The sequence below is a fragment of the Streptomyces sp. NBC_00057 genome, assembly GCF_045041165.1.
Taxonomy (GTDB): Bacteria; Actinomycetota; Actinomycetes; order Streptomycetales; family Streptomycetaceae; genus Streptomyces.
In genome coordinates this window covers 7,790,399-7,847,141 of record NZ_CP108256.1, presented here as the reverse complement: position 1 = coordinate 7,847,141, position 56,743 = coordinate 7,790,399, and the positions used below count along the sequence as shown (strand labels likewise).

The 56,743-nt window shown below is 69.5% G+C and carries 49 protein-coding genes and 6 pseudogenes (2 of these 55 cut by a window edge); 39 read left to right on the top strand and 16 right to left on the bottom strand.

The annotated features are described in order from the left end of the window. Together mltG and OG953_RS37075 are read right to left on the bottom strand one after the other, a co-directional pair. Positions 1–92: the start of an endolytic transglycosylase MltG gene (gene mltG, locus OG953_RS37080; protein WP_405689827.1), read on the bottom strand. Its footprint begins 757 nt before the window's first position; the window shows 92 of its 849 coding nt (coding positions 1–92); it begins with the start codon at positions 90–92; its stop codon lies beyond the left edge, outside the window. Between the two features lie 384 nt (positions 93–476). Then, positions 477–2,282, bottom strand: a complete 1,806-nt coding sequence (locus OG953_RS37075) for an ABC transporter ATP-binding protein (RefSeq protein ID WP_405689825.1) — start codon at positions 2,280–2,282, stop codon at positions 477–479. Positions 2,283–2,412: 130 nt separating this feature from the next. Between OG953_RS37075 and OG953_RS37070 the strand changes: the two genes are divergently transcribed. The 6 genes and pseudogenes from OG953_RS37070 to OG953_RS37045 form a co-directional block, all read left to right on the top strand. Continuing rightward, the gene (locus OG953_RS37070; RefSeq protein WP_405689823.1) at positions 2,413–2,856 is read left to right on the top strand and encodes a MarR family winged helix-turn-helix transcriptional regulator; all 444 of its coding nucleotides are present in this window, start codon (positions 2,413–2,415) and stop codon (positions 2,854–2,856) included. A 90-nt stretch (positions 2,857–2,946) separates the two neighbouring features. Beyond that, a complete protein-coding gene (locus OG953_RS37065; protein WP_405689821.1) occupies positions 2,947–5,898 on the top strand; it encodes an FAD-binding and (Fe-S)-binding domain-containing protein in 2,952 nt (983 codons plus the stop codon). 240 nt (positions 5,899–6,138) lie between these two features. Then, entirely contained in the window at positions 6,139–7,593 is a 1,455-nt protein-coding gene (locus tag OG953_RS37060) for a Gfo/Idh/MocA family protein (RefSeq protein ID WP_405689819.1), read from the top strand. 196 nt (positions 7,594–7,789) lie between these two features. After that, positions 7,790–9,700: an ABC transporter transmembrane domain-containing protein gene (locus tag OG953_RS37055; RefSeq protein ID WP_405689816.1), complete on the top strand. Its 1,911-nt coding sequence runs from the start codon at positions 7,790–7,792 to the stop codon at positions 9,698–9,700. Next, positions 9,697–11,478, top strand: a complete 1,782-nt coding sequence (locus OG953_RS37050) for an ABC transporter ATP-binding protein (protein WP_405689813.1) — start codon at positions 9,697–9,699, stop codon at positions 11,476–11,478. Before OG953_RS37055 ends, OG953_RS37050 begins: the two co-directional genes overlap by 4 nt. 148 nt (positions 11,479–11,626) lie before the next feature. Next, positions 11,627–11,989 (top strand): annotated as a pseudogene (locus tag OG953_RS37045) (ABC transporter ATP-binding protein); the annotation flags it as partial. A gap of 44 nt (positions 11,990–12,033) precedes the next feature. On the opposite strand, the gene OG953_RS37040 reads toward OG953_RS37045, so the two are convergent. Next, positions 12,034–12,771: a MerR family transcriptional regulator gene (locus OG953_RS37040; protein WP_405689811.1), complete on the bottom strand. Its 738-nt coding sequence runs from the start codon at positions 12,769–12,771 to the stop codon at positions 12,034–12,036. Positions 12,772–12,904: 133 nt separating this feature from the next. Here OG953_RS37040 and OG953_RS37035 point away from each other — a divergent pair, with 133 nt between their 5' ends. The 3 genes from OG953_RS37035 to OG953_RS37025 are packed head-to-tail and all read left to right on the top strand — an operon-like array spanning position 12,905 to position 14,198. Continuing rightward, a complete protein-coding gene (locus OG953_RS37035; RefSeq protein WP_405689809.1) occupies positions 12,905–13,474 on the top strand; it encodes a putative immunity protein in 570 nt (189 codons plus the stop codon). Further along, on the top strand, positions 13,471–13,986 hold the full coding sequence (locus OG953_RS37030) for a putative immunity protein (protein ID WP_405689807.1): 516 nt from the start codon (positions 13,471–13,473) through the stop codon (positions 13,984–13,986). The genes OG953_RS37035 and OG953_RS37030 overlap by 4 nt, the downstream gene beginning before the upstream one ends. A 23-nt stretch (positions 13,987–14,009) precedes the next feature. After that, positions 14,010–14,198, top strand: coding sequence for a hypothetical protein (locus tag OG953_RS37025; protein ID WP_405689804.1), 189 nt, complete (start codon positions 14,010–14,012; stop codon positions 14,196–14,198). A 198-nt stretch (positions 14,199–14,396) separates the two neighbouring features. Here OG953_RS37025 and OG953_RS37020 read toward each other — a convergent pair. After that, positions 14,397–15,086, bottom strand: a pseudogene (locus OG953_RS37020) (helix-turn-helix transcriptional regulator); the annotation flags it as partial. Between the two features lie 191 nt (positions 15,087–15,277). On the opposite strand from OG953_RS37020, the gene OG953_RS37015 reads away from it, so the two are divergent. Then, positions 15,278–16,867 carry a helix-turn-helix domain-containing protein gene (locus tag OG953_RS37015; RefSeq protein WP_405689802.1) on the top strand — a complete coding sequence of 530 codons (1,590 nt, stop codon included), beginning with the start codon at positions 15,278–15,280 and terminating at the stop codon, positions 16,865–16,867. A 20-nt stretch (positions 16,868–16,887) separates the two neighbouring features. On the opposite strand, the pseudogene OG953_RS37010 reads toward OG953_RS37015, so the two are convergent. Next, positions 16,888–17,100 (bottom strand): annotated as a pseudogene (locus OG953_RS37010) (transposase family protein); the annotation flags it as partial. Positions 17,101–17,551: 451 nt separating this feature from the next. Here OG953_RS37010 and OG953_RS37005 point away from each other — a divergent pair. From OG953_RS37005 to OG953_RS36955, 11 genes are all read left to right on the top strand, one after another. Next, positions 17,552–18,862, top strand: coding sequence for an ATP-grasp domain-containing protein (locus OG953_RS37005; protein ID WP_405689800.1), 1,311 nt, complete (start codon positions 17,552–17,554; stop codon positions 18,860–18,862). 45 nt (positions 18,863–18,907) lie between these two features. Continuing rightward, on the top strand, positions 18,908–19,966 hold the full coding sequence (locus OG953_RS37000; RefSeq protein WP_405689798.1) for an LLM class flavin-dependent oxidoreductase: 1,059 nt from the start codon (positions 18,908–18,910) through the stop codon (positions 19,964–19,966). Beyond that, the gene (locus OG953_RS36995; protein WP_405689796.1) at positions 19,963–21,186 is read left to right on the top strand and encodes an ATP-grasp domain-containing protein; all 1,224 of its coding nucleotides are present in this window, start codon (positions 19,963–19,965) and stop codon (positions 21,184–21,186) included. The genes OG953_RS37000 and OG953_RS36995 overlap by 4 nt, the downstream gene beginning before the upstream one ends. A 3-nt stretch (positions 21,187–21,189) precedes the next feature. Next, a complete protein-coding gene (locus OG953_RS36990) occupies positions 21,190–22,434 on the top strand; it encodes an acetyl-CoA carboxylase biotin carboxylase subunit family protein (protein WP_405689794.1) in 1,245 nt (414 codons plus the stop codon). 52 nt (positions 22,435–22,486) lie between these two features. Beyond that, positions 22,487–23,731, top strand: a complete 1,245-nt coding sequence (locus OG953_RS36985) for an MFS transporter (RefSeq protein WP_405689792.1) — start codon at positions 22,487–22,489, stop codon at positions 23,729–23,731. 107 nt (positions 23,732–23,838) lie between these two features. Beyond that, positions 23,839–24,345 carry a flavin reductase family protein gene (locus OG953_RS36980; protein ID WP_405689791.1) on the top strand — a complete coding sequence of 169 codons (507 nt, stop codon included), beginning with the start codon at positions 23,839–23,841 and terminating at the stop codon, positions 24,343–24,345. 98 nt (positions 24,346–24,443) lie between these two features. Then, positions 24,444–25,508, top strand: coding sequence for a 4-hydroxyphenylpyruvate dioxygenase (gene hppD, locus OG953_RS36975; RefSeq protein ID WP_405689790.1), 1,065 nt, complete (start codon positions 24,444–24,446; stop codon positions 25,506–25,508). 46 nt (positions 25,509–25,554) lie between these two features. Then, positions 25,555–26,478 (top strand): phytanoyl-CoA dioxygenase family protein, encoded by a 924-nt coding sequence (locus OG953_RS36970; RefSeq protein ID WP_405689788.1) that lies wholly within the window; start codon positions 25,555–25,557, stop codon positions 26,476–26,478. Continuing rightward, positions 26,478–27,386 carry a prephenate dehydrogenase gene (locus OG953_RS36965; RefSeq protein ID WP_405689786.1) on the top strand — a complete coding sequence of 303 codons (909 nt, stop codon included), beginning with the start codon at positions 26,478–26,480 and terminating at the stop codon, positions 27,384–27,386. Before OG953_RS36970 ends, OG953_RS36965 begins: the two co-directional genes overlap by 1 nt. A 3-nt stretch (positions 27,387–27,389) precedes the next feature. Then, positions 27,390–28,724: a PLP-dependent aminotransferase family protein gene (locus OG953_RS36960; RefSeq protein ID WP_405689784.1), complete on the top strand. Its 1,335-nt coding sequence runs from the start codon at positions 27,390–27,392 to the stop codon at positions 28,722–28,724. A 20-nt stretch (positions 28,725–28,744) separates the two neighbouring features. Continuing rightward, entirely contained in the window at positions 28,745–29,869 is a 1,125-nt protein-coding gene (locus tag OG953_RS36955; RefSeq protein ID WP_405689783.1) for an alpha-hydroxy acid oxidase, read from the top strand. A gap of 104 nt (positions 29,870–29,973) precedes the next feature. On the opposite strand, the gene OG953_RS36950 is transcribed toward OG953_RS36955, so the two are convergent. Then, entirely contained in the window at positions 29,974–30,672 is a 699-nt protein-coding gene (locus OG953_RS36950; RefSeq protein WP_405689780.1) for an SDR family oxidoreductase, read from the bottom strand. Positions 30,673–30,925: 253 nt separating this feature from the next. After that, a complete protein-coding gene (locus OG953_RS36945) occupies positions 30,926–31,063 on the bottom strand; it encodes a hypothetical protein (RefSeq protein WP_405689778.1) in 138 nt (45 codons plus the stop codon). A 792-nt stretch (positions 31,064–31,855) separates the two neighbouring features. Between OG953_RS36945 and OG953_RS36940 the strand changes: the two are divergent. Next, positions 31,856–32,332: pseudogene (locus tag OG953_RS36940) on the top strand (ABC transporter ATP-binding protein); the annotation flags it as partial. 374 nt (positions 32,333–32,706) lie between these two features. On the opposite strand, the gene OG953_RS36935 reads toward OG953_RS36940, so the two are convergent. After that, positions 32,707–33,498, bottom strand: a complete 792-nt coding sequence (locus tag OG953_RS36935) for a metal-dependent hydrolase (RefSeq protein ID WP_405692270.1) — start codon at positions 33,496–33,498, stop codon at positions 32,707–32,709. Between the two features lie 139 nt (positions 33,499–33,637). On the opposite strand from OG953_RS36935, the gene OG953_RS36930 reads away from it, so the two are divergent. Together OG953_RS36930 and OG953_RS36925 are read left to right on the top strand one after the other, a co-directional pair. Beyond that, positions 33,638–36,151 (top strand): DEAD/DEAH box helicase, encoded by a 2,514-nt coding sequence (locus OG953_RS36930; protein WP_405689776.1) that lies wholly within the window; start codon positions 33,638–33,640, stop codon positions 36,149–36,151. 49 nt (positions 36,152–36,200) lie between these two features. Further along, positions 36,201–37,103 carry an acyl-CoA thioesterase gene (locus OG953_RS36925; RefSeq protein ID WP_405689775.1) on the top strand — a complete coding sequence of 301 codons (903 nt, stop codon included), beginning with the start codon at positions 36,201–36,203 and terminating at the stop codon, positions 37,101–37,103. A 191-nt stretch (positions 37,104–37,294) separates the two neighbouring features. On the opposite strand, the gene OG953_RS36920 is transcribed toward OG953_RS36925, so the two are convergent. The 4 genes from OG953_RS36920 to OG953_RS36905 form a co-directional block, all read right to left on the bottom strand. After that, positions 37,295–38,377, bottom strand: coding sequence for a hypothetical protein (locus OG953_RS36920; RefSeq protein ID WP_405689773.1), 1,083 nt, complete (start codon positions 38,375–38,377; stop codon positions 37,295–37,297). 104 nt (positions 38,378–38,481) lie between these two features. Further along, positions 38,482–38,730 (bottom strand): DUF6011 domain-containing protein, encoded by a 249-nt coding sequence (locus OG953_RS36915; protein WP_405689771.1) that lies wholly within the window; start codon positions 38,728–38,730, stop codon positions 38,482–38,484. A gap of 92 nt (positions 38,731–38,822) precedes the next feature. Beyond that, positions 38,823–39,104 carry an SHOCT domain-containing protein gene (locus OG953_RS36910; RefSeq protein WP_405689769.1) on the bottom strand — a complete coding sequence of 94 codons (282 nt, stop codon included), beginning with the start codon at positions 39,102–39,104 and terminating at the stop codon, positions 38,823–38,825. 57 nt (positions 39,105–39,161) lie between these two features. Beyond that, positions 39,162–39,608: a DUF6325 family protein gene (locus tag OG953_RS36905; protein ID WP_405689767.1), complete on the bottom strand. Its 447-nt coding sequence runs from the start codon at positions 39,606–39,608 to the stop codon at positions 39,162–39,164. A 199-nt stretch (positions 39,609–39,807) separates the two neighbouring features. Between OG953_RS36905 and OG953_RS36900 the strand changes: the two genes are divergently transcribed. From OG953_RS36900 to OG953_RS36880, 5 genes and pseudogenes are all read left to right on the top strand, one after another. Then, a complete protein-coding gene (locus tag OG953_RS36900) occupies positions 39,808–39,957 on the top strand; it encodes a hypothetical protein (RefSeq protein WP_405689765.1) in 150 nt (49 codons plus the stop codon). Between the two features lie 36 nt (positions 39,958–39,993). After that, positions 39,994–40,212: pseudogene (locus OG953_RS36895) on the top strand (DUF389 domain-containing protein); the annotation flags it as partial. Continuing rightward, positions 40,207–40,488 (top strand): annotated as a pseudogene (locus OG953_RS36890) (DUF2252 family protein); the annotation flags it as partial. The pseudogenes OG953_RS36895 and OG953_RS36890, both read left to right, overlap by 6 nt. Positions 40,489–40,662: 174 nt before the next feature. Next, a complete protein-coding gene (locus tag OG953_RS36885) occupies positions 40,663–42,018 on the top strand; it encodes a chloride channel protein (RefSeq protein WP_405689763.1) in 1,356 nt (451 codons plus the stop codon). A gap of 208 nt (positions 42,019–42,226) precedes the next feature. Then, a complete protein-coding gene (locus tag OG953_RS36880; RefSeq protein ID WP_389604848.1) occupies positions 42,227–42,715 on the top strand; it encodes a glutathione peroxidase in 489 nt (162 codons plus the stop codon). 148 nt (positions 42,716–42,863) lie between these two features. On the opposite strand, the gene OG953_RS36875 is transcribed toward OG953_RS36880, so the two are convergent. Beyond that, positions 42,864–44,090, bottom strand: coding sequence for an acyl-CoA dehydrogenase family protein (locus OG953_RS36875; RefSeq protein WP_405689762.1), 1,227 nt, complete (start codon positions 44,088–44,090; stop codon positions 42,864–42,866). A 173-nt stretch (positions 44,091–44,263) separates the two neighbouring features. Between OG953_RS36875 and OG953_RS36870 the strand changes: the two genes are divergently transcribed. Then, positions 44,264–44,914, top strand: a complete 651-nt coding sequence (locus OG953_RS36870; protein ID WP_405689760.1) for a TetR family transcriptional regulator — start codon at positions 44,264–44,266, stop codon at positions 44,912–44,914. 12 nt (positions 44,915–44,926) lie between these two features. Here OG953_RS36870 and def read toward each other — a convergent pair whose 3' ends face one another. Continuing rightward, the gene (gene def, locus OG953_RS36865; protein WP_405689758.1) at positions 44,927–45,472 is read right to left on the bottom strand and encodes a peptide deformylase; all 546 of its coding nucleotides are present in this window, start codon (positions 45,470–45,472) and stop codon (positions 44,927–44,929) included. A 114-nt stretch (positions 45,473–45,586) separates the two neighbouring features. On the opposite strand from def, the gene OG953_RS36860 reads away from it, so the two are divergent. From OG953_RS36860 to OG953_RS36840, 5 genes are all read left to right on the top strand, one after another. Then, complete coding sequence (locus OG953_RS36860; RefSeq protein ID WP_093893409.1) at positions 45,587–46,825, top strand: MurT ligase domain-containing protein; 1,239 nt, start codon at positions 45,587–45,589, stop codon at positions 46,823–46,825. A 34-nt stretch (positions 46,826–46,859) separates the two neighbouring features. Further along, a complete protein-coding gene (locus tag OG953_RS36855) occupies positions 46,860–47,588 on the top strand; it encodes a type 1 glutamine amidotransferase (RefSeq protein WP_093893408.1) in 729 nt (242 codons plus the stop codon). 143 nt (positions 47,589–47,731) lie between these two features. Then, positions 47,732–48,760 (top strand): 6-phosphofructokinase, encoded by a 1,029-nt coding sequence (locus tag OG953_RS36850; protein ID WP_405689754.1) that lies wholly within the window; start codon positions 47,732–47,734, stop codon positions 48,758–48,760. Between the two features lie 112 nt (positions 48,761–48,872). Then, on the top strand, positions 48,873–49,823 hold the full coding sequence (locus tag OG953_RS36845; RefSeq protein WP_405689753.1) for a cytochrome c oxidase assembly protein: 951 nt from the start codon (positions 48,873–48,875) through the stop codon (positions 49,821–49,823). Positions 49,824–49,889: 66 nt separating this feature from the next. Beyond that, positions 49,890–50,048: a hypothetical protein gene (locus OG953_RS36840; RefSeq protein ID WP_389799927.1), complete on the top strand. Its 159-nt coding sequence runs from the start codon at positions 49,890–49,892 to the stop codon at positions 50,046–50,048. Positions 50,049–50,082: 34 nt separating this feature from the next. Here the strand turns inward: OG953_RS36840 and OG953_RS36835 are convergent, their stop codons facing one another. Then, positions 50,083–50,478, bottom strand: a complete 396-nt coding sequence (locus tag OG953_RS36835) for an SSI family serine proteinase inhibitor (protein ID WP_405689751.1) — start codon at positions 50,476–50,478, stop codon at positions 50,083–50,085. Between the two features lie 198 nt (positions 50,479–50,676). Here OG953_RS36835 and OG953_RS36830 point away from each other — a divergent pair, with 198 nt between their 5' ends. Next, entirely contained in the window at positions 50,677–51,087 is a 411-nt protein-coding gene (locus OG953_RS36830) for a hypothetical protein (protein ID WP_405689749.1), read from the top strand. Between the two features lie 65 nt (positions 51,088–51,152). Continuing rightward, a complete protein-coding gene (locus tag OG953_RS36825) occupies positions 51,153–51,359 on the top strand; it encodes a cupredoxin domain-containing protein (RefSeq protein WP_405689747.1) in 207 nt (68 codons plus the stop codon). Between the two features lie 175 nt (positions 51,360–51,534). On the opposite strand, the gene OG953_RS36820 is transcribed toward OG953_RS36825, so the two are convergent. Continuing rightward, positions 51,535–53,133 (bottom strand): alkaline phosphatase D family protein, encoded by a 1,599-nt coding sequence (locus OG953_RS36820; protein ID WP_405689744.1) that lies wholly within the window; start codon positions 53,131–53,133, stop codon positions 51,535–51,537. A gap of 315 nt (positions 53,134–53,448) precedes the next feature. Between OG953_RS36820 and OG953_RS36815 the strand changes: the two genes are divergently transcribed. Further along, positions 53,449–56,370 carry a family 78 glycoside hydrolase catalytic domain gene (locus OG953_RS36815; RefSeq protein WP_405689741.1) on the top strand — a complete coding sequence of 974 codons (2,922 nt, stop codon included), beginning with the start codon at positions 53,449–53,451 and terminating at the stop codon, positions 56,368–56,370. Next, positions 56,367–56,743 carry the start of an extracellular solute-binding protein gene (locus tag OG953_RS36810; RefSeq protein ID WP_405689738.1) on the top strand. Its footprint extends 931 nt past the window's final position, so only the first 377 of its 1,308 coding nucleotides appear in the window; the start codon lies at positions 56,367–56,369; its stop codon lies off the right edge, out of view. Before OG953_RS36815 ends, OG953_RS36810 begins: the two co-directional genes overlap by 4 nt.

The window sequence follows — 56,743 nt, the reverse complement described above, 5'->3', positions numbered from 1 at the left end:
ACGATACCGATGCCGATGAGCAGCATCAGACGACCGCGCCGGGTCGGGCGGAGAGTGCGACGGGGCGGGGTGTCCGGGGACTCGTTCACCATGCGGGCACGCTAACCCGCCGTCCGGAGTCCCCACCTGGACGACACGGGCCCACACCCCATGAACAGAACATACGAACAGGGGATCGGGTGTTCGCTGGAACGCGTGATCGTTTCGCTGTTCGTTGCTCAACTCCACTGCGGCAGATGATGATTACAGGGCGCAAGCGACGGGCTGCAGACCGAGACTGCGCAGTCCCACACATGCACCATGTACAAGGAGAAACACCGGATGAACCTGATTACCAACCTGCTCGCCGGCATCGTCCACTTCGTGGGTTGGCTCGTCTGACCATTGCTCCGCCCGGCGCCGTCGCTCCCCGTCCCACGGGAGTGGCGGCGTCGCCGCGTGTACGGACTCGGCAGAGGCACGCCCGACCCCGCCGATCAGCTTGGCACGGGGGCCAGTTCGATGTCCCGCCGGACCAGGGCGGCGTAGCGGCCGTCCTGTTGGAGGAGTTCGTCATGACTGCCGCGCTCGGCGGTTCGGCCGCCGTCCAGGACGACGATCTGGTCGGCGTCGCGGACGGTGGAGAGCCGGTGGGCAATGGTGATGGTGGTGCGTCCCGCGGAGAGTGTGTCGATCGCTTCCTGCACAGCGAATTCCGTACGGGTGTCGAGGGCACTCGTCGCCTCGTCGAGCACCAGGACGGGCGGGTCGCGCAGGATCGTACGGGCGATGGCAAGGCGTTGTTTCTCGCCGCCCGAGAAGCGGTAGCCGCGTTCACCGACCAGGGTGTCGTAGCCGTCGGGCAGTGAGGCGATGTGGTCGTGGATCTGCGCCGCACGGGCGGCTGCCTCGATTTCGGCGTCGGTCGCATCCGGCTTGGCGAAGCGCAGGTTGTCGGCGACCGAGGCATGGAAGAGATACGTCTCCTGAGAGACCACACCCACGGCCCGCGCCAGGGTGTCGAAGTCCAGATCGCGTACGTCGACACCGTCGAGCGTGACCCGGCCGCCGGTGACGTCGTAGAGTCTGGGCACCAGATAGCTCAGCGTGGACTTGCCGGACCCGGTCGGTCCGACGACCGCCAGGCTGCCACCGGCCGGCACGGTCACATCGACGCCGCTGAGGGTCGGGCCGCTCTTCTCGTCGTAACTGAAGTCGACGTCCTCGAAGCGGATCTCGCCTCGGATCTTCTCCAGCCGGACGGGGTTCTCGGGCTCGGTGATGTCCACCTCGAGATCGAGGTACTCGAAGATCCGTTGGAAGAGCGCGAGGGACGTCTGCATCTGCACCCCGGTGGAGAGCAGGCTCACGGCGGGCCGGAAGAGACCCTGCTGAAGCGAGACGAAGGCGACGAGCGTGCCGATGGAGACGGCGGGGCCGCCGGACTGCACGGCCATGCCCGCCGCCCAGTAGATGACGGCGGGCATGGCGGCCATGACGATGCCGATCGTCGACATCCGCCACCGCCCTGCCATGCTGGAGCGCACTTCGAGGTCGACCAGCTTCTCGGACTCCTCGGCGAAGCCCTTGGTGAGGGAGTCCGCCCGGCCCATCGTCCGGCCGAGCAGGATGCCGCTGACGGACAGCGACTCGGTGACCGTGGCCGCCATGGCGGCCATCTGCTTCTGGCGCTGGGTGGTGATCTTCTTGCGCTCACGGCCGACCCTGCGGCTGATCCAGACGAAGACCGGAAGCAGGAGGAGCGAGACGAGGGTGAGCCGCCAGTCGAGCGCGAGCATGGCGACGACCGTGGCGACGACCGCGGTGAGATTGGAGACCAGTGACGTCGCGGTGGAGGTGACGGTCGCCTGCATGCCGCCGATGTCGTTGGCGATGCGGGACTGCACCTCGCCGGTGCGCGTCCTGGTGAAGAAGGCGAGCGGCATCCGCTGCAGCTGCGCATAGACCGCGGTGCGCAGGTCGTGCATGACACGCTGGCCGACCGTGGTGGAGATCAGGGTCTGCAGGACACCGAAGACGCTGTTCATCACGGCGGTGAGGATCATGCCGAGGGCGAGCAGCGACAGCAGTCCCGTACGCCCCTGCGGGATGGCGGTGTCCAGGATTTCGCGCAGCAGGAACGGCGAGGCGACCGACACCAGCGAAGAGGCGCCGACGAGCAGCCCGACCAGGGCGAGCCGGCCTCGGTAGGGACGGAAGAGGCGCAGGATGCGGCGCAGCTCGGCGGGCGGGCGGCTCCCGTCCCGGGGCGGGGGTGACCAGGTGATTTCGTCGGGTTTCATGGGCTCCTTCGTCGGGCGCGCGACAGCGAGGACTCGGACTGCTGACTCGAACTGGAGACTCGAACTTTTGAGAGCATAGCTCATTGTTACCTGTACTCACAATGCACAAGGTCCTGATACTGTTCCCCTCATGGACCCCTCCGACGCCGATGGCGTGCTCGCCGAGCAGTTGCTGCGGGTGACCCGCAGGCTCCAGCGTATTCAAAGCCGCCAGCTGGAGCCGATCGGCATAACTCCCGCACAGTTCCGGCTGCTCCGCACCGTCGCGCATTACGACGGGCCGCCCCGGATGGCGGACCTCGCGCAGCGCCTGGATGTCGTCCCGCGTGCCGTGACCAGTCTGGTCGACGGCCTGGAGGCGAGCGGCCGGGTGCGTCGCGCCCCCGATCCGGACAGCCGCCGGGTGGTCCGTATCGAAATCACCGAGGAGGGCCTTGCCACCCTCCGATCGCTGCGCGACGCGCGCCGGGCCGCCGCAGAGGAGATCCTGGCCCCATTGACCGCCGATCAGCGCGAGGTGTTCGGCGGGCTGTTGACCGCCCTGGTCAACGGAATGCCGGAGCGCCGCTGCTGAACCCGTGCGGACACGCGTACACCGGATGGGTGCTGCGTGTGTGCCGTCGCCGTACCGAGTACCGAACCGAACCACCGAGGAGAGCTCGACATGCCACTGCTGGAGCCGAAGCCGGAAGCACTCCGCCCTGCTGCGGTGCGTACTCCGTCCCTGGACCGGGTCCCCGACCGGCAGGCTCCGGGTACGCCCGAACCACTGCGCGGCGAGCTGATCGACCTGCTGGGGCCGGAGAAGGTGCTGTGGAAGGTCTCCGACCTGGTGAAGTACGCCTCCGATGCCAGTCCCTACCGGTTCATCCCACAGGTCGTCGTGGTCCCGGAGGACATCGACGACATCTCGGCGATCCTGTCGTACGCGCACGGCAAGGGCCGCGAGGTCGTCTTCCGGGCGGCCGGCACCAGTCTGAACGGCCAGGCCCAGGGTGAGGACATCCTTGTCGACGTGCGCCGGCACTGGGCGGGCATCGAGGTCCTGGACGACGGCGCGCAGGCCCGCATCCGGCCGGGTACGACGGTCTTGCGGGCCAACGCCACCCTCGCCCGGCACGGCCGGCTGCTGGGGCCCGATCCGGCCAGCGCCATCGCCTGCACGATCGGCGGAGTGGTCGCCAACAACGCCTCCGGAATGACCGCGGGAACGACCCGCAATTCGTACCGCACCGTCTCCTCCCTCACCTTCGTACTGCCGAGCGGCACGGTCGTCGACACTGCGGATCCAGCAGCGGACGAGGACCTGGCCCACGCCGAGCCGCGGCTGTGCGAGGGGCTGCTGGCCCTCAAGGCGGAGATCGAGGCGGATGCCGAGCTCACCGCCCGGATCCGTGCCAAGTACGAGATCAAGAACACCAACGGCTACCGGCTCGACGCCTTCCTCGACGGCTCGACGCCCGTACAGATCCTGCGCGGTCTGATGGTCGGCTCCGAGGGCACCTTCGGCTTCATCTCCGAGGTCGTGTTCGACACACTGCCGCTGGACCGCCGCATCTCCACCGCCCTGCTGTTCTTCCCCTCCCTGACCGCCGCGGCGGCCGCCGTGCCCCGCTTCAACGAGGCGGGGGCGATCGCCGTCGAGTTGATGGACGGCAATACGCTGCGTGCGTCGGTGAGCGTCCAGGGCGTGCCCGCGGACTGGGCCGAGCTGCCCAAGGAGACCACAGCACTGCTGGTGGAGTTCCGCGCTCCGGACGAGACGGGCCAGGAGGCGTACGAGCGGGCGGCGGCGACCGTCGTCGAGGGGCTCGACCTGGTCGCCCCCGTTGCCTCGGTGACCAATGAGTTCACGCGCGAAGCCAAGGTCATCTCCGGCTATTGGAAGGCCCGCAAGGCGTTCGTCACCGCGGTCGGCGGCTCCCGGCCTTCGGGTACGACGCTGATCACGGAGGACTTCGCGGTGCCGCCCTCCCGGCTGGCCGATGCCTGTGAGGCCCTGCTCGGGCTTCAGGCGGAGCACGGCTTCGACGCCGCCGTCGCCGGCCATGCGGCGCACGGCAATCTGCACTTCCTGCTCGCCTTCGACGCGGCGAAGCCGTCCGATATCGACCGCTACGCCGCGTTCATGGACGACTTCTGCCGGCTGACGGTGGAGCGCTTCGACGGCTCCTTGAAGGCGGAGCACGCCACCGGCCGCAATATCGCCCCCTTCCTGGAGCTGGAGTGGGGCCCGAAGGCGACCGAGCTGATGTGGCGCACGAAGCAGATCATCGACCCCGACGGAGTTCTGGCGCCCCGGATCGTCCTCGACCGCGACCCGAAGGCCCATCTGCGCGGGCTGAAGACCATCCCCAGGGTCGAGCTGATCGCCGACCCGTGCATCGAGTGCGGCTTCTGCGAACCGACCTGTCCCAGCGAGGACTTGACCACCACTCCGCGCCAGCGGATCGTGCTGCGCCGGGAGATGATGCGGCAGCCGGACGGTTCACCGGTGGAGGCGCAGCTGCTCGACGCGTACGGCTATGACGCCGTCGACACCTGCGCGGGCGACTCGACCTGCAAACTCGCCTGCCCGGTCGGCATCGACACCGGCGCAATGATGAAGGACTTCCGCCACCAGCGGCACTCGCCACGCGAGGAGCGGATCGCGGCGCTCACCGCGAAGAACTTCAAGGCGGTGGAGGCGGCGGCACGGCTCGCGGTCGCCGCGGCCGACCGGATCGGCGACCGGATCGGTGACGGGCCGCTGGAGACGCTCACCGGGCTCGCCCGAAAGGCCGTGCGTCCCGATCTGGTGCCCGAGTGGCTGCCCGAGATCCCCGGCGCGGCCGCCCGGAAGCTGCCCCGTACCTCCCGTGTCGGGGCGAGCGCTGTCTATTACCCGGCGTGTGTGAACCGCATCTTCGGCGGTCCCGAAGGCCATCGCGGCCCGTCGCTGCCGCAGGCCGTCGTCGCCGTCTCCGCCCGCGCCGGAAAGCCGGTATGGATCCCGGACGATGTCGCGGGGACCTGCTGCGCGACGATCTGGCACTCCAAGGGGTACGACGCGGGCAATGCCGTAATGGCCAACCGCATCGTGGAAGCGGCCTGGGGCTGGACGGCGGGCGGAAAGCTGCCGCTGGTCGTCGACGCCTCGTCGTGCACGCTGGGCATCGCCGATGAGGTGGTGCCCTATCTCACCGACGACAACCGGGAGTTGCACCGGGAGCTGACCATTGTCGACTCCCTGGTCTGGGCGGCCGACGAACTGCTTCCTGAACTGACAGTCCTCCGCAAAATCGACTCGGCAGTCCTGCATCCGACGTGTTCCATGCAGCATCTGGACGACGTGGAGCAGCTGCGCACGGTCGCGGAGGCCTGCGCGGAGGAGGTCGTGATCCCGGACGATGCCGGGTGCTGCGCCTTCGCGGGCGACCGCGGCATGCTGCACAAGGAGTTGACGGCCTCCGCGACGGCGAAGGAGGCCGCCGAGGTGAATGCGCGGGAGTACGACGCGTATCTCTCGGCCAACCGGATGTGCGAGATCGGTATGGACCGGGCCACAGGGCAGTCGTACTACTCGGTGCTGATGGAGCTGGAGCGGGCCACGCGGCCGGGGGCTGTGGTGCGGTGATCAACGGGGCCGTCCGGCGGCCGATTCGTCCTCGGCCGCCCGACAGGCCTGACGATGCTCTCAAATAGCCGGGCGGGCTCGGTTTCCGAGCCCGCCCGGCTTTTGCGTGGGCACAAAAGTCCATGGTTTCAAAGCAGGAGTCCAATCACTCCCCTTGCGCATCAGCAGCCCCAACTACCAAGGTCCTTACCGAGGTTAATTCACCAGCCGCGCACGTCAGACCCCCCTTCTGGAGGATCGATGAACGACGCAGCACAGCAGGACGACGGTACGCAGGACGGCGACGAAGGCTCGATGAGCCGCCGCTCGGTCCTGTGGACGACCGCCTCAGTGGCCGGTGCCGGGCTCGGACTCGGCGGTCTCAGCAGCGGCACAGCGGCCGCTGCCACTCCCACCCGGAGTCCTGAGGCCACTCCCGCGGGACAGGCGGCCGCTCCCAAGCGCCAAGGGCGCACCATGGTAGGAGTGCCGTTCGACCGGCGCTCCACCGTCCGGGTCGGCATCGTCGGCCTCGGCAACCGTGGTGGCAGCATGATCGATCTCTTCCTCGCCGTCACCGGCGTACACGTCGTCGCCGTGTGCGACCCGGTCAAGACCAAGGCCGAACGGGCGGCAGCGAAGGTGACCGCTGCCGGTCAGCCGGCGCCCGCCGTCTACACCAACGGCGAGGACGACTACGAGAATCTCTGCAAGCGCGGGGACATCGACTTCGTCTATGTGGCGACGCCCTGGGACTTCCACTTCGAGATGGCGAAGACCGCCATGCTGAACGGCAAGCATGTCGGCGTGGAGTGTCCGATCGCTCTCCAGCTCGACCAGCTCTGGGAGTTGGTCGACCTCTCCGAGCGCACCAGACGCCACTGCATGCAGCTGGAGAACTGCTGTTACGGGCGGAACGAGATGCGGGTGCTGCGCATGGCGCATGCCGGTCTCTTCGGTGATCTGCTGCACGGCGCGGGCGCGTACAACCACGATCTGCGCGGCCTGATGTTCGACCCGGGGTACTACGAAGGTCCCTGGCGCAGGCTGTGGCACACCAGGTTGCGGGGCGATCTCTACCCCAACCACGGGTTCGGTCCGGTCGCCAACTACATGGACATCAACCGCGGCGACCGTGCAGTGAGCATCACCAGTGTCGGATCCCCGTCCCTGGGGCTCGCCGAGTACCGCGAGAAGAACATGCCGGCCGGTGATCCGAGCTGGAAGGAGACCTATATCGAGAGCGACCGGACGATCAGTCTCGTCCAGACCGCCAAGGGACGAGTCATCCGGCTGGAGCACGATGTGTCCACTCCGCATCCGTACTCGCGGATCAACAGTCTCGGCGGTACGAAGGGTGTCTTCGAGGACTACCCGGCCCGTATCTACATCGAGCCCGACCACACGGACGACAACTGGGGTGACTTCGCCAAGTACACCCAGTGGGACCACTGGCTGTGGAAGGAACACGCCAACCCGCCCGGCGGTCACGGCGGTATGGACTACATGCTGGTGTTCCGGCTGATGCAGTGCATGCGGCTCGGCCTCGTCCCCGACTTCGATGTGTACGACGCGGCGACCTGGACGTCACCCGTTCCGCTCAGCCATGTGTCCATCAAGGCGAAGGGCGCGCCGCAGCAGATTCCGGACTTCACCCGCGGCGAGTGGAAGAAGGCCCGATCCGGCATGGACTCGGAGAATCCGGAAAAGGCCTGACGGGCCGATACGACGGGCTGCGGGGCCTGCTCCGGTCGAGCCGGCCCCGCAGCAGCTCCCCCGCCCGCATCGTGACCATGGCGCGATTAGTGCCGTTCCTGGAGAAAACCAATTGCTCCGACAGACGTCCCGGGGCGAACCTTGCACGGTTTGAGTCATTCACCGAACAAACCGACACACCGAACCATGGGACGTCATGCAGATTCGCGATCTTCCGTACCCGGATCCAGGCGATCCCGATGTCCGGTCAGGCCCACGCTTCCTGTTCTGGCTCGGCCGCAATCAGCTGCGCGGCCAGCTCAAGTCCTTGTCCTGGGGCCTTTTGCACCAGTGCTCCCTTGCCGGGCTGCCGCCTGCCGTCGGCTTCGCCGTGCAGGCGGTCGTCGACCGTTCCGGCAGCCGGCTCGCGTGGGCGGGCGGCCTGATCGCTGTCCTGGGTGTGCTGATCGCGCTGGGCGACACCATGCTCCACCGGACCGCCGTCACCAACTGGATCACTGCCGCCGCGCGCGTTCAGCAGCTGCTGGCCCGTAAGACCGCGGAGCTCGGCGCGGCGCTGACCCGCCGTGTCGCCGCGGGCGAGGTCGTCGCGGTGTCAACCGGCGACGTCGAGAAGATCGGCTGGTTCGTCGAGGCGCTCTCCCGCTTCGCGGCGGCCGCTGCGGCCCTCGTACTGATCTGCGTGGGGCTCATCCTCTATCTGCCGTCGCTGGGCGTCCTGGTGGCACTCGCCTTGCCGTTGCTGGCACTGGCCGTGCTGCCGCTGCTCCCCCGGGCCACCCGGCGCGCCGACCTCCAGCGTGAAAAGGCGGGCAAGGCCACGGAACTGGCCTCGGACACCGTTGCCGGGCTGCGGGTACTTCGCGGGATCGGCGGCGAGGAGCTGTTCCTGGGCCGTTACCGGCGCGCCTCGCAGGAGGTCCGCAAGGCCGCGGTGCGCAGCGCGCGGATGTGGTCGCTGATCTCGGCGATCCAGGTGCTGCTGCCGGGCGTGCTGCTCATCTCGCTGGTCGTGTACGGGGCGACGCTGGCCCGTGACGGCCGGATCGAGGTCGGTCAGCTGGTCACGGTGTACAGCGCGGCGTCACTGCTGCTGTTCCCGCTGCGCCACTTCGAGGAGATCGCGATGGCGTACTCCTTCTCGCGGCCCTCCGCCCAGCGCGCGGTCCGGGTGCTGTCGCTGCAGCGCACGGACCGGCCGTCGACCGTGGACGCAACACCGACCGGCGATCTGTACGACCCGGTCACCGGGCTGATGGCCCCGGCCGGCCTGTTCACCGCGGTGGTCTGCGGCGATCCGGACGAGGCGGGCCGGCTGGCCGAGCGTCTCGGCGGACACGCGCATGCGAACACGGACTCGGACTCGGACGCGGACTCGGACGAGGTCGGGAACGGGGCGGAGGCTTCAACTGAGAACGGAGCGCACGGCTCCACGGACGACGCCACGACCGGGCAGAAGACCCCGTCCGTCCTGCTCGGTGGCGTACCGCTGGACGAACTCCCGCTGGACTCGGCGCGGACCGCCGTACTGGTCCAGGACAAGGACCCGGTACTGCTCTCCGGCACGCTGCGCGAGCTGCTCGACGTTCCGTCGTCCGGCCGGGTGACCGCGGAGGACGCGCTGTCCGCCGCCCAGTGCGGCGATGTGCTGGGCTCATTGGCGCAGGCGTCCGTCGCCACGGACGGCGACCCGATGACGACACGCATCACCGAACGCGGCCGGTCGCTCTCGGGCGGCCAGCGCCAGCGGCTCGCTCTGGCCCGCTCGTTGGTGACCGACCCGGAGGCGCTGGTTCTCGACGAGCCGACCTCCGCCGTCGACTCGCACACGGAGGCCCGGGTCGCCGCCGGAATCAAGGCACTGCGCCAGGGCCGCACGACCGTGGCGTTCGCCTCGTCACCGCTGCTGCTCGACCTCGCGGACCGGGTGGTGCTGGTGCACCGGGGCACGGTCGTCGCGGTCGGCGCACACCGTGAACTCCTGCACGCGGACCCCCGCTACCGGGCGGTCGTGACGCGCGAGACGGACGACGAAATCGCGGTCCTGACCTCTCAGGACACGATCAAGAGGATCAGGACGATCGAGGAAATCGAGGAACGGGCATGATCGGCGTCGCAGAACCGGTGTACGACCCGGCCGCACCGGAGTCGGCGACGACCCTGCCGGTCGGCACCCCCACCACCGTACGGAGCTATGTACGGGAGCTGCTGCGGCGCCACCGCAGGCCGTTCACCGTGCTCATCTCGTTCAACGCCATCGCGGTGATCGCCTCGATCGTCGGCCCGTATCTGCTGGGCGGGCTGGTCGAGGACCTCTCCGACGGCGTCACCGACCTGCATCTGGAGCGCACCGCCGGGGTGTTCGCGCTCGCGCTGATCGTGCAGACCGTGTTCACCCGGATGATGCGCCTGCGCAGCGCGATGCTCGGCGAGGAGATGCTGGCCGATCTGCGCGAGGACTTCCTCGTACGGTCGGTCGGGCTGCCGCCGGGCGTGCTGGAACGGGCCGGGACCGGTGATCTGCTCTCCAGGATCACCACGGACATCGACCGGTTGGCCAATGCGATGCGCGAGGCCGTGCCGCAGCTGGCGATCGGTGTGGTGTGGGCGGGGCTGCTCCTGACTGCACTCGCCGTGACGGCTCCGCCGCTGGCGCTCTCGGTTCTGGTCGCCCTGCCCGTCCTGATCCTCGGCTGCCGCTGGTACTTCAAGCGGGCGCCGTCCGCGTACCGTTCGGAGGCCGCCGGATATGCGGCGGTCGCGGCGATGCTCGCGGAGACCGTGGATGCCGGACGGACCGTGGAGGCCCACCGTCTGGGTGCGCGCCGGGTGGCGCTGTCGGACCGACGGATCAAGGAGTGGACGGCGTGGGAGCGGTACACGCTCTTCCTGCGTTCCGTGCTCTTCCCCGTCATCAATGTCACCTACGTGACGATTCTCGGCGCGGTGCTGATGCTCGGCGGCTGGTTCGTCATCGAGGGCTGGCTGACCGTGGGGCAGCTGACGACGGGTGCGCTGCTGGCTCAGATGATGGTCGACCCGATCGGCCTGATCCTGCGCTGGTACGACGAGTTGCAGGTCGCACAGGTGTCGCTGGCCCGGCTGGTCGGCGTACGGGACATCGAGCCGGACGCGGGCGATGCGGAGGTCGTCCCGGACGGCCGTGATGTCCGGGCGGACGAGGTGCACTTCGGCTACCGCGCCGGGCTCGACGTCCTGCACAAGGTGTCATTGGACGTCGCACCGGGTACGCGCCTCGCGCTGGTCGGCCCGTCCGGTGCCGGCAAGTCCACGCTGGGCCGTCTGCTGGCCGGGATCTACGCCCCGCGTACGGGTGAAGTCACGCTCGGTGGAGCGGAGTTGTCACGGATGAAGGCGGAGCGCGTACGTACGCATGTGGCGCTGGTCAACCAGGAGCACCATGTGTTCGTCGGTTCGCTGCGGGACAACCTCCTGCTGGCCCGTACCGACGCCGGGGACACCGAGCTGTGGGCGTCGCTCGCGGCGGTCGACGCGGACGGCTGGGCGAGGGCCCTGGAGGAGGGGCTGGACTCCGAGGTCGGCTCCGGCGGCCTGGCGCTGACGCCGGCTCAGGCCCAGCAGATCGCACTGGCCCGGCTGGTCCTGGCCGATCCGCACACGCTGGTGCTGGACGAGGCGACGTCGTTGCTGGACCCGCGGGCCGCGCGACACCTGGAGCGTTCACTGGCCCGGGTGCTGGACGGTCGCACGGTCGTGGCGATCGCCCACCGGCTGCACACCGCACACGACGCGGATGTGATCGCGGTGGTGGAAAGCGGCCGGATCAGCGAGCTGGGAAGCCATGACGAGCTGGTGGCGGCGGACGGCGCCTATGCGGCGCTGTGGCGGTCCTGGCACGGCTGAGGGGGCTGGATCTTCGCCGATGAAGGTTCCGCAAACTGCGGTTGGCGGACTTCGCCTGGTCGGTTCCATGGCGGAGCTTTCGCTCCGTCCACGGCCGGACGCGCCTCAGTGCGGTCCGAATCGGTCAGCGATCACTAAGGTGCGGTACATGACAGATTCGTACATGGATCCGGGGACCCCGGACCGTCGCAGCGCCGTGCGGTACCTATGGCGGCTGATCACCAGTCAGCGCCGCCGGATCGCAGCCGGTGCGCGACGCGGTAGCGCCTGGATGGTCTGTCTGACGCTGCCGCCGTACGTGCTGTCCCGCGCCATCGACGACGGGCTGGAACCGGGGCAGTGATCCGCGCTGGTCGGCTGGGTCGCGGCGTTGTTGGGTGTGGAGGTGTTGAACGCGTGGCTGGCCATCATGCGACACCGCACGATGACCAGGGTGCGGCTGGACGCCGCCTTCCGTTCTGTGCAGGTTGTGGTCATGCAGGCGACCAGGCTGGGTGGGGCGCTGCCGCGCTGTCGTCCGACATGGAAATGTCAGTGGTCCCGACATCGGAAACGTCAGTGGGGTCCGTGCTCTGGGGCTGAGCCGGTTCTCGCCGATCCGTCCAAGGAGTCGAGGTAGGTGGAGAGCTGACCGGCGGCGTACAGCTGGGCCAATCCGCGCGACGTGAGGTCGCGCCGCCACGGTTCCAGGGTCCTGGCCAGCGCATCGAGGCTGCCAGCGTCGCGGAGTTCTCCGAGGACGGTGGCGATGGTGCCCAGGGGCTGGCCTCCCCGGCGCAGCAGGTGCGCCAGTTCGGCGTCGCGCACGTCCTGCGCAAGGTACTGGCGGTGCCCGGTGCGCGAATCACGTTGTGGGGTGAGGACTCCAGCGCGTTCCCAGGTGCGCAGGGTGGCCGGGTTGAGCGCGAGGTGGCGGGCGAGTTCACCGATGCTGTACGGCGTCCGAGTGCTGGCCGCTGCATCCGGGGCGGAGGCTCCGAGGTGTGAGAGCGCCGCTTCGACGGTTCGTAGCGTGTTGCGGTCGCGAGCCAGGAGTGAGTGCCCGTCGTCGACGTACTCCAGTGCTTCGTCGAGCTGGCCGCCGGTGACGGCATGCATGATGCGTCGGCTGGTCGAGTAGCCGAAGGCAGGGACGAGCGCCAGGTAGGCCGCGAGGCCGGCGGCATGAGTGGTGGTGTAGTCCCGGTACCCCGTCCGGCTGCGGTGGGCCGGCGGGATGATGCCGGCGTCCTCGTAGTTGCGGACCGCCTGCGTGGACAGGCCATGGCGACGAGCCAGGTCCACGGGCCGCATGTGACCTCCGATTGAGGGTTCCGACGCAGGTGAGCGGAGGATTCGTCGCAGAGTCTCCACCGAGCGTTCAAGGATACGATTCAGGAACATGGCACAGAGCACGCACACCATGTCCGGAGACTTCGATCTGACGATGGACGAACTGCGCGTCGTGGCGCGTTACGTTGTTCGGCACGCAGAGGACGTCCTGTCGGTCTTTGAGCAGGCTGTTCCCGACGATCCGCGCCCCCGTGCGGCGATCGACGCGGCCTGGACGTTCATCAACGGTGCCAACAGGACGAAATTGCAGCGCGTCACTTCCCTCGACGCTCACCGAGCCGCCCGGTCCGCGCCCTCCGAAGCCGCACGACTGGCCGCGCGATCCGCCGGCGACGCCGCATCGGCCGCGTACTTGCACCCCATCGCCCAGGCCGGCCAGGTCGGCCACATCCTGCGGGCCTGCGCGAGCGCTGCGCGTATCGGGGAGGTGGAGGCGGGCGGTGATACCGCGATCGGGGATGCCCTGCTGGAACGGTCGCGGCAGCGTGCGACACCGGTGCTCATCGATGTGCTGTGCCGCTACCCGCCCGCGGCAGGCGGCAGCAGTCGTGTCGCCCGGCTGATGGGCACTCTGGATCATTCCCTGCGCCAGGCGGCTGACCGGCCGCCAGGGCACACCGCAGCGAGCGGCGCCGATGCGCGCAGGAGGGAGTGCACGTCGTGATCCTCCCGAAGGTCCGCGACCCTCGCTTCGTGACGATCCGCCGTGGTGGGACTCTCACTGATGCGGATCACCGTCTCCTCGCTCTATGGGCTGCCGCCTGCGCAGAGCACGTCCTTGGCCTCTTCGAGTCGGCCCGGCCCGTGGACCCGCGACCGCGCCGGGCGATCGAGCATGCCCGGGCCTGGGTACGTGGCGAGGTCAAGATGATGCAGGCCCGCGCGGCGGGCGGGCATGCGATGGGGGCAGCCAGAGACCTGCGTGGGGCAGCACGGCATGCCGCGTACGCCGCCGGCCAGGCCGGGGCCGTCGCCCACGTCGCCGCGCACGAGCTCGGCTCGGCCGCCTACGCGATCAAGGCGGCACGTGCAGCGGCACCGGAAGGCGAGAGCGAGACCGCAGGACGACTCGAGTGCCAGTGGCAGCGCAATCAGCTCCCGGAGGCGATCCGCGAACTCGTACTTGATGACCAGCGGCTGCGCAACGACATCTGCTGGTCGGTGTTCGACTGCTGAAGCCGAACCGTGCACGGCCTCTCATGGGTACGGCCGCAGCCCTCCAGGACCTGGTGAACATGGTCGCCGCGCTGCGCGAGCGGCATCTGCCCGCCGGTGGAGACCCGGGCGTAGCCGATGCGGATCTCGCTGGAGCGCAGCGGGAAAACGGCGAGGAGGTCGTCGTCGGCGCCGAGCGCGTCAGTCACGGTGGGCAGTCTGCCCTCAAGTAACCAAGGTTCTTTGAAGATCGTCAGGCTTCGGTGGTCGACACACCAACCGGCTAGTTGTTGCGGGGCGGGACGTTCGTGACGCTCCGCAACAACTAGGCAGCGCCGCGCGTTGCGCACGCGTCGTACGGCGCGCTTGGCACCTACCGGTATGGAGCGGTCCGAATCGCGTCGGCGGCGGCCCGCAGAAGGCGACAACTCTCAGAATGACTCGCCGTAGCAGGTGGCGATCGCGGCGGCGCGGTTGCGTAGGGAAGTTCGCAACGACTGCGGGGCCAGGGCTTCCGCGTCCGTGCTGAGCTGCCACAGCGCCCATTCGGCGTGTCGTGAATCTTGGAAGGTCACATCCAGCCGCAGCCAGCCGTCTGCGTCGGGGTCTTCTGCGCGGACGGCCAGCGCGGTGTCCAGCAGGTCCTCCCGCCGCGCCGGGTTCACCCGTACCCGCACGTCGCCGCCGGAGAGAAACTGCGCGGAGCGTTCCCGCCAGATCCGGTCCAGATCGACCTGGATTGGTCGCTGTGCCGTTTCGGGGAGTTCCTCGGCGGCCAACACCCGCGACAGCCGGTAGGTGCGGTCCGCGCCAGATCTCGTGGCCAGCAAGTAGCCCCGGTCGCGTACGGTGACCAGACCGATCGGGTCCACCGTGCGCCACTGTGGTGTCTGGCCTGTGGCCGCGTAATGGATGCGCAGCTTGTGTCCGGCGAGCACCGCGCGCCGGACCTCGATCATTGTGGTGTCGGGTACCTCCACAGTGACCAGCCGACGTGAGAGCAGGTCGGTCTCCGGGTCGACGAGAAATCGCTGGGCCGCGTCGCTCGCGGTGGCCCGGTGGCTTTCGGGCAGCGCGTCGACCACCTTCCGCATGGCCGAAGCGAGCGCCGAGCCGAGGCCGACTCCCTCAAAAACCCCGGCCCGTCAAAAAGTCAGCACCACCCATTGATGAGGGAATCCGAGCCGCCTCGGCCGTATCTGGATCACGCCGGGCCCGCGTGCGCCACCGGTTCGGCCGAGGTCCACTCGTACGTGTGGATGCGGGCGCATGTTCGGGCACGGCGCCGCCGACACCACTGACACTTCGGTTCATGGGGAGGGTGTCGGCGGAGAAACGCCGGGCGGCCGTCGAACGGCCGTCCCGGCTGCGGGAGGACGAGGCGTTGACCGCCGCGCACGTCCGTACGGTCGCGGACGCGCTGGAGGTGTCGGAGCGGACGGTGTGGCGGTGGCTCGCGCCGCCGAAGGCCGCCGAGCCGGCCGTACGGCCCCGCTACGAGCTGAGCGCAACCGACCAGGCGGCGTTCGCGTTTTACCGGGGCAACGTCGCGGCGCCGGCCCGCGCCCGGCGCGCGGTCACTGCCGGGGACGGCACCACGGCCGGGGCGCCGGTGCCCGACTTCCTCGCCGAGGGGTGGGCGCGGGCGAAGACCGTCACCGAGCGGACGCTGCAACGCGCGTTCATCGCCGACATGACCGCCTCCGACCGGGCGGCGTGGAGGACCGGTGAGGCCGGGCGCCGGGCGGCCGCGGTCTACCTGCGCCGCCCGGACGCGCTGCGCGGGCGGACCTGGGAGATGGACCACAAGCAGCTCCCGCTCCTGGTCCTGCCGCCCAAGGGCAAGGCGCTCGCGCCGTGGCTGACCACCGTGGTGGACGACGGCACCCGGGCCCTGCTCGGCTGGGCCATCGCCGTCACCCCGACCTCCGGCACGGTGCTGACCGCGATGCGCATGGCGCTCACCCACGAACCGGACCTCTCGCCGTTCGGCGCGGTGCCCGAGCGCGTACGGATCGACCGCGGGCTGGAGTTCGCCGCCGGCGCCGTGAAGGAGGTCCTCGGCGGCCTGGCCGTCGTCATGCACCGCCTGCCCGCGTTCACCCCGCACCGCAAGGGCAAGGTGGAGCGGCTGAACCTTACGATCGAGCAGACGCTGATCTCCCAGCTCCCCGGCTTCACCGGCGGCCCGCGCGACGCCGGCGGGAAGCTGTACGGGCCGGTGAAGGACTCCGTCGCCGCCCAGCACGCCGCCGAGACGGCCGCCGAGGACACCGGCCCGCTGCGCATCGAGCGGTTCGTGGACCGCTTCGCCGCCTGGGCCCGCTGGTACAACACCGAGCGCCCGCACCGCTCCCTGGCCGGAGGCGCCCCGCTGACGGCCTGGACCGAGGACACCGCGTTACGGGCGCGGATCGTGCTGGCGTGTGCAGGCCCTGACGTTCCGCCGATTGTTGTGGTGGCGCGGGATCTTCGGGTAGCGGCGGATACGGTCCGCAAGTGGCGTCGGCGGTTCCTGGCCGGCCGGCTGGACGGGTTGGTGGACGAGCCCCGGCCGGGCCGGCCGCCCACCATCAGCGTCGACCAGGTGGAGGCGGTCGTGGTCAGCACGCTGGAGGAGATGTCCGCCAGATCCGGCCCACTGTCGACTTCGACAGCCCACTGCGGTCGGCCATCGATTTGCGTGACCAGTGGGTGGCGTTCTTCGGTTCCATCTGGGGCCTCACCTGACGGACACGTTCAAACTGTCGACGGACCCTTTGCGCTTGAGTGTGGCGACGGGGCGCTCGACGGCGGCACGGAGTCTGGCCAGCGCGGAGTTGGCGCGTTTCTCCCAGCCGTTGTGGCCCTTGCCCGGTGGTCGCTTGAGGGGGCGCGGATGGTTCCGCCGGCTCCTTGGTAGCCGGAGTCGGCGGTGACTTCGATGTCTGCGTGCGTCGCGGCGCCCACGATCCCGTCGGCGCGGGCGGCGGTCAGGTCGTGGACGGAGCCGGGCCGGGCCTGGCCGAGGAAGAGCAACTCCCCTTCCGCAGTGGCCAGTCCCTGAATGTTCACACCGTGGTCGTGGTGCTTGCCGCTGTATGGCGGGTCGGAATTGGTCGCCGTGGCGGTCGCCTGGCAGCGCCAGGTGCGCACCGGCGTGCCGCGATTTCGCTTCCCGACCGGCCGAGGACACGTGCCGTTCACGTCCTCCCGATAAAGGTGAAAATGGTGCGGACGACACCGGGGGGTGAATCACGATCATGTTTCACTAAAACGGACACCAGGGCATCAGTCGCCGCAGATGAATCGGGCCCAAGGATTCATTGACCTCGAACCGTGCTAACGCCTAGAGTATCGATCAGCACGCGGGAATTTATTGACCTGCAACGCCACGGGGGGCGATTGATTGTGTTCTTCCTTCTACCTTGGGATTTGCCGCACCTGGCGGGCTCTGCCTGAGGCGAGCGTCCACGGCTGACTGACCCACGGATCCCGTGCGGAAGTTTATCCGTCAACTTCTGCTGATTACTGCAGCGTACATGACGTTTCGCGGTCTTTGGCATCAATCATTCCCTGGCATGGTGGCTGGCTTCGCCATGCCGTGATGCGGTCCAAGTGCTCTCCCAGATGGGCCATCGCCGACCTCAGAGCGAGATTTCGAGGAACTTCTGTGTCTTATCGTGTCTTAGTGGTGCAGCCGGCGTTCTCAGCGAACGCCTATATCGCGCACGCCCATGCCCTGGGCTGGGATATCGTCGTGGCCTCCTATGAGAGAGAGGGTCGCGTAATTGCCGACGCAGTACGCTCCCTTACCACCGAGATAGTCACGGTGGATACCAATAACAATGCCGCCCTTGAGGCCGCCGTCATGGAATCCCATGAGCGAAACGCGATTCATGCCGTGGTGGCCGGAGGTGAATACTACGTACCCGGTGCCGCACAACTGTCGGCACGTCTCGGACTGCCCGCCCTGACCCCCACCGCCGTCGACCAGGTCCGGCACAAGGGGAGAATGCGCCAAGCGGTGGCCGAGGCCGGCCTGGAAGTGCCGAAGTTCGTGGTGGTGAGCGACTCGGCGGACCTCGAAGAGGCCTGTGCGCACGTCGGATTTCCCGCGGTCATCAAGCCCGTCGATTCCGGCGGCAGCGTGCACGTCTCGCGCGTCGACAGCATCGAAGAGGCGCGCGTGGCACTGGCCGCGATGCACGCCGAGGAAGGGCTCGAATTCGACCGCACGCTCACCCGCGACGCGATCCTCGAACAATACGTGCCCGGTACGGAGTACAGCGCCGACGGATATGTGCGCGACGGAGGTGTGGTCGTCGTCGCGGTGACCCGGAAGCTGCTCGGCCCCGAGCCCCGGTTCCTGGAACTCGGACACCTCACGCCCGCCCCGCTGGATGAGGCCACGCGCCACGAACTGGCGTCGTACGCCACGGGTGTCGTCAAGGCCGTGGGCATCACGACCGGCCCGTTCCACTGCGAACTGCGCCTCAACGAGGGCCGCCCGGTCCTCATGGAGGTGGCCGCGCGGCTGCCCGGCGACAAAATCACCGAGCTGATGGAAATGGCCACCGGCCTCATGCTGCCGGGCAAGGTCCTCGCGGACATCACCGGCGCCGATCCGGAGCGCTCGGGGGCGTACCGCGAGCCCGTCGCCAAGGCGGCCGGCATCCGCTTCCTGACTGCCGGCGGCGCGGGTTCGTACGCGCGGCTCGAAGGCTGGGACGAACTCGCCGCCGAGCCCTGGGTGGTGGCGAGCCACGTCCTCGTCGAGCCCGGCGCCGGGATCAAGACGGACGAGGCCGACTACAGCTGCCGGATCGCCGCCGTCGTCTTCACCGCCGACTCCCCCGAAGAGGCCCACGAGCGCTGGTCCGAGATCGGCGACCGCGTCCGTGTGCTCGGCGCCTGAAACGTCAACGCGTTCCCGGTGCCCGCAACGGAAGGAAGAAACACGATGGAACCCCTCCGTCTCCACTGGTGCTCGCCGCCCGACACGGGACAGGCGAAACCCACGGACACGTACAAGATCGGCAAGCTGGACATGGGCGAGGTCAAGGACTTCGTCCAGGAGGCTGAAGAACTCGGCGTCGACAGCCTGCTGTTCGGCATCTCCAACTACCTGCCCGACCCGCTGCCGGTGCTCGGCGCCCTCTCGCAGGTGACGGACCGCATCAAGTTCATGCTGGCCTACCGCCCGGGCCTGATGTCGCCGACCCTGTTCGCGCAGGTCGTCAACACTCTGTCCTGGATGACCGACGGGCGCATGTCCCTCAACATCGTCTCCGGCATCTCCCCGGCGGAGCAGGCCGGTTATGGCGACTTCCTCAGCCACGACGAGCGTTACGCCCGGTGCAACGAGTTCCTTGAGGTCATCCGTGGCCTCTGGGAGGGCGACTCGCCCATGAGCTACGACGGGCAGCACTACACCCTCAAGGACGCCTCGCTCGGCCTCGGCCACAAGGACGGCGGCCGCCCGGAGATCTACATCAGCGGTGCCTCCGCCGTCGCCCAGCAGACGGCGATCGCCTCCGGCGACTGCTGGCTGCGCTACGGCGACACCCCCGAGGGCATGGCCAAGGCGAGTAAGCCGCTCCTCGACGCCGGCAGCCGCGTGGGCACCCGTATGCACGTGCTGTCCCGCGACACGCGCGAGGAGGCGGTGGCGGAGCTCGCCAACCTCATGCGCAACCCGGACGAGGACCACACGGCGTGGATCCGCCAGTGGGTGAACACCACCGACTCCGAGGCGGTCAAGTCCTCGTACCAGCTGGCGGAGAGCGCCAAGGACGAGTGGCTCTCGCCCTACATCTGGACCGGTGCCGTGGCCTACCGCGGCGGCCCGGCGCTGTGCATCGTCGGCAGCCACGAGGAAGTCGCCCGCTACATCCACAGCTACAAGGCCGCGGGCATCAGCGAGTTCATCTTCTCCGGCTGGCCGACCCGCGACGAGATGCGGAACTTCTTCACCCACGTCGCCCCCCTGATCCGTCGTCTCGAAGAGCAGGAATCATGAGCGAGCGGGAAGAGCGCGAACTGCTGCTCGTCGGCGTCGGGATCATGGGCCGCCCGTACGTGGCGGCCGCCCGCCGGCTCGGCCTGCGGGTGCGCGGCATCGAGTCGCAGGACTGGGCCGTTGGCATCGAGGGCCTGGTCGACGCCGTCGAGCCGAGCCGGGGCCAGTACGGCTCGCTGGACGAGCTGTGGGCGGAGACCGCCCATGACGCCGCCCTGCGCAGTCGCCCGGCCGGGATCTTCGGATTCACCGAGTGCCACGTCCTGGGCGCCGCCCTGGCCCAGGAGACCCATGGCTTACCCGGACCGTCCCTGGGGGCGGCCGTGATCTCGCGGAACAAGGCACTGCAGCGCGGGCGCTTCCGCGCCCACGGGATCGGCCAGCCCGACTACGTCCTCACCAACGACCTGGCCGGGGCGGCCGAGTGGGCCAAGTCCCGCCTCCCGGTGGTGATCAAGCCGCTGTCGTCGGCCGGCAGCGACGGCGTCGAACTCGTCGCCGACGCCGCCGCCTTCGACGCCGTGGCGGTACGACGCGCCTCGGAGCGGCCGCTGCTGGTGGAGACCGCGGTCGAGGGACCCGAGTACAGCTGGGAGGCCCTGGTCCGCGACGGCGAGGTCTGGTTCGCGAACCTGACCGCCAAGACCACCACGGACGCGCCCGACTTCGTCGAGCTGGAGCACCGGGCTGCGGTGTCCCTGCCGGCCGCCGAGACCGAACAGGTCGCCGAACTGGGCCGGTCCGTCATCGCCGCCATAGGGATGCGCACCGGCATCGTGCACCTGGAATTCCGGATGACGAGCTCCGGCCCCTCGGTGATGGAGGTCGCGGTCCGCACGCCCGGCGACTACATCATGGAGCTGTGCTCCCTGGCGTACGGGATGGACTGGTTCGAGCTGGTGCTGCGGCTCGTCGTCGGTGACGAGCTGCCGCCACCGCCCGAGGGGCCGGTGAAGTTCTCGGCCAGCCTCTTCGTGGTCTCCGACCCCGGCGAGGTGATCGCCGTCGACGGTCTCGACGAGGTCCGCGCGCACCCCGCCGTCGTGGACGTCGCCGCCAAGGTGAAGGCCGGCGACACCGTCCAGCGGACCTCCTCCTCCCTGCAGCGCACCGGGTACGCGGTGCTCGCCGCGGACTCGCGCAAGGAGCTGGAAGAAGCCATCGAATTCGTCCGGCGAACCCTGTCGATCAAGACGGTTCCCGTGGCGACGGAGGAGTGAGCCGTGCACATTGTCGTCGTCAACCGCTGGCCGCGGTACACCGAAGGGCCGCGCTGGGACTTCTCGATGGGCCGCTTCGAGGAGCTCATCGACCATGATCGGCACCGCGTCAGCTACGTCGTCGACGCGGTCGGCGCCACCGGGATCCTTGCCGCTCCCGAGCGGATCGCGAGCACCGTCCAGATCGAGGACGTCAACGACTTCGAGGCGCTGCGCGACGCGGTCCGCCGGGTCACGGACGAGGTCGGCCCGGTCGACCGGCTGATCGCCGTCTCCGAGTTCACCCTCGGCATCGCGGCCGAGGTCCGCGAGGCGCTGGACATCCCCGGGCCCCGCCCGGAGGAGGTCGCGGTCTACCGCAACAAGCTGCGGATGAAGGAGCTCGTCGCCAAGGCGGGCGTCCGCGTGCCCCGCTTCGACGCTTGCGGAAGCGCCGGGTCCGCGCTGGAGTTCGCCCGGGCCACCGGGTTCCCGCTGATCCTCAAGCCGGTGTCCGGGGCCGCGAGCATGGGCGTGCACCGCGTCGAGGACGAGGCCGCGCTTACCATGCTGCTGGCGGAGGTCGACCTCGCCGACTACGAGCTCGAGGAGTTCGTCGAAGGCGCGATCTATCACGTCGACGGGTTCGCGGACGGGGACGCCGGGATCCCGTTCATGGCGGTGTCCCGCTACATCAACGACTGCCTGGCCTTCGAGGCCGGCGGGCAGCCGCTCGGCTCGGTCGTCGTCCAGGACTCCCCGCTGCGCATCCGTGTGCACGAGTTCGCCCGGCGCTGCGTGTCGGGTCTGGGCATGACCTCCATGCCGTTCCACCTGGAACTCTTCGTCACGCCCGACGGGGACCTGGTGTTCCTGGAGATCGCGGGCCGCATCGGCGGGGCAGAGGTGCCGTACCTCACGGACAAGCTCTTCGGGGTCAACCTCTTCGAGCTCTGGCTGGACGCCCTGTGCGAGGGGCGGGCGACGGTCCCGCCGCAAGCGGGCGACCCGTCCGGCGGCTGGCTGATCATCCCGAAGCCCGCCGGCCTGCCGGCCGAGGTCGTCTCGGTGACCTCCATGCGGGACCGCTTCTCCACTATCTGGCGGGAGTTGGTGCCGGCCCCGGGCGAGGTGATGGAGCCGGGCGGCAGCTATGACGCGGTGCACAGCGGGCGGTTCATCTTCACCGGCAACGAGCCGGCCGTCGAGGAGGACATCCGGAAGATCATCGCCGGTTTCCACATCGAAACCGTTCCGGTGCCGCAGTGAGGAGTCTCGGGCCGGGCCGCTCCCGGCCGAGCACAAGGGAGCGATCGATCTCATGACCGCGCGATCCGTACTGCACCAAAGGCTGTTCGCCTGCGGTGTCCTCCTCGGGGTGGTTGCCGAGCAGATGGTGATGTTCGCCGTCCCGCTGCTCATCTTCCAGGACACCAAGGAGGTGTCGGCCCTCGGCCTGGCCTACGCGATCGAGTGGCTCCCGGCCCTCCTCGCGTACCCCTTCGCCGGACTCCTCGCCGACCGTGACGGCGGGGCGAGGCTGTTCTCCGTCGTCACGGCCGGCCGGGCCGTCGTCCTCGGCGGCGCCCTCGTCGGCTGTCTGGCCGCGCCCTCACTGCTGACGCCCATTCTGATGACGGCCGCGCCGCTGCTCTCGCTGCTCATGGCGCCGGTGCGCATGTCCGTCGAGAAGGTCGTGCCCCAGCTGGCCAAGGGCACCGAAGTGGCCAAGATTCAAGGCCTGGTGCAGAGCATGGAGGTCTCGGCGATGGCCATCGGCCCCGCCCTGGCGATGCTGGGCGTGGCCTTCATCGACAAGACCTGGCTGCTCGGCGCCGCCGCGGCGGTCTTCGCTGCCGCCGCTGCCTGCTGGTTGCCGCTGCCGCGCGGGCTGCGCACCCCCAGCAGCGGCGGAGCCGCGGAGATCGTCGCCGAACTCCGGCTGGGATGGTCCCTGTTGGTCCGCAGCAGGCCGCTGGTCCTGCTGGCCTCGCTCAACTTCTCGATCAACCTGGTCTTCGCCGTGGTGCTCGCCGCCAACGCCGCACTCGTCACCGGCGTGTTCCACGCCCCCGAGTCGTCGTTCGCCATGCTCAACATCTGTATCGGCGTGCTGGGGATCGTCAACCTCCTGGTCATCCCGTTCCTGCTCCGGTACGTCAACGTGAGGATGCTCGGGATCTTCGGCTTCGCCCTGCTCTGCTCCTGTCTGCTGCTCATCGGCTTCGCCTCCTCCATGCTGCTGTACGCCCCGGCGTTCGTGGCGGCCATGGTCGGAGTGACGTACTTCAACGTCTTCAACCGGACGCAGCGCATCAAGGTCCTTCCCGAGAAACACCTCGGAAAGGTCATGGGGCCGTTCTATCTGCTCAATATGCTGGCCATGCCCATAGCGGGACTTCTGGTGGCCGGCTCCGGATCCGGCCTGGGCCCCCAACAACTCGTCCTGGTACTGGCCGTGGCGCTCACCGCATTGGGTGCGGTCATGTTGCCGCTGACGATCCAAGCCTTCGGCCGCGCGATTGCCGCACGCGAGACGACTCTCGTGGGCGCGACCGCGGAATAACCTTCGCCGCGAAGGGGCGGCGGCGGTTACAAAAAACACCATCGTGGGCCGTTGATTTCTTCGGCCTGCCCGAAAACGATTCACGAGCTGCTCCGCGGAGGGACTTGATGGACATCGGTTCTGTACGCTTCAGCGAACTCTTTGGCTCGTTCCCGACCCCGATCGCCATCGTGACGGCAACAGACGGAAAGGGTGAGCCGTACGGCTTCACCAGCAACGCCGTCTGTGCGGTGTCGGCGGCGACGTCGACGCTGCTGGTATCCGTCGGCAAGGGGTCCCGCACACTGCCGGCGATCATGTCGTCGCAGGCGTTCGCGGTGAACTTCCTCTCCTCGTCCGGGCGTGACGCCTCTCAGGTGTTCGCGAGCAAGGCCACGGACAAGTTCGCACATGTCGAATGGCGCCCCTCGGCCATTGCCGAAGGCGCGCCACTGCTCACCGGAATTGCACTCGGCTTTGCGGAATGCAGGGCTGAAAAAGCGATCGAGGTGAGTGACCATTGGCTTGTCATAGGCCGGGTGGAAGGCGTCGAAATCTTCCCCCGTGAGCCACTTCTCTACCGTCGGGGCGACTACGGTGTCTGGTCGCCGCTGAACGAGTTCTCCACTCTCTAGAGCGATATTCGGGGCCGAATCTCTTGATTCACCCGCTCGCCACTCTCTGAAAACATCTCGACTTTCTCCTGCCGAACATGGAAACAGAAGGGTTTCGCATGGATATCGGGGCCGTAGACCACGTCGAGTTCTATGTTGGAGATGCCCAGCAGTCCGCGTTCTACCTCTGCACCGCTTTCGGCTTCCGTATGTGCGGCCAGGCCGGGCCCGAGACCGGACAGGCCGACTACCGCTCGCTGCTGCTGCGCCAGGGCGGCATCGAGGTCGTCCTCACCTCCGCCCTCGCCCCCTCCCACCCGGCCGCGTCCTACGTGATGCAGCACGGTGACGGCGTCGCCAACATCGCCTTCGAGGTCAGCGACGCCGCCAAGGCCTTCGAACTGGCCGTCGAGCGGGGCGCCACCGCCGTCGAGCAGCCCACCGTCCACAGCAAGGACGGCACCGAGGTGGTCACCGCCGCGGTCCTGGGCTTCGGTGACGTCGCCCACCGGTTCGTCCAGCGCACCGGCGACCGCGAGCAGTTCCTGCCCGGCGTGATGGACATCATCGCCGCCGACCCCGAGGCGGGCGAGGAACTGCTCAGCACCGTGGACCACGCGGCGATCTGCCTGCCCGCGGGCCAGCTGCGCCCCACGGTCGCGTTCTACGAGAAGGTCTTCGGCTTCTCGCAGATCTTCGAGGAATTCATCGAGGTCGGCACCCAGGCCATGGACTCCAAGGTGGTCCAGAGCCCTTCCGGCAAGGTGACCTTCACCCTGATCGAGCCGGTCACCGACCGTGAGCCCGGCCAGATCGACACCTTCCTGGCCCGCCACGGCGGCGCCGGCGTGCAGCACCTGGCGCTGCTCTGCGACGACATCGTGGGCACCGTGCAGACCCTGGAGAAGCGAGGCGTCAACTTCCTGCAGACGCCGGGCTCTTACTACGACCAGCTCCAGGAGCGCTTCGAGCGCCTCAACCTCCAGGTCGAGGACCTGCGCCGGACCAACGTCCTGATCGACGAGGACCACTGGGGCCAGGTGTTCCAGATCTTCACCCAGTCCCAGCACGTACGGAAGACGTACTTCTGGGAGGTCATCGACCGGCACGGCGCCCGCACCTTCGGCAGCGGCAACATCAAGGCGCTCTACGAGGCGGTCGCCCGCGAGAAGGCCGTCTCCTGACCCGCTCCACGCGCTGTCCCTCCACCGAACCACGCACCTTGTAAGGATGACCATGACCATCCAGGACGCCCAGAGCTTCACCCTCACCGACGAGGAGCGCGCGCTGCTCCCGACCGACGAGGACGTCGCCTTCTACGCCGAGCACGGCTGGTACCTGTCGAAGAAGCTGTTCACAGACGAGGAGGTCGAGCAGCTGGAGGCCGCCAGCGAGCGCTTCTACGCCGGCCACCGCGACCGCACCCTGCCGGTACGTCCGCCCAAGCTGGCCTACTGGGAGCCGGAGAAGGGCGACGTCCAGCGGCACAACGACTACATCCACTACGAGGACGACACCATAGGCCGCATCCTACGCAAGCCGCTGCTGGGCGCCGTCGCCGCGCGCCTGGCCCAGGCCGAGCAGATCCGGGTGTTCCAGTCGACGCTCATCTACAAGCCCCCGGTGGCGCAGGAGCAGTCGAACATCGTGCCCTGGCACTTCGACCGCCACTACTGGTCCACCTCCACCTCCGAGCGGATGCTGACCGCGTTCATCCCCTTCCACGACTGCAGTGAGGAGATGGGCACCATCACGATGGTCGACGGCAGCCACCTGTGGAAGGAGACGGCCGAGAACGACGCCACCTCCCTGCACTTCGCCGAGCGCGACCGCTCCGAGCTGGACCAGATGCTGGAGGACAACGCGGCCTTCAACGGGGGCGAGGTCAACAAGATCCCCGTCTTCATCCCCAAGGGCCACGTCAACTTCCACCACTGCCGCACCTACCACGGCAGCGGTGCCAACGTCAGCGGCCGCCCGCGCCGCGCCATCTCCTTCCACCTGCAGGACGGCGAGAACCGCTACCACGACTTCTTCCGCTCGGACGGCACCCAGGTCAACTACAACCACGACGTGCTCGTGCGGCGCACCGCCGAGGGCACCCCCGACTACAGCGACCCCGAGTACCTCCCGCTCCTGTGGAGCGACCACTGATGCGAAGTGCCGCAGTGGTCGGAACCGGCCTGATCGGTACCTCGATCGCCCTGGCCCTTCGGGGCTGGGGCGTGACCACCTACCTGATCGACACGAACCCGAAAGCGGCGCGCGCCGCCGCAGACCTCGGGGCCGGTATCGCAGGAACACCTCGTGGACCGGTCGACCTGGCCGTTATCGCGGTACCACCGCGGCACGTCGCGGCGGCACTGAAGGAACACCAACTGCAGCAGCTTGCGCACGACTTCACGGACGCCGCGAGTATCAAGGAACTGCCCCAGCAAAAAGCGGCCCAGGCCGGCTGCGACCTCACCCGCTTCGTCGGCGGCCACCCCATGGGCGGCCGGGAGCAGTCCGGCCCGCTCGCCGCCCGGGACGACCTGTTCCACGGACGGCCCTGGGTGCTCACCCCCTCCGCGCACACCCGGGCGCAGACCGTCGAACGCGCCCGGCTCCTAGCCGAGTTATGCGGCGCCCGGCCGGTCATGATGGCCCACGCCGAGCACGACCGCGCGGTGGCGCTCACCTCGCACGCCCCGCATCTGGTGTCGAGCCTGCTCGCGGGGCGGTTACTGCACGGCGACCCGTCCCAGCTGGTGCTCGCCGGACAGGGACTGCAGGACATCACCCGTCTCGCCGCGGGCAGCGCCGACCTGTGGACCGACATCCTCGGCTCCAACGCCGTGGCCGTCGCCAACATCCTCACCGGTTTCGCCCAGGACCTGCACCAGGTGGTCGAGGCCCTGCAGGGCCTGGGCACCGCCCACGAGCCGGAGCAGCAGCGCGTCCACACGGACCGGCTCACCACGGCTTTGGTCCGCGGCATACAGGGCCGGGCCCGGATCCCCGCACGCAACACGGCCCCCACCCTGAGCACGGCCTCCGCGGCCGCGCCGAGAGGAGTCTGAGCGGTGACACAGGCCGCCCCGCCGTCCCTGCAGGCCCTGGCGCTCGACGAGCTGCACGGGGCGCTCAGCGACCCGGTCCTCGACGCCATGAACTTCCTCAACGAGGTCGTCGGCCGGTTCCCGCAGGCCATCTCCTTCGCGCCCGGTCGGCCCACCGAGGGCGACTTCGAGCCCGACGACCTCGTGCGCCACCTGCACACGTACACCAGCTACCTGGAAGAGACCCTGGGCTGGTCGCGCGACCGGGTGCGCACCCAACTGTTCCAGTACGGCCGCACCAACGGGATCATCCACGAGCTGATCGCCCGGACGGTCGCCAACGACGAGGGGATCGAGGTGCCCCCGGAAGCCGTTGTGGTGACGACCGGCTGCCAGGAGGCCATGCTCCTCACCCTGCGGGCGCTCTTCGCCGCCCCCGAGGACACGCTGCTGGTCAGCTCGCCGTGCTACGTGGGCATCACCGGCGTGGCCCGGCTCCTGGGCATCCGGGTGCGGCCCGTGCCCGAGGGACCCGCCGGAACCGACCCGGAGGCGGTGCTGGCGGCCGCGCGCGCCGCCAGGGAAGCCGGCGAACGCCCCCGGGCCTTCTACGTCGTCCCGGACTTCGCCAATCCGTCCGGCACCAGCATGAGCCTCCCGGACCGCGAGCGCCTACTGCGGGTGGCCGAGGAGGAGGACCTGCTCGTCCTGGAGGACGACCCCTACGGCTTCTTCGTACGGACCGGTTCGGCCCGCCCCACGCTCAAGGCCCTCGACACGGGCCGCCGCGTGGTGCACCTGGGCTCCTTCGCCAAGACGGCGCTGCCCGGGGCCCGGGTGGGCTACGTCATCGCCGACCAGGAGGTCGTCGGCCCGGGCGGCCGGCGCTCGCTGCTCGCCGACGAGCTGTCCAAGATCAAGAGCATGACGACCGTCAACACCTCGGCCGTCAGCCAGGCCGTCATCGGCGGACTGCTCATCGAGAGCGACTGCCGACTGCGCGAGGCGAACGCCGGGGCCATCGCGTATTACCGCACGAACATGGACACGCTCCTCGACGAGCTGGAGCGGCACTTCCCCGCGGAGCGCCGGGCCGAACTCGGCGTCTCCTGGAACCGTCCGGACGGCGGCTTCTTCGCCGTCGTCACCGTGCCCTTCGCCGCCGACCACAAGGCCCTGGAGCTGTCCGCGCGCACCTACGGCGTGCTGTGGACGCCGATGAGCGACTTCCACCTGGACAGCGGCGGCACCCACCAACTGCGCCTGTCGTGTAGCGCGCAGAGCCCGGAGGTCATCGCCGAGGGCATGGCCAGGCTGGCCGCCTTCATCACCGCGCGGACCACCGGCACCGCCGCCTGACGGCCGGTGCCCCGAACCCCTTGAACAGTACGGCGAACGGAGAAGATGTGGTGCTGGCGCTGCGCGCGTACGAGGCGGCGGCCGAGGAGCGGCTGCCGCAACCGGTGTGGGACTTCTTCGCGGGAGGCAGCGGCACCGAGTCGATGCTGACGGCGGGGCGGGTGGCCCTGGACCGGATCCGGCTGCGGCCGCGCTGTCTCGTCGACGTCTCCCACTGCGACCCCCGCACCGAGCTGCTCGGCGCGGACCTCGCCGCCCCCCTGGGTATCGCCCCCATGGCGTACCACCAACTTGCCCACCCGGAGGGTGAGGTGGCAACGGCGCGGGCCGCTGGCGAGGCCGGCGCCCTGTTCACGGTCAGCATGTTCGCGAGCCGGACGCTGAAGGACATTGCCGCCGCGGCCACCGGCCCGCTGTGGCTGCAGCTGTACTGGCTCAGGCGCCGCGAGCTCCTGGTGGACCTGATCCGCCGGGCCGAGGCCGCCGGTTTCCGTGCGCTGGTCCTCACCGTCGACGCGCCCAGGGTGGCGTTCCGCCCTCGGGACGCCACCAACGGGTTCGCAGTGCCCCCGGGCATCCGGGCGGTCAACGTGGCGCACGACGTGATGGCCGCCTCGCACGGCAGCCGTGATGGGGAGTCGGCCATCGCCCGGCACTCCAAGGAGCAGTTCGACGCCTCGATCACCTGGGAGGACCTCGCCTGGCTGCGGGAAGTGACCTCCCTGCCCCTGGTACTGAAGGGCATCCTCACCGGTGAGGATGCCGAACTTGCCGTCAAGCACGGCGTCTCGGGGCTCGTCGTCTCCAACCACGGCGGCCGCCAGCTGGACTTCTCCCGCAGCGCCCCCGACGCCCTCGCCGAGATCGTGGACGCCGTCGCCGGGCAGTGCGCGGTCGTCCTCGACGGCGGAGTCCGGCACGGCGCCGACATCGCCAAGGCCCTGTGCCTGGGCGCGGACGCCGTGATGGTCGGACGCCCGGCCCTGTGGGGGCTCGCCCACTCCGGCGCGGAGGGCGTCGCGGACGTCCTGCGGCTGCTCATGGGCGAGTTCGAGGAGGTCATGGCCCTGATGGGGGCACCCACCGTGGCCGGCTTCGAGCGGTCCGGGGTGGTCCTTCCCGGGTGCGCCCACCTCTCCGCCTGACACCGCGCGTCCACCCGGACACCCGAAGGCTCCCTCGGCCCGCACCGCGTGGTACGCGGTGCGGGCCGAGGGAGCCTTGTCGTAGGGACGTTGGGAGTACGGCGTCAACCGGTCTGCCCGGTCGGCCGCATGGTGATGTGGTTGATGTCCACGCCCGCGGGCTGGTTGACGGCGAAGACGATCGTGTCCGCGATCTGCTCAGCGGTCATCGCCGGCGCCGCCTCGGGGGTGCCGCCGCGCCTGTCCCAGAACGGGGTGTCCACCACCCCGGGGGCGACGACGGTCACGCCGACCCCGTCCTTGCCGACCAGCAGCCGGGTGTTCTCCGCCAGCGCGTGCGCGGCCCACTTGGTGACCGAGTACAGGTTGCCGGGCGTGTTGCGCACCCCGGCGACCGAACCGGTGATCACGATCCGGCCCTTGGACTCCCTGAGGTGCGGCAGGGTCTCCCGCACCAGCAGGGCCGGGCCCAGGACGTTGGTGAGGACCATGGCGCGCATGTCCTCGGGAGCGTGGCTCTCCAGGTTGCCGGGCAGCGAGAAACCGGCGTTGGCGATGACGTTGTCCAACCGGCCCCACGCGTCCACCACGTGGCGCACGGCGGAGGCGACGTCATGCTCGTCGCTGGTGTCGCCGGTGATCGTCAGCAGCCGCTCGCCCACTCTGGCCAAAGCGGCGAAGGCGGCCAGCTTGTCCGCGTCACGTCCGGTGACGGCCACGCGGTGGCCCTGATCGAGCAGGGCGCGGGCAGTGGCGGCGCCGATTCCGGTCGAGCCACCGGTGATCAGCGTGACGGGTTCCATGGGACGGCCTCCTCGGCAATGTGGTCATCGGGGGACCGCCATGGTCCCGGACGTCGATGAACGCGAGGTGGCGCGTGAGCTCGACCGACTCCGGGCTGCCGCTGGTTCCCCGAAACCCCTGCACTATACCCAGAGATCCTCCCACCGAGCCGGTACGCCATCGCTGACCGGCCACGATGCCGTACGAAGTGGCCGAATCCGCGCTGCCGGCTGTCGTGTTGGCCCTGCGCGCCGCGCAGGGCCCGGGCCGCGCTCACGCTCTCTCGTCGAAGTCCAGGCTGCCCTGGCCGAGCCGCGCGGTGTACGTGACGAGGATGCCGTGCCCGGCCGCCGGGTCGCCGTGGACGATATCAGCGTCGGTGCGGCGGCGCCGCCGTCGAACTCGACGCACGCCCGCTCGCCCCCACTGCGGTGCCGATCGTCGAGTCCGTCCGCCACGACCGGCCCCTCGCGGGTAATCCGTGCCGCTCCAGCACGGTCGGTCCACCGGCTGCAGCGCCTGGCAGGTTGGAGACACGGCCGCCCGAACGTGTTCTGGCCGTACGGGCGCACGCCGCGCCGCAGCCATCGAGGCGGTCTTCACGCAGCCTCGGCCCGGACAGCGCTGAGGCCGGACCGTGGCTCGCAGTAGCCCTCGCTCGGGCGCGAAGTCCTACCAGATGCCGCCACCCCCTTCCGAACCAGCGTTTCGCCTGGCCAGGAAGGGTGGCAGCGGTCATTGTCGATCAAATGTCCCGGAAGAGACCAGGCGGCCCTGTGACCTGCTGCGTCCCAACGAACTCACCACCAGATCACTGGCCCACACCCCACCCCCCTCCGGGGGGCTGCTCGGCTACCGCCTCCTGGTGTCCCGCGGCGTGGACGACGAAGACCACGACCGCGCGGACGAAGGAACCGTCCCGCCGTTCCGGGAGGCCGTGCGATGACTGCCGGCTCCCAGCCGACGGCCCGAGCCCTGCCCATCGCCGAACCGTTCCGGATACGCCGGGCGGCGCTCCGGCTGATCCGACTGGACGGTCGCGCTTTCGCCGCCGCGATCGGCCTCAACGCGCTGGCCGCCGCTGCCGGACTCCTCGGCCCGTGGCTGCTCGGCCGCATCATCGACGAGGTCAGGGCCGGCGGCGGGGTGGCCACAGTGGACCGTCTTGCGCTCACCATCCTCGTCTTCGCACTGGCACAGCTCGTCCTCCTCGGCACGGTCCGCGACAACCTGCAGATCGCTTCGGCTTGCGCCACCGATGCCGAGCTGCGCACGGCACTCGTTGCCGTCGGCGCCGAGTGGGCCAACGAGCTGCCGGACGGCCTGGACACCGATCTGGGCCACGGGGGGCATCGGCCGGATGGCGCCCAGGCACAGCAGCTTGCCTTGGCGCGCGTGGTGTTGGCCGACCCGCACATGCTGATACTCGACGAGGCCATCGCACTCCTGGACCCGAGGACCGCCCGGCGCACGGAGCGGGCGCTGGCCGCTGTCCTCGCAGGCCGGACCGTCGTCGCCATCGCACACCGCCTGCAGACGGCCCACGACGCCGCCCGAGTCGCCGTGATGGACGACGGCCGACTCACCGAACTCGGCACCCACGACAATCTCGTAGCAGCCGACGGCGCCTACGCCACGCTCTGGCGCTCATGGCACGGCGAGCGGCCGCCTTCCTCCTGAGCCGGCTTCCCCTCGCCGCCCGGACAGAACCCCTGCCCTCGTGTCCGGCCCACCAGACCTCCTTGCCGGAGAGGGTCTCGGTGGCTCCGGGGACGACGGTGAGGTCGTGTCCGGCGAGGGCACCGAGCCGGTGTGCGAGGCGGGCCCGGAGCAGGGCGTCGCCGTAGGCGGTGGTGATGCCGTCGACCAGGCTGTGGTGGCGCAGGCTACTGACGAGTGCCGTCGTGGCGGGCGGCAGAACGGTCAGGGAGATCGTCCTGGCCCACCGCCTGGTGCCCCGCGAGTCGGCCAGAGCGCTCCGGGGCCGGACTCGGACGGTCGAAATCCAAGGGTGGGAGTGCGGCGGCCGAAATCCGGTGGCCGAAGTGCGGCGGTCAGATGAAATTCAGCGCGGCCGCCCCGCTCACTCCCCCGAGCACCATGAAGGCCGGCATCAGCACCTTCAGCTCCACCCAGCTGCCGGCCCGGAACCGCATGCCCTTCGGCGGCCCGATCGGGTACCAGCGCTTGCGGCCCAGCGGTATGGGCCACAGGATCGGGCAGCCGGAGACGGTCAGCGCATCGCCGATGTCATGGACGAGGGCTCCGAGCACGATCGGGAGTCCGAGCCACAGATACTCCTGGCCGGGGGCGCTGAACAGCCAGTCCGAGCCGTTCCCCGGCTTGTCCAGGACGCCCGCCAGTATCCAGGCGCTGGTCGCGCCGAGCAGCCACACCAGGACGTCGCTGGACACCCGGGCGGCCCGCCACAGCAGTCCTTCGACGGCGAGCACCAGGTGGACGAAGAGGATCCCCAGGACCGCCCACCGACCGCCGGTGATCGCCGCGGCGGAGGCCCCGGCGCCGATCAGGACCGCCCACAGCCAGGTGTGCGTCAGGGTCCGGTGGCCGCCGTTCCTGCGCGGGTCGCCGGAGCCCCGGGTCGCCTTGTAGACGGCGTGCGAGAGCTTGTCGACGATCTCGCAGAGTCCCCGGGAGACCGGCCCGAAGGCGCGCGAGATGGTCGCGGACTTGTGGTCGAGGTCCGGGGCGAGTGCGGCTCCGGCGGTGATCAGCGCACCGACGACGAGAACGGGCCACGGCATCGCGTGGCCGGCGGCGGCCGCCGCCGCGCCCACCCCCAGCCAGGCCGCCGCCCCTGACAGAGAGTGTGCCGGTCCCATCATTGTTCTTCCCGCCCCCAAAGTTGTCCTGCTGCCATTGCCGCCCCAGGCACGGCCGAGTTGAGTGGGCAGCGTATCGTCCGTGATCTTCATACGGTCGTCCGGTTCCCTCATCCGGGCGGAAGGCAGGCAAGATGGGGGCGTGACCCTTATCGATCAGCTGCCCCCGACCGACGACCCCGACGCCCTCTTCGAGGCTTTCTCGTCATGGACCGAGACGCAGGGCATCACCCTCTATCCCGCTCAGGAGGAGGCACTGATCGAGGTGGTCTCCGGCGCGAATGTGATCCTTTCCACCCCGACCGGCTCCGGAAAGAGCCTGGTCGCGGCGGCTGCGCACTTCACCGCCCTGGCCCAGGACAAGGTCACCTTCTACACCGCACCGATCAAGGCGCTGGTCTCGGAGAAGTTCTTCGATCTGTGCAAGTTGTTCGGTACGGAGAACGTCGGCATGCTCACCGGCGACGCCTCCGTCAACGCGGACGCCCCGGTGATCTGCTGCACCGCCGAGGTGCTGGCCTCCATCGCGCTGCGCGACGGGAAGTACGCCGACATCGGCCAGGTCGTGATGGACGAGTTCCACTTCTACGCCGAGCCGGATCGCGGCTGGGCCTGGCAGATCCCGCTCCTGGAACTGCCGCAGGCCCAGTTCGTCCTGATGTCGGCCACGCTCGGTGACGTCAAGATGTTCGAGCAGGACCTGACCCGCCGCACCGGCCGCCCCACTTCCGTGGTGCGCTCCGCGACCCGGCCGGTCCCGCTCAGTTACGAGTACCGGCTGACCCCGATCACCGAGACCCTCACCGAACTCCTGGAGACCAGGCAGTCGCCGGTCTACATCGTGCACTTCACCCAGGCCGCGGCCGTCGAGCGGGCACAGTCGCTGATGAGCATCAATATGTGCACCAAGGAGGAGAAGGAGAAGATCGCCGATCTCATCGGCAACTTCCGCTTCACCACCAAGTTCGGCCAGAACCTCTCCCGCTATGTGCGCCACGGCATCGGCGTGCACCACGCGGGCATGCTGCCGAAGTACCGGCGCCTGGTGGAGAAGCTCGCCCAGGCCGGTCTGCTGAAGGTGATCTGCGGTACCGACACCCTCGGCGTCGGCGTCAACGTACCCATTCGCACAGTGCTGTTCACGGCACTCACCAAGTACGACGGCACCCGCGTCCGTACGCTGCGCGCACGTGAGTTCCACCAGATCGCGGGCCGCGCGGGCCGGGCCGGATTCGATACGGCGGGCTTCGTCGTGGCGCAGGCGCCCGAGCATGTCATCGAGAACGAGAAGGCCGTCAAGAAGGCGGGCGACGACCCGAAGAAGAAGCGCAAGGTGGTCCGCAAGAAGGCCCCCGAGGGCTTTGTCGCCTGGTCGGAGACCACCTTCGACAAGCTGATCCAGTCCGATCCGGAGCCGCTGACCTCCCGCTTCCGGGTCACGCACACGATGCTGCTGTCCGTGATCGCGCGACCCGGCAATGCCTTCGAGGCGATGCGGCATCTGCTGGAGGACAACCACGAGCCGCGCAGGGCGCAGCTGCGTCACATCCGCCGGGCCATCGCGATCTACCGCTCGCTGCTGGACGGCGGTGTCGTGGAGCAGCTCGACAAGCCGGACACGGAGGGCCGGATCGTTCGGCTCACCGTCGATCTCCAGCAGGACTTCGCGCTCAACCAGCCGCTGTCCACCTTCGCGTTGGCCGCGTTCGACCTCCTGGACCCCGACTCCCCCTCGTACGCGCTGGACATGGTCTCCGTCGTCGAGTCGACGCTCGACGACCCGCGGCAGATCCTCGCCGCCCAGCAGAACAAGGCGCGCGGCGAAGCGGTCGGGCAGATGAAGGCGGACGGAGTCGAGTACGAGGAGCGCATGGAGTTGCTCCAGGACGTCACGTACCCGAAGCCGCTGAGCGAGCTGCTGTGGCATGCCTACGACGTGTACCGCAAGAGCCACCCGTGGGTGGGCGACCACCCGGTGTCGCCGAAGTCCGTGATCCGTGACATGTACGAACGCGCCATGACGTTCACGGAGTTCACCTCCAACTACGAGCTGGCCCGTACCGAGGGCATCGTGCTGCGCTATCTCGCGAGCGCGTACAAGGCTCTTGAGCACACCATCCCGGACGACATCAAGTCCGAGGACCTGGAGGACCTGATCGCCTGGCTCGGCGAGATGGTCCGTCAGGTGGACTCCAGCCTCCTCGACGAGTGGGAGCAGCTCGCCAACCCGGAGGTGGAGACCGCCGAGGAGGCGCAGGAGCGGGCCGACGAGGTGAAGCCGGTCACGGCCAATGCCCGCGCCTTCCGGGTGCTGGTGCGCAACGCGATGTTCCGCCGGGTCGAACTGGCCGCGCTGGACAAGGTCGGCGAGCTCGGCGAGCTGGACGGCGACGCGGGCTGGGACGAGGACGCGTGGGGCGATGCGATGGACGCCTACTGGGACGAGTACGAGGATCTGGGCACCGGTCCGGACGCCCGCGGGCCGAAGCTGCTGAAGATCGACGAGGACGCCGCGCACGGCCTGTGGCGGGTCCGGCAGACCTTCGCCGACCCGAACGGCGACCACGACTGGGGCATCAGCGCCGAGATCGATCTGGCGGCCTCCGACGAAGAGGGCCGGGCGGTCGTCCGCGTCACCTCCGTCGGTCAGCTGTGAGCACGTACACCAGGGCGGCGGCGCCGCTGCGAGAGTGGAGACGAACCGCATGACGAGCCCCGCCGAGCGCCTGGTCGACCTCCTCGACCTGGAGCGGATCGAGGTCAATATCTTCCGTGGGCGCAGCCCCCAGGAGTCCCTGCAGCGGGTCTTCGGCGGGCAGGTCGCCGGGCAGGCGCTGGTGGCGGCGGGCCGTACCACCGACGGGGAGCGGCCGGTCCATTCGCTGCACGCCTACTTCCTGCGTCCGGGGCGTCCGGGTGTGCCGATCGTCTACGACGTCGAGCGCATCCGGGACGGCCGGTCGTTCACCACCCGCCGGGTCACGGCCGTCCAGCAGGGCCGGACGATCTTCAATCTGACGGCGTCCTTCCACCGGCCGGAGGAGCCGGGCTTCGAGCACCAGCTGCCGCCCGCCCGCGAGGTCCCGGATCCCGAGGAGCTGCCGACCGTCGCCGACGAGGTGCGTGAGCACCTCGGGGTGCTTCCGGAGGCGCTGGAGCGGATGGCCCGCCGGCAGCCCTTCGACATCCGGTACGTGGACCGGCTGCGCTGGACACAGGAGGAGGCCAAGGGCGCGGACCCGCGCAGCGCGGTCTGGATGCGTGCGGTCGGCCCGCTGGGGGACGACCCGCTGGTGCACACCTGTGCGCTGACGTACGCCAGTGACATGACGCTGCTCGACGCGGTCCGCATCCCGGTGGAGCCGCTCTGGGGTCCGCGCGGTTTCGACATGGCGTCGCTGGACCACGCGATGTGGTTCCACCGGCCGTTCCGGGCGGACGAGTGGTTCCTCTACGACCAGGAGTCACCGATCGCGACGGGCGGACGCGGGCTGGCGCGCGGCCGGATCTACGACCGCGGGGGCAATCTGCTGGTGTCCGTGGTGCAGGAGGGGCTGTTCCGCCCGTATGGCGCAGGTCACATGGACTCCGCGGCGCCTCGCCCCTGAACCCTGACGGCTGCCGCACATGGGATCGGTGGGCATGCCTGGCATCGTTCCACCGGGCAGGGTCTCCGTATTCGTCCGCGAACCGCCTGCTTGAAGTCCATCGCATCCACTGAACCGGGGTGTCGCGACGACCACTGGAACTCAAGACCGACCGGCGGACCGCTCCGCGTTCCGGTTCCGGCAGGTGCCGGTCAGCCGGCGTCCTCCAGGCGCCACAGGTGGATCGACGTCCGGTCCTCGGCGACCGTGTACCAGGTGCCCTCGCCCGCGCCACGGACAGGACCGGTGACGGGAAAGGGGTAGGTGATCTCGCCGAGCAGCGTCATGTCGCCCGCCGTGACGAGCCAGTGGCGGGGCGCGCCCTGACCGGCGTCGCTCTCCGAGGTCCCCGCCACGACGGTGTCCTCGTCGGCGAAGGCCCCGTCGAAGTCCCAGTACACGCGGCCCCCGCCGGTGCCGTACGGGGGCACCGTGCCCTCGGCGTCCAGGTCCCGCAGGATCGCACCGTCGCGCGTCGCGTGCAGATACAGCGCCGACTGCGTGACGTCGGTGGCCAGCAGATGCAGGCCGGACGGGCTCACCGCCTGCAGAATCGTCTCGTCGTCGATCTTCCGGACCGACAGGGCCCGCCCGTCCCAGCGCCCCCACAGCGAGGGCGATCCCTCCTCGCCCTCGCCGATGCTCAGCCCCATCTGCGCCGGGTCGGGGTGCGGCGTGTGGAACGAGCCGGAGGCCACGGTACCGGTGGCGGCGCGCCCGAGGACGCGGCCGTCCGCGGCATCGATGACGAGCCACAGCTCGTCGTCGTCGGCCTCCTCACCGTCGTCGGCGAGCGGGCCGCGGACGTGCGCCCGGACGAGCTTGCCGTCGGCGGAGACCGCGGCCGATCCGCTGTCGGGGTACGCGTGCTCGTCGTCGGCGGCGTACTCGTCGAACGACGCGTGGATCAGCCGACATTCACCGCCCCAGCACCCGTGCCGCACCTCCCAGCGCGTCGCGCCCGTCACATCCACGCAGCGCACCGCGTGCACCCCGGCGAACACGGCCGTGCCGCCGTCCGGGGAGACGGTGGCCGTCCCGAAGCGGCGCGGCCACGGCGCGGGGAAACGTACCGCATCGGCCGCATCGTCCCCATCGGGGTCGAACGCCACGAGTTCGGTGTCAACACGCTGAACGAGCGGCCTGCGACCGGCCTGTTGCAGCAGTTCGGGAGCGTCCGCGGAGTCCGGATCGAGCGGTGCGGGGACGGTGGCGACGAGGTGGGCGACAAGCACGGAGTCCTCCGGCAAGCGAGAGGCGACCTGGATGCGCTCACCGTACGGGGAGGGGGCATGCGCCGTTGGTCCTGCGGTAGCCCTGGGCGGGGAGCCGCGCCGGCTCAGATACCGGGGAGCGGGTCCTGCTCGACCTCGTGGCGGCGGGTGCGGATGTCCGGGGGCGCGGGGTGCAGTTTGGCGTCGCAGGCGGGGCCGAGGCCGGTGCGGCGTGACTGCGTACCGGTGAGCGGGCGGCCGCACATGCGGCAGCGCACCACCCGTCGGCGGGTGGCGCGGTCGGCGGAGCCGTCGCCGGGCAGGGGCTCGATGCCGGATTCGGGGAAGGGTTCAAAGGATTCGGCTGACTCCACGAATCGATCTTCTCAGGACGCCCGTCCGCCCTGCGACTTCCCAACGGCACACGACGGAGCAGACGGCCGCGCCGGTGGCGCGTGCGGACAGGTCAGGAGGCGAGGATCCGGGCCTTCTGGGCCGCGAACTCGCTGTCGCTCAGCAGTCCTTGGCTCTTGAGGTCGCCGAGCTCCTTGAGCTGGGCGATCTTGTTGCTCATCTCGTCCTCCGGCGCGAGAGGCGGAGGTTCCGCGGGGGCGGACCGCGTCTGCGCCTGTGCGGCGTCCTGCCGCGCCCAGCGGCCCGCCTGTCGCCGGGAGACCCGGTTGGAAACCGAGGTGGCGGTGCCGGCGATCACCGCTGTACGGGCGACGCCGCGAAGAAGGCCTGGCATGGTGCATCTCCTTTGAATGGCTCTGCGGGCGGCCGGTCCGGCAGGACCGTGTATGGCTCAGATCCGGGACTCGGCCGCGTCGAGCGAGGCCAGGACCTCCTGGATCGGGATACGCCCGTTGGCGACGAGCCGGCCTCCGGAGCGGCGCAGCGCGGCCGCGAGCGGTCCCGCCCACACGTTCTCGTAGATGAGGATTCCGGCAGCGCTGCCGGGTTCGAGGACCGTGCTCGCCTCGTCGATGTCGTCCTGGCCGAGCAGGCCCGAGGACGCCCCTTCGAACACGGCGAGGTCATCGCCGCCGTCCCCGGCCGCCTCGGAGAGTTCCACGCCCTCGACCGTTCCGTCCTGGTTCTTCCTGACGAAGATCAGATCCAGGATCCGGATGATGCCCCGGTCGACCAGGTCGACGAGCAGGGGCAGTCCTTCTCCCGTCATCCGGCTTCCCGCCGGGAACTCGATCACCAGGTAGTCGATCGGTCCCGTCTCGTCGCTCTCGCCGCTCACGCCAGCTCCTCAGAATCTTCGACTGCCCCGGTTCCACCGGAGACCACGGCCTCGGCCATTGCAACAGCGGGTGGACCGCAGCGCATCTCGGCCATGGACGTGGAAGAGCCTGGGCCCCGTTGGGCCATTGGACGGACAGCGGGTCCCTCCCATGGCCGAGTGGTGCGAGCCGCACCCCTCCCGTCCCCCGCCGCCACGGATGGTTGTCGCGGAGCTGGCCCGGCGGTACGAGGCCGGGGCCCGGGTGGTGGAGCCGTCCCGGCCGGGCACGAACACCCACATCCCGACTGCGCATCCGGGAGACGTCGCCGTCCTGCTGCGTCCCCCGTCCCGGCAGCTGTCGGCCTGATGACCGTCGCTGTCAGCGGCGCGCCCGGTCCTGCGCCTCGTCACCTTTCTCTTCAGTCTCCTGGTCCGCGGTTTCGGCCTGGAGTCGGCCGCGTTCGACGCGGGGGTGCGGCCCGTCTCCAACCTGATCAACACCCCCAACTTCTTCTCGGTCGCCGTGGCGGCGCCGGCAGGCATCGTCGGCATCGTGTCCCTCACCGAGGCCAGAACGAGCGCCCTGCTCGGTGTGTTCATCTCGGTCACGACCATCCCGGCCGGCATGCGGGCGTTGGGCGAGGTCTGCGGCACCACACTGGCCCGCGCCCATGCGCGATCCGGCGACCGGATCGCGATCGCCGCCTACCTGGGGCGCGGCCATGCGTTCGACCGTGCGCTGACCTACTTCGCAGAGAAGTACGCAGACCAGAACGAGCGGGACCACCGGGCGCTCGTCGACGCGATACGCGCAGGCCGGTTTCCCTCGGCCGGGAACCCTGAGGCATCCGGCGGCATGACGTGTACTCACATCGGGGAGCCGCCTTGGCCGTTGTGACCCCCTGGGCGGCGGCCCGCCCCCGGCGCTGGTCCAAGCGAATGGCCGTACGGAAATCACCGCCCGCACACAGCGAAGGCATCGCGGCCACGTGACCGCATTGTGCTAACTCCTTGTGGACGCTTGCGAAGCAGCGTGTTCCAGATGGGTTCCGACGCTGAGGAGACAACGATCATGCCGGCCACCACCACGGCGCCGCCGGACCCCTTCACACTGATCCGCACCCGCGCTTACGCCATGCTCCTCGTGGTGGCGGCGCTTCTCGGAATCCCGATCTCGGCGGTGGCGTTCGGGTTCCTCGCCCTCGTCCACGAACTCCAGTCGCTCACCTACGACGACCTGCCCAGGGCGCTGGGCTTCACCGGCACGCCCTCCTGGTGGCCGGTGCCGCTGCTCGCCGTGGCCGGCCTGCTGGTCGGACTGACCGTCCGCCACCTTCCCGGGAAGGGCGGCCACCGGCCCGCCGACGGTCTCATGAACACGGGGGCGCCCTCGGCGGTGGAGCTGCCCGGCATCGCATTCGCGGCGCTCGCCTCGCTGGGTATCGGGGCCGTGCTCGGTCCCGAGGCGCCGCTCATCGCGCTCGGCGGCGGTCTGGCCGTGTACGCGGTGCGTCTGGTCAAACCCGGCATCAGCCCCAAGACGAGTGCCGTGGTGGGAGCCGCGGGGAGCTTCGCCGCCATCAGCGCACTGCTGGGGTCTCCGCTCCTGGGCGCCTTTCTCCTGATGGAGGCCTCGGGGCTGGCCGGAATGTTGCTCGGGATGGTCCTGGTGCCGGGACTGCTCGCCGCCGGCATCGGGGCGCTCATCTTCACCGGTCTCGGCTCATGGACCGGCCTGGGGACGTACTCCCTGGCGCTCCACCATGTGCCCCACGCCGAGGAGCCCGACATCGCACAGTTCGGCTGGGCAGTCGTGCTGGGCCTCGCGGCATCCATCGTCGGCACGGGCATTCAGCGGCTCGCCCTGTTCCTTCAGGCTCGGGTCGAGCGGCGGACGGTGGTGGCCACTGTGATCATGGGCCTGGTCGTCGGTCTGGTGGCGTTCGTGTACGCGCAGGGCACGGGAAGGGACGCATCCGAGGTGCTGTTCTCCGGGGAGAGCGCGCTCGACCCGCTGCTCTCCCGGAGCGCGGGCTACTCGGTTGCCGCACTCCTGGCGCTCGCCCTGTGCAAGGCGCTGGCGTACTGCGCGTCCTTGAGCAGCTTCCGGGGAGGCCCCGTCTTTCCGGCGATGTTCGTAGGGGCGGCGGGCGGGCTCGCGCTGTCCCATCTCCCCGGGCTGAATCCGACGTCGGGCTTCGCGATGGGCATCGGTGCCATGTGCGTGGCGATGCTGAAGCTGCCGATGACCTCGGTGCTGCTGGCCACCTTGCTGCTGGGGTCCGAGGGCCTCACCGTCATGCCGCTGGTGATCGTCTCGGTCGTGGTCTCCTATGTCGTCACGCTCGGGCTCGCTCCGTCATCGGCCACCCTGCCTCCGGCACCCGACGCTCCGACGGGTGCCGGCTCCCGACCGGATCGAGGATGACGGGCAGGCCGTGGCCTCAGGCCGCTGCCGCCTCCTGCGGACCCGCGCAGAGCGTCGGCTCCGCGCAGGGAGCATCGGATCGACCGGCGAGAGCGTCCACGTCCTTGTAGGCAACGCCCCCTCGGCCGAATCCGGGCGATCGGGCTCGTGCCGATCAACTCGAGGGCGTGACAATGGCTGTGGAAGTGACCCTCACAAGGAGAACCTCATGACGCTGCACGACATCCCCCTGCGCACGCTCACCGGCGAGCCCACCTCTCTGGCCGATTACCGGGGCCGGGCGGTCCTGTTGGTGAACGTCGCGTCGAAGTGCGGACTCACCCCGCAGTACGCGGGCCTGGAACGACTCCAGAACGAGTACGCGGACCGCGGCTTCACCGTGCTCGGCGTGCCGTGCAACCAGTTCGCCGGCCAGGAGCCGGGGAACGCGGAGGAGATCCAGACCTTCTGCTCGACGACGTACGGTGTCAGCTTCCCGCTGCTGGAGAAGACCGACGTGAACGGAGAAGGGCGCCACCCGCTCTATGCCGAGCTGACCGGACTCGCGGACGAGGACGGCGAGGCCGGTGACGTCCAGTGGAACTTCGAGAAGTTCCTCATCTCGCCTGCGGGCGAGCCGGTCGCGCGCCTGCGCCCGCGCACGGAGCCGGAGGCCCCGGAGCTCATCGCAGCCATCGAGTCCCAGCTGCCCGCCTGACCGGTTCCGTCCTCAATACCGGAGGGCCGCTTTGCGCTCAATCGCCGGACGGGCTGGAATCTCGGCCTGCCCGGCGATTGAGGACAGCCGGCGCCGGGGTTCGGGCCGTACGAGCGTGAACCGTGCACACCCCCCGTCCCGCCCCGCGCTAGCGGATCGGCATGCCCGAGAGGGTGCGGGCGATCACCAGGCGCTGGATCTCGCTCGTGCCCTCGAAGATCGTGTAGATCGCCGCATCCCGGTGCATCCGCTCCACCGGGTATTCACGGGTGAAGCCGTTGCCGCCGAGGATCTGCACGGCCTGCGCGGTGACCTTTTTTGCCGTCTCGCTCGCGTACAGCTTGGACATGGAACCCTCGGCCGAGGTGAACGGCTTGCCGGTGGTCGCCATCCAGGAGGCGCGCCAGACCAGCAGCCGGGCCGCGTCGATCTGCGTACGCATGTCGGCGAGCTGGAAGGCGATGCCCTGGTTGTCGATGATCGGCCGGCCGAACTGGGTGCGGGTCTTCGCGTAGTCCAGCGCGACCTCGTACGCGGCACGGGCGGTGCCGACCGCCATGGCGCCGACCGCGGGGCGGGAGGCCTCGAAGGTGGCCATCGCCGCGTTCTTCACCCGCTCGCCACCGGACGCGGCGCGCTCGCGGGCCCGGGCCAGGCGTTGATCGAGCTTCTCCTTGCCGCCGAGCAGGCAGTGGCCGGGGACACGGACGTCCTCGAGGACGACCTCGGCGGTGTGCGAGGCACGGATGCCGTGCTTCTTGAACTTCTGGCCCTGGGAGAGGCCGGGGGTGTTCGGCGGCACGATGAACGAGGCGTGCCCCTTGGAGCCGAGCTCCGCGTCGACCACGGCGACGACGACATGGACGCCCGCGATGCCGCCGTTGGTCGCCCAGGTCTTGGTGCCGTTCAGCACCCACTCGTCCTTGGCCTGGTCGTACACCGCGCGGGTGCGCATCGAGGCGACGTCGGAGCCCGCGTCCGGCTCGGAGGAGCAGAAGGCGGCGACCTTCACATCGTCGGCGTCGCCGTACATCTGCGGGATCCAGGTGCCGATCTGCTCCTCGGTGCCGTTGGCGAGGACGCCCACGGCCGCCAGGCCCGTACCGACGATCGACAGGGCGATGCCCGCATCCCCCCAGAAGAGCTCCTCCATCGCCATCGGGATACCGAGGCCCGTCGGGTCGAAGTACTGCTGGGCATAGAAGTCGAGGGAGTAGATGCCGACCTTGGCCGCCTCCTGGATGACGGGCCAGGGCGTTTCCTCACGCTCGTCCCACTCCGAAGCCGCCGGTCGGATCACATCCGCGGCGAATCCGTGAAGCCAGTCACGGACCTGCTTCTGGTCATCGTTGAGTTCGAGCGTGAACTCGGCCATGTTCCCCTCCACGTACTGCCCCGAAAAATCACTCGTTACTTGCGGTAACCGCAGTCTGTTACCGGCAAGTAGCCTCTGTCAACCGCCCGGGTGCCGATCCGCGCCCCGCAGGGCAGGGTGTTACGTTGCGCAGGCAGGACGCAATTGCACGGCCAGGGGTGGGGAGAGGCGACATGGAGACCACACGACAGGCCGAGCGCCAGCGGACAGCGGCCGAGAGCCGCCGCCGCGAGCTGCTCGAGGCCGCCGACCGCGTGGTGCTCAGGGACGGGCCGGGGGCCTCGATGAACGCCATCGCGGCGGAGGCCGGAATCACCAAGCCCATCCTCTACCGGCACTTCGGCGACAAGGGCGGCCTCTACCGCGCCCTCGCCAAGCGCCACACCGATGCCCTGCTCATCGCTCTGCGGGCCGCGCTCGACGCACCCGCCGAGCGCCGCCGGCGCGTGGAGTCGACGCTCGACACCTATCTCGCGGCGATCGAGGCCCGCCCGCAGGTCTACCGCTTCCTGATGCACCCGTCCGACGACTCGGCACCCTCGACCGAGCAGGGCTTCGATGTCGGAAGGCACTCCGCACCGCTGCTGCGCCGGCTCGGCGAGGAGCTCGCCCTGGTGATCGCCGAGCGGGTGGACCTGGGCCCGGACAGCGAGGCCATGGCTCGCATCTGGGGCCACGGCATCGTCGGCATGATGCACGCCGCGGGCGACTGGTGGCTGGGTGAACGCCCTTGCTCCCGCGAGCAGTTGGTGCGCAGCCTGGCGGATCTGCTGTGGGGCAGGCTGGCCGACGCGCGCGACCGGCCCGGCGGCCCGGGATTCTGAGGGTCTGTGCGGTCAGCCGCCCGCCGCCCAGGGCGCCCGGCGGGCCGCGCGCAGCGCTCTCGCCCGGCGCAGCCCGGTCAGCCGGTCCGTGTACACCGTTCCTTCGAGGTGGTCGCACTCGTGCTGCAGGCAACGGGCGAAGAAGCCGGTGCCGGTGACCCGTACCGGCTCGCCCTCGACCGTCACGCCCTCGACGACGGCACGGTCGAAACGCGGGGTGCCGGCCTCGATGCCGGGCAGCGAGAGACAGCCCTCCGGGCCGCGTACGGTGATGCCGTCCGCCTCGACCAGGTTCGGGTTGACGAGATGCCCGAGGTGACGGACGTCGTCGTCGTCCGGGCAGTCGTAGACGAACACCCGCAGCGGAACGCCGATCTGATTGGCCGCGAGTCCGACCCCCTGGGCCGCGTACATGGTGGCGTACATGTCCTCGACGAGGCGGGCGAGCGAGGGACCGAAGTCCGTGACGGGTTCGCAGGCGCCGTGCAGCACCGGATCACCGAGCAGACTCATGGCACGAATCAGTCCGGAACTGCCGGGGATCGGGCGGTTTCGCATGGAGGCAATCGTACGTTCCACGTGACCTCCACCGTCCCGGCGGTGCCGCGGTGCGGTCGCCGCGCCGGACATCGATAGGCTGGGCGTGGACCGATGCAAGGAGGATCTAGGACGATGGCAGGCAACACGGAGCCGCTGTCGCCGCGGGCCAAGCTGGCCGTGACGGCGGGTAAGGCCGCGGCAGCGGTGTCGCGGGCTGCGGGGCGCGGCAGCGGATCGGTGATCGGCGGCCGGGTGGCACTCAAGCTCGACCCCGACCTGCTGGGGCGGCTGGCGCAGCACCTGGACGTGATCCTCGTGTCGGCGACGAACGGCAAGACGACGACGACCCGGCTCATCGCCGAGGCACTGCGGGCTGCCGGCCCGGTGGTGTCGAACGCGCTCGGAGCGAACATGCCGGCGGGCATCACCTCGGCGCTGGCAGGCGGCTCGGACGCGAAGTACGGCGTGATAGAGGTCGACGAGAAGTACCTCGCCGGGGTCGCTCGCGACACGACGCCCAAGGTGATCGCGCTGCTCAACCTCTCCCGCGACCAGCTGGACCGCGCCGCGGAGACCCGGATGCTCGCGGAGAAGTGGCGTGAGGGGCTGTCCGGTTCGAAGGCCGTGATCGTCGCCAACGCCGACGACCCGCTGATCGTCTGGGCGGCGTCCTCCTCCCCCAATGTGGTGTGGGTCGCGGCCGGCCAGGCGTGGAAGGACGACGCCTGGTCCTGCCCGTCCTGCGGCGGTGTGATGCAGCGTCCCGGCGACGACTGGTTCTGCGGCGAGTGCGGATTCCGCCGCCCCGCCCCCAGCTGGGTGCTGCACGGCGACTACGTCCTGGACCCGCACGGTTCGGCGTGGCCGATCCACCTCCAGCTGCCCGGCCGCGCCAACAAGGCCAACGCCACCAGCTCCGCCGCCGTGGCCGCCGTCTTCGGTGTGCCGCCGCAGGTCGCGCTGGAGCGCATGTACCAGGTGCAAGCCGTCGCGGGCCGCTACGACGTGGTCAGCTTCCTCGGCCGTGAGCTGCGGCTGCTGCTGGCGAAGAACCCGGCGGGCTGGCTCGAAACGTTTTCCCTGATCGACCCGCCGCCCACCCCGGTGATCCTCTCCGTCAACGCCCGTGGCGCGGACGGCACGGACACCTCCTGGCTGTGGGACGTGGACTACACCCAGCTCGCCGGCCACCCGATCTTCGTGCTCGGCGACCGCAAGCTGGACCTCGCGGTCCGTCTCGAAGTCGCCGGTCTCGACTTCCGGGTCTGCGAGAACCTCGACGAGGCCGTGCAACAGGCCCCGCCCGGCCGTATCGAGGTCATTGCCAACTACACCGCCTTCCAGGACCTGCGCCGTCGTGTCGGCAACTGACCCCGGCCCCGGCCACCTCCGGAGAGGACGAAGCATGAGCAACAACGGTCTGCGTCTGGTCTGGGTCTACCCCGACCTCCTCAGCACCTACGGCGACCAGGGCAATGCGCTCGTGGTGGAGCGCCGGGCCCGCCAGCGCGGTCTCGACGTGCAGCGCGTCGACGTCCGCAGCGACCAGCCGGTCCCGACGTCCGGCGACATCTATCTGATCGGCGGCGGCGAGGACCGGCCGCAGCGCCTCGCCGCGGAGCGATTGCGCCGCGACGGCGGGCTCAGCCGGGCCGCGTCCAACGGCGCGATCATCTTCTCGGTCTGCGCCGGGTACCAGATCCTCGGCCATGAGTTCATCAACGACCTGGGTGAGCGCGAGCCCGGTCTCGGGCTGCTCGACGTGGTCTCCACCCGCGGCGAGGGGGCCCGGTGCGTCGGTGACGTACTGGCCGACATCGACCCGCGCCTCGGCCTGCCGCCACTGACCGGTTTCGAGAACCACCAGGGCATCACCCATCTCGGCCCGACGGCACGGCCGTTCGCCCGGGTGCAGTTCGGCGGGGGCAACGGCACCGGCGACGGCACCGAGGGTGCGTACAACGACACCGTCTTCGGTACGTACATGCACGGGCCCGTGATGGCGCGCAACCCCCTGATCGCGGATCTGCTGCTGAAGCTGGCGCTCGATGTCAACGCCCTGCCGCCGACGGACGACCGCTGGTACGAGGCGCTGCGCGCCGAGCGCATCGCCTCGGCGACCCAGCCCGCCTGATGAGGCACATTTCGCTCAGCTGAGCGGCGTCCAGCAGGCGGACGCCCGGTTCGGTCCCGCCACCCTGCGCCGGTAGGGTGGCGGGGATCCAACCGGACGACGTGGTCCGGTCGTCGGCCCACGTTGCAAAGGTTTCCCGGGCAATGCGAATTGGTGTACTCACCTCCGGCGGCGACTGCCCCGGCCTCAACGCCGTCATCCGTTCCGTCGTGCATCGCGCGGTGGTCGACCACGGCGACGAGGTCATCGGCTTCCACGACGGGTGGAAGGGTCTCCTCGAGTGTGACTACCGCAAGCTCGACCTCGACGCGGTCGGCGGCATTCTCGCCCGCGGCGGTACGATCCTCGGCTCCTCCAGGGTCCAGCCCGCCCATCTGCGGGGCGGCGTCGAACAGGCCAGGAGCCATGTCGCCGATCTGGGTCTCGACGCGATCATCCCGATCGGCGGCGAGGGCACGCTCAAGGCGGCCAACCTGCTCTCGGAGGCGGGCCTGCCGATCGTCGGCGTACCGAAGACGATCGACAACGACATCGCCTCCACCGATGTGACCTTCGGCTTCGACACCGCCGTCGGTGTCGCCACCGAGGCCCTCGACCGGCTGAAGACCACCGCCGAATCTCACCAGCGGGTGCTGATCGTCGAGGTCATGGGCCGCCACACCGGCTGGATCGCCCTGCACTCGGGCATGGCAGCCGGTGCGCACGCCATCGTCGTGCCGGAGCGCCCCTTCGACATCGACGAGCTGACCGAGCTGGTCGGCAAGCGCTTCTCGGCCGGCAAGAAGTTCGCGATCGTCGTCGTCGCCGAGGGCGCCAAGCCGCGCCAGGGCGGCTCCATGGAATTCGAGCAGGGCACCAAGGACATCTACGGGCACGAGCGGTTCACCGGCGTGGCCACGCAGCTCTCCATCGAGCTGGAGCAGCGCCTGGGCAAGGAGGCCCGCCCGGTGATCCTCGGCCATGTGCAGCGCGGCGGCACCCCGACCGCGTACGACCGCGTTCTCGCCACCCGTTTCGGCTGGCACGCCGTGGAGGCCGCGCACCGCGGCGAATTCGGCATGATGACGGCGCTGCGCGGCACGGACATCGCGATGGTGCCGCTGGGTGAGGCCGTGGAGGCCCTCAAGACGGTCCCGGCCGAGCGGTACGCCGAGGCGGAGTGCGTGCTCTGAGTGACACCCCTGTCCGACGAACTGCCCCCGGCCGCAGCTGCGGCCGGGGGCAGTTCTACTCTGGTCGGGACAACCGGCACGAAACGGGGATGTCCCCAGCGGGAGTGAACAGATGGATCACAGCGGGCACGGCATGAACATGGATCTGCCGCCGTTCACTCTGGGACGTGGGCTCCAATTCTCCGCGGACCCGTTCTTTCTCATCAGCTGCGTGCTCGCCATCGGCCTGTACGGGTACGCCGTGCTGCGGCTGCGCAGACGCGGGGACAGCTGGCCGGTCGGCCGGATCGTCTTCTTCGTCGTCGGTGTGCTGTCCATCGCCCTGGTGATGTGCACCAAGCTGAACGACTACGGCATGGTCATGTTCAGCGTGCACATGGTGCAGCACATGGTGATCAGCATGCTGTCGCCGATCCTCCTGCTACTGGGCGCTCCGGTGACTCTGGCGCTGCGTGCGCTCCCGGTCGCGGGGCGTGGCCGTACCGGCCCGCGTGAGCTGCTGCTCATGTTGCTGCACAGCCGGTACATGAGGATCATCACGCATCCGGTCTTCACGATTCCGCTCTTCATCGCCAGCTTGTACGCGCTGTACTTCACCCCGCTCTTCGACTTCCTGATGGGTTCGAAGACCGGGCACATCGCGATGATGGTGCACTTCCTCGCGGTCGGTCTGGTGTTCTTCTGGCCGATCATGGGCGTCGACCCGGGGCCGCACCGGCCCGGCTATGTGATGCGGATGCTGGAGCTGTTCGCGGGGATGCCGTTCCACGCGTTCTTCGGTATCGCGCTGATGATGGCGACATCCCCGATGGTGGAGACGTACAAGAATCCGCCGGCCTCGCTCGGCATCGACGCTCTGAGCGATCAGAACTGGGCGGGCGGTATCGCCTGGGCATTCAGCGAGATCCCGTCGGTGCTGGTGCTGATCGCGCTGGTCTTCCAGTGGTACCGCTCCGAGCAGCGGACGGCGAAGCGCTCCGACCGGGCGGCCGACCGGGACGGGGACCAGGAGCTGCAGGCGTACAACGCCTATCTCGCCTCGTTGCAGGCGCGCGGGCAGTAGCGGTGGGCATGCTTCCGGGGTGACGATGGCATCCACGGCCGCGTGGCCGATGAGGAGGGTGCGGGCATGTCCGGATCCACGAAGACCATGGGAGTGATCACCGTGGCGGCCCTGGTGGCGGTCACCGCCTACACGGTGGCGCTGGGGAGCAGCGGCTGGCTCTGGTTCGGATGGGTGGTGCTCGGTCTGATCACCCTGGGGATGGCTGCGACGCGCGAGTCCTGAGCCGGGTGGGTCACCCGGATCGGGCCGGCCGGGCTCAGAAGCGGAAGACCGGTCCGGTGACCGCGTCCATCACGCAGGCGTTGGGGAAGGTCCGCTGCCGGCTGACGGGGCGCCCGTCCCAGTTGCCGGTGGCGGTGGCCGTCACCGGGTCGTACCCCTCGATGCACAGGCGCGGGCTGCCGGGCAGGGCGTCCAGATCGCCTTCCGCCCAGTCGATCGCCGCGCAGGCGGCGGCCGCATGGGGGTGATGAGCGTCCGGGGTGGGCGGGCAGAACAGTGCGACGCCACGGATCCAGGTGTTCTCGCTGCCCGAGACGGTGAGGAGGAGCCCGCGGTCCGGCACCGGGTTCTTGGACTCGGCGGCCGCGGCAGGCACCGCGACGGTGAGAGTGAGCAGGGCAGCGGCGGCGAGAGCGGCACGCAGGCGCATCGGAGAACTCCTGTGGCTCGGGGGATCCGGGTCGGACCGGGTACGTCTCAGGCGTCCTGGACGGCCCGCATTCGGGAACCCGGCAAGATGATCTTTCAAGTTCGCACCGGGCAAGGAGCCACGCCGCGGGTCCCACCCTCCGGAGTCGGTCGGCGGGTCCGGCCCTCCCCGTCGGAATCGGTCTCCGCCTCGGCGACCGTGGCCTCCTCGTCCGTCCCGCTCGGGACCATCCTGGTCGACGGGAAGGGCCGGACCCTCTACCTCTGGGAAGCCGACACCACGTCACGGTCGACCTGCTCGGGCGAATGCGCCAAGGAGTGGCCACCCATGATCGTCAGCGGCGAGCCGGTCGCCGGCAAGGGTGTGAAGGCCGATCTGCCGGGTACGACGAAGCGCAGCGACGGCAGCAGGGAAGCAACGCACAAGGGGCACCCCCTTTACTACTTCGCGGATGACAAGAAAGCCGGTGACGTCGGCGGCCGGAAGGTGAACGACTCCGGCGCCGAGTGGTACGTACTCGACACATCCGGCAACAAGGTCACGGGCAGGGCGAAGTCCGGCACGCCGCAGCCGAGCCCGGCTCAGCCGACCAGCGGTGGCGGTCACTGACATCATGCGCGCTCTGCTTCTGCTCGGCCGGGCAGGTATCGCCGTGGCCGCCGCGATCGGCCCGTATGACGGTCGCCCCGGGCACACTGATCACCGTCGCCAACGAGGACGCGGCACCCCACACCATGACCGCGACCGGCAGCAAGGCGTTCGACACCGGCGATGTCGCGGCAGGGCAAGCCGTCACCTTCACCGCACCGGCCAAGGCCGGCACGTACCCATACATCTGCACCATTCACCCGTACATGAAGGGTTCACTCACTGTCCGATGACGCGCGGAATCCCCCGCGGGCGCAACACACGGCTGCGACCCCGGGCGCACCTCGCGTCACCAGCAGTTGTGCGCCGTGGGCTCGCCGTTCGACGGGACGTCAAGTCAACGAACCCATAAAGCAGTTTCGATTTCTCTTGACAGGTGCACATCATCACTCTGGCGGCTGGTGTTTCTCAGGCGGGCTGAATCCCGGGACGGCCCGCCTCGGTCACGAGCGAGGTGCGGGTCGAGACAGGGGCGCCTGGGGTGGTGACGTACGGGAGGACCCGGAAGTCGGCGCGGCAACTCTCCCTGGTCAGCGAGCAACGTACGTATCCGCGCTGGAAGTTGGTGAACTTGATGTGCTCGTTTGCCGCGAGCAGTCTGGCGCCGGAGGGATCCAGGTCCATCCCGTCCTTCGTGGTGGAGATGGACGAACCGACGAACTCGACGCCGAGCGTGGGCGATTCGGGGTCGTTGAAGTTCTGCTTGAGATCGGCGGCGAGGTGACGGTGCATGTCACCGGTCAGTACGACGGGGTTGCTCACGCTGCGGTCGGTGATCTCCTTGAACAGTCGTTGGCGTGCGTCCACATAGCCGTCCCAGAAGTCCATCACGAATGCCTGGCCGGGGCCGGGGTCGGTGTCGACCTGGGTCACGGGGATCTGCTGGGAGATCATGTTCCACGTCGTGTCCGACCGTCCGAGGCCGCGGTAGAGCCACTGCTCCTGTTCCGGGCCGAGGATGGTGCGGCCGGGTGTCAGCCGTTCGTCGCAGCCGCTCTTGGTGCCGTCGCCGCAGGGTTGGTCATCGCGGAAGAGCCTGGTGTCGAGGATATGGAACGTGGCCATCCGCCCGTAGCGCAGGCTGCGGTACATCCGGGCCTCGAAGCCGTTCGGCTTGTTCGGCAGCCTCAGCGGCAGATGTTCGTAGTACGCCTGGAAGGCCGCCGCCGCGCGTTGCCGGAAGACCGCCGGGTCCTGGTCGGGTTCGGTGTCGGCCTTGGACCTGTCGCGCGCCCAGTTGTCCTCGACCTCGTGGTCGTCCCACACGACGGCGAACGGGTGGACCCGGTGGGCGGCGATGAGGTCGGGGTCGAAGCGGTGGAGGGCGTGGCGGTTGCGGTACTGGACGAGGTCCATCGGCTCGGGGCGCAGTTCGGCGGCGACGGGGACGTTGCGTACGCCGCCCATCGCGTCGATGGCGTTCTCGTAGATGTAGTCGCCGAGGTGCAGGACCAGGTCGACGTCCTCCTCGGCAAGATGCCGGTAGGCGGTGTAGAAGCCTTCGAACCACGCCTGGCAGGAGACGAAGGCGAAGTCGAGTTGCTTGGGACGGCTGTGCGGCGGGGGTGCGGTGCGGGTGCGGCCGACGGGGCTGTGCACACCACCGGCGCGGAAGCGGTAGTAGTAGTGCCTGCCCGGCTGCAGCCCGGAGACCTCGACGTGGACGGAGTGGGCGAGTTCGGGCACTGCGCGGGTCCGTCCCCGGCGTACGACGGATCGGAAGCGTTCGTCGCGGGCGACCTCCCACTGGACGTCGACGGAGTACGGCGGCATGCCTCCGGCCCCGTCGGGGGCGAGGGGCTGGGGCGCGAGGCGGGTCCACAGCACGAATCCGTCCGGCCATGGGTCGCCGGAGGCGACTCCCAGGGCGAACGGGTCGTCGCGGAAGGGTGCGTCACCCCAGGCGCTGCCTGCCGACAGGCCGGCCGCGGCAAGGGCCATCCCGACCGTCCCGCCGAGCATCGCCCGTCTGCCGAACCCTCCGGTGCCGCCTGACCCACTGTTCATTTGCATGAAACTCGTCCCTTCGTAGGGCGGGATCCCGTGCGGTACGAGGTGGGATCGACGCGTGATTTCACGTCCGCCCATGTGGTAATCACAGGCTGGATATCACAGGGGAATCGCGCGCCACAAGACCACGCGTCGGTGGTCGCACAGCCGTTCACAGGCGCTTAGTTGGGGAGACAATGACCATTTCCCGAGGCGGCTGAGGACGGGTCGGCAACACCCTTGACACCCCTCAGGGGGGCTCATAGTCTCCACGCCACAGAATTAACGTTAGATTTCACATCGGGAAAATCGGTGCGACGGAAGGACGTGCTCGTGTCCGGTCCCTCGGCAGCGGATGTGCCCGCCCACCGCCCCGCCGAAGGAGCAGCGGCCGGACGTCCCGAAGACCGGACGTTGCGGCCGTACGGTCTGCGATGCGAGCACCGCACCACTCCGCTGGGGATCGACGAACCCGCGCCCCGGCTCTCCTGGCGACTGGCGTCCGACCGCCGCGGCGACGACCCGGTGGCCTACCGGGTCCGTGTCGCCGAACGCCCCGAGGAGCTGAACGGGGGCGGTCAACTCCTGTGGGACACAGGCCGGGTGGCTGATCCCCATGCGACCGCCGTGGAGTACACCGGACCCGCTCTCCTGGGCCGTACCCGCTATCACTGGCGGGTCTCCGTCTGGCCGGCCGGAACGGCGGTGCCCGCCGAGGCCACGTCCTGGTTCGAGACGGCCTTCACCGACGCCGGGGCGTGGCGGGCATCGTGGATCAGCCACGACCCGCATCCGGTCGACGTCATGGACGCACCCACCGAGGGCGAGTTCGCCCTCGACGACCACGGGCTCGCCCCGTGCCCCGTCCTGCGACGCACCTTTACCGGCTCGCCGGGCACGCACGCCCGGCTCCTTGTCAGCGCGCGCGGCCTGTACGAGGTACGGCTCAACGGCGTACGGGTCGGCGACGCCGAACTCGCCCCCGGCTGGACCGACTACCACTGCCGCGTCCAGTATCAGACTTATGACGTGACCGAGTTGCTGCGTGAGGGTGAGAACGTTCTTGCCGCGACCGTCGCCGACGGCTGGTGGAGCGGATTCGTCGGCTTCGAACCACGCAGGGCCGGAGCACACTACGGCTCGTTCCCCCAGTTCCTGGCAGAACTTCACCTCACCGGTCCGGACGGCCGCAGCACTGCGATCGTCACCGACGAGGCGTGGCGCACCAGCACAGGAGTCATCCGTCACGCGGATCTGCTGATGGGCGAGTGCCATGACCTGCGGCACGCGGCCGACGGCTGGGAACTGCCGGGCTTCGACGACACCGGCTGGTCCCCGGCCCTGGTCGCGGCGGCAGATCACCATCTGCTCGTGGCGTCCGTCGACGAACCCGTGCGGGCGATGGCCGAGCTGCGCCCGTGCTCGGTCAGGCGCATCTCCCCGGATGCCCACATCGTCGACTTCGGCCAGAACCTCGCCGGTCGCGTACGGCTCCGAATCGGGGAACTCGCCGCCGGGTCAAGGGTGGTGATCCGCCATGCCGAGGTGCTGGACGAGTCGCACCAGCTGTACACGGCCAATCTGCGGACTGCCGCCGCGACCGATGTGCTCGTCGGGGACGGGCGCCAGGACATCGTGTTCGAGCCACGATTCACCTATCACGGGTTCCGTTACGCGGAGATCAGTGGTGTCCCGGAGCTGGCCGAGTCCGATGTCGTTGCTGTGGCACTGCACAGCGACACCACGTGGGCCGGGGAGTTCGACTGCTCGGACGCCGAGCTCCGGCGACTCCACGACTGTGTGGCGTGGGGGCAGCGCTCAAACTTCGTCAGTGTGCCCACGGACTGCCCGCAGCGCGACGAACGGCTCGGCTGGCTGGCCGACGCGCAGGTCTTCCTGCCCACGGCCGCGCTCAACGCGGACGTCGCCGCGTTCTTCACCAAGTGGCTGCGCGACATCGATGACGCCCGCACCCCCGACGGCGGTTTCACCAATGTCGCCCCGCGCCTCGTGGGGGTCTGCGCCGAAGGAGCGCCCGGCTGGGGCGACGCGGGTGTGATCATCCCGTGGCACCTCTACCGAACCTACGACGACCCGCGGTTCCTCGCCCGGGCGCTGGAGGGAATGCGCGCCTGGGTCGATCTGATTCACCGTCACAACACGGATCTGGTCTGGCGCAGGCGGGTGGGTCCGCACTTCTCCGACTGGCTCGCCCCCGGCACCCCCACCCCGCGCGATGTCATCGCCACGGCCTGCTTCGCCCACAGTGCCCGCCTCACCGCGAAGGCTGCCGATGCCCTGGGTCAGAAGGACGTCGCGGATCACTACCACCGGCTGGCCGACGACATTCGTCGCACGTTCGCCGAGCACTTCGTCACCGTCGAGAATACCGCTGCCGCACCTCCTGCCGTTCGTATCGCAGGGGACACCCAGACCGGCTATCTCGTCGCCCTCGCCTTCGAGTTGCTGCCCGCGGACCTCGTCGACGCCGCCGCACACCGTCTCGCCGAAATCGTCGAGTCGGCCGGACCCGCCCTCCTGACCGGATTTCTCGGGGTCGCGCTCGCCGCGCCCGTCCTCGACGCCCATGGGCGGGCCGACCTCGCCCATGCGCTCCTGAACCGTGACGAAGTGCCGTCGTGGCGGTTTCCGCTGCGGCACGGCGCCACCACGATCTGGGAGCGCTGGGACGGGTGGACCCCCGATACCGGGTTCCGCGCACCGTCGATGAACTCCTTCAACCACTACGCGCTCGGCTCGATCGGCGAATGGCTCTACCGCGGCATCGCCGGCCTCGATCAGGCGCCGGACTCCACCGGATACCGGCATCTGCGGATTCGGCCCCACCCCGGTGCCCTGCGCCACGCGAGCGCCCGCCACGAATCGGTCCGCGGCACCATCGAGGTGACCTGGGAGAGGCACGGCGGCCGGCTCGCCCTGCGGGTACTGGTGCCGCCCGGCTCCACCGCCGATGTGTACGTGCCCACCACGGACCCCCGCTCGATCCGCGAATCGGACGTGGCCCCGAGGGCCGACGACCGCCACATCACGCTGCTCGCGACCGCCTCCGACCACGTTCTCTACCGCGTGTCCTCCGGTGCCTACCGCTTCACCGCGACTCATCCACCGGCAGACGGCCACGCCGGGACGTCTCCGGCGGACCGGCCCGAGACAGCGCTCACCCCGAGCCGACGCACATCAGGACCGGCGGCGAAACCATCGTCCGCCCGTTCGCACGAGGAGGACACACCATGACGACGGGCTCTCACAGCCGGCCGGGCCGGAGCACGGTCGGCCGCCGGGGATTTCTCCGTATCGGCGGTGGGGTCGCGGCGCTCGCCGCCCTTCCCCCCGCGCTGACCGCCTGCTCCGATTCGAGCAGCGGCTCCGGCAAGCTGCGCATCGTCGGCGTCGCCGACCAGCAGAAGCCGATCGAGGAACTCGTCGCGCTGTACCGCAAGTCCCACCCCGACGACGAGTTCTCCACCTCCTTCGCACCCACGGACCAGGTACAGACAGTGGTGCGCACCCAGCTCGCGGGTGGCAACGCCCCCGATGTGCATGTGCTCTATCCCGGCAGCGGCAGCGCCATGTCCATGGTCGAGTTGGCCAGGGCCGGGCTGCTCGC

Bases quoted from the DNA above. Each gene is read 5' to 3' on its own strand.
- OG953_RS37075 (WP_405689825.1), bottom strand. From the start codon at position 2,282: ATGAAACCCGACGAAATCACCTGGTCACCCCCGCCCCGGGACGGGAGC.
- OG953_RS37015 (WP_405689802.1), top strand. From the start codon at position 15,278: ATGGGGAGGGTGTCGGCGGAGAAACGCCGGGCGGCCGTCGAACGGCCG.
- OG953_RS36850 (WP_405689754.1), top strand. From the start codon at position 47,732: ATGCGAATTGGTGTACTCACCTCCGGCGGCGACTGCCCCGGCCTCAAC.
- OG953_RS37025 (WP_405689804.1), top strand. From the start codon at position 14,010: ATGGGTACGGCCGCAGCCCTCCAGGACCTGGTGAACATGGTCGCCGCG.
- OG953_RS36935 (WP_405692270.1), bottom strand. From the start codon at position 33,498: ATGATGGGACCGGCACACTCTCTGTCAGGGGCGGCGGCCTGGCTGGGG.
- OG953_RS36900 (WP_405689765.1), top strand. From the start codon at position 39,808: ATGGTTGTCGCGGAGCTGGCCCGGCGGTACGAGGCCGGGGCCCGGGTG.
- OG953_RS36825 (WP_405689747.1), top strand. From the start codon at position 51,153: ATGACGGTCGCCCCGGGCACACTGATCACCGTCGCCAACGAGGACGCG.
- OG953_RS36840 (WP_389799927.1), top strand. From the start codon at position 49,890: ATGTCCGGATCCACGAAGACCATGGGAGTGATCACCGTGGCGGCCCTG.
- OG953_RS36985 (WP_405689792.1), top strand. From the start codon at position 22,487: ATGACCGCGCGATCCGTACTGCACCAAAGGCTGTTCGCCTGCGGTGTC.
- OG953_RS36925 (WP_405689775.1), top strand. From the start codon at position 36,201: ATGACGAGCCCCGCCGAGCGCCTGGTCGACCTCCTCGACCTGGAGCGG.
- OG953_RS36835 (WP_405689751.1), bottom strand. From the start codon at position 50,478: ATGCGCCTGCGTGCCGCTCTCGCCGCCGCTGCCCTGCTCACTCTCACC.
- OG953_RS37005 (WP_405689800.1), top strand. From the start codon at position 17,552: ATGCGGTCCAAGTGCTCTCCCAGATGGGCCATCGCCGACCTCAGAGCG.
- OG953_RS37040 (WP_405689811.1), bottom strand. From the start codon at position 12,771: ATGCGGCCCGTGGACCTGGCTCGTCGCCATGGCCTGTCCACGCAGGCG.
- OG953_RS36970 (WP_405689788.1), top strand. From the start codon at position 25,555: ATGACCATGACCATCCAGGACGCCCAGAGCTTCACCCTCACCGACGAG.
- def (WP_405689758.1), bottom strand. From the start codon at position 45,472: ATGCGAAACCGCCCGATCCCCGGCAGTTCCGGACTGATTCGTGCCATG.
- hppD (WP_405689790.1), top strand. From the start codon at position 24,444: ATGGATATCGGGGCCGTAGACCACGTCGAGTTCTATGTTGGAGATGCC.
- OG953_RS37055 (WP_405689816.1), top strand. From the start codon at position 7,790: ATGCAGATTCGCGATCTTCCGTACCCGGATCCAGGCGATCCCGATGTC.
- OG953_RS37050 (WP_405689813.1), top strand. From the start codon at position 9,697: ATGATCGGCGTCGCAGAACCGGTGTACGACCCGGCCGCACCGGAGTCG.
- OG953_RS36860 (WP_093893409.1), top strand. From the start codon at position 45,587: ATGGCAGGCAACACGGAGCCGCTGTCGCCGCGGGCCAAGCTGGCCGTG.
- OG953_RS36980 (WP_405689791.1), top strand. From the start codon at position 23,839: ATGGACATCGGTTCTGTACGCTTCAGCGAACTCTTTGGCTCGTTCCCG.
- OG953_RS36885 (WP_405689763.1), top strand. From the start codon at position 40,663: ATGCCGGCCACCACCACGGCGCCGCCGGACCCCTTCACACTGATCCGC.
- OG953_RS36820 (WP_405689744.1), bottom strand. From the start codon at position 53,133: ATGAACAGTGGGTCAGGCGGCACCGGAGGGTTCGGCAGACGGGCGATG.
- OG953_RS37035 (WP_405689809.1), top strand. From the start codon at position 12,905: ATGGACGAACTGCGCGTCGTGGCGCGTTACGTTGTTCGGCACGCAGAG.
- OG953_RS36995 (WP_405689796.1), top strand. From the start codon at position 19,963: ATGAGCGAGCGGGAAGAGCGCGAACTGCTGCTCGTCGGCGTCGGGATC.
- OG953_RS36875 (WP_405689762.1), bottom strand. From the start codon at position 44,090: ATGGCCGAGTTCACGCTCGAACTCAACGATGACCAGAAGCAGGTCCGT.
- OG953_RS36845 (WP_405689753.1), top strand. From the start codon at position 48,873: ATGGATCACAGCGGGCACGGCATGAACATGGATCTGCCGCCGTTCACT.
- OG953_RS36880 (WP_389604848.1), top strand. From the start codon at position 42,227: ATGACGCTGCACGACATCCCCCTGCGCACGCTCACCGGCGAGCCCACC.
- OG953_RS36910 (WP_405689769.1), bottom strand. From the start codon at position 39,104: ATGCCAGGCCTTCTTCGCGGCGTCGCCCGTACAGCGGTGATCGCCGGC.
- OG953_RS36855 (WP_093893408.1), top strand. From the start codon at position 46,860: ATGAGCAACAACGGTCTGCGTCTGGTCTGGGTCTACCCCGACCTCCTC.
- OG953_RS37065 (WP_405689821.1), top strand. From the start codon at position 2,947: ATGCCACTGCTGGAGCCGAAGCCGGAAGCACTCCGCCCTGCTGCGGTG.
- OG953_RS36965 (WP_405689786.1), top strand. From the start codon at position 26,478: ATGCGAAGTGCCGCAGTGGTCGGAACCGGCCTGATCGGTACCTCGATC.
- OG953_RS36950 (WP_405689780.1), bottom strand. From the start codon at position 30,672: ATGGAACCCGTCACGCTGATCACCGGTGGCTCGACCGGAATCGGCGCC.
- OG953_RS36870 (WP_405689760.1), top strand. From the start codon at position 44,264: ATGGAGACCACACGACAGGCCGAGCGCCAGCGGACAGCGGCCGAGAGC.
- OG953_RS37000 (WP_405689798.1), top strand. From the start codon at position 18,908: ATGGAACCCCTCCGTCTCCACTGGTGCTCGCCGCCCGACACGGGACAG.
- OG953_RS37060 (WP_405689819.1), top strand. From the start codon at position 6,139: ATGAACGACGCAGCACAGCAGGACGACGGTACGCAGGACGGCGACGAA.
- OG953_RS37070 (WP_405689823.1), top strand. From the start codon at position 2,413: ATGGACCCCTCCGACGCCGATGGCGTGCTCGCCGAGCAGTTGCTGCGG.